Source organism: Pseudomonas sp. B6002 (assembly GCF_013385985.1).
Lineage (GTDB): Bacteria > Pseudomonadota > Gammaproteobacteria > Pseudomonadales > Pseudomonadaceae > Aquipseudomonas.
The window spans coordinates 57,831-115,005 of sequence record NZ_JACAOY010000017.1; the positions used below are offsets into that span (position 1 = coordinate 57,831).

50 protein-coding genes (1 of these 50 running past the window's edge) are annotated in these 57,175 nt (G+C 61.4%); 26 read left to right on the forward strand and 24 right to left on the reverse strand.

Features of this window, described 5'->3' with window-relative positions:
• The 3 genes from alc to puuE all read right to left on the reverse strand — a co-directional run.
• Positions 1-237 carry the 5' end (the start) of an allantoicase gene (gene alc, locus HX792_RS21960; RefSeq protein WP_056786303.1) on the reverse strand. It extends 759 nt beyond the left edge of the window, so the window shows 237 of its 996 coding nt (coding positions 1-237); its start codon is at positions 235-237; its stop codon lies off the left edge, out of view.
• 80 nt (positions 238-317) lie between these two features.
• The gene (gene uraD / locus HX792_RS21965; protein WP_176998060.1) at positions 318-833 is read right to left on the reverse strand and encodes a 2-oxo-4-hydroxy-4-carboxy-5-ureidoimidazoline decarboxylase; all 516 of its coding nucleotides are present in this window, start codon (positions 831-833) and stop codon (positions 318-320) included.
• Positions 830-1,756: an allantoinase PuuE gene (gene puuE / locus HX792_RS21970; RefSeq protein ID WP_176998061.1), complete on the reverse strand. Its 927-nt coding sequence runs from the start codon at positions 1,754-1,756 to the stop codon at positions 830-832. Before puuE ends, uraD begins: the two co-directional genes overlap by 4 nt.
• 429 nt (positions 1,757-2,185) lie before the next feature.
• Between puuE and uraH the strand changes: the two genes are divergently transcribed.
• The gene (uraH, locus tag HX792_RS21975) at positions 2,186-2,539 is read left to right on the forward strand and encodes a hydroxyisourate hydrolase (protein ID WP_176998062.1); all 354 of its coding nucleotides are present in this window, start codon (positions 2,186-2,188) and stop codon (positions 2,537-2,539) included.
• 145 nt (positions 2,540-2,684) lie between these two features.
• The gene (locus tag HX792_RS21980; RefSeq protein ID WP_176998063.1) at positions 2,685-7,862 is read left to right on the forward strand and encodes a dermonecrotic toxin domain-containing protein; all 5,178 of its coding nucleotides are present in this window, start codon (positions 2,685-2,687) and stop codon (positions 7,860-7,862) included.
• On the opposite strand, the gene HX792_RS21985 is transcribed toward HX792_RS21980, so the two are convergent.
• From HX792_RS21985 to HX792_RS21995, 3 genes are all read right to left on the reverse strand, one after another.
• Positions 7,801-8,427, reverse strand: a complete 627-nt coding sequence (locus HX792_RS21985; RefSeq protein WP_176998064.1) for a LysE family translocator — start codon at positions 8,425-8,427, stop codon at positions 7,801-7,803. The two genes, HX792_RS21980 and HX792_RS21985, sit on opposite strands and share 62 nt — an antisense overlap.
• Before the next feature lie 11 nt (positions 8,428-8,438).
• Complete coding sequence (locus HX792_RS21990; RefSeq protein ID WP_176998065.1) at positions 8,439-9,785, reverse strand: NCS2 family permease; 1,347 nt, start codon at positions 9,783-9,785, stop codon at positions 8,439-8,441.
• Between the two features lie 187 nt (positions 9,786-9,972).
• Positions 9,973-10,413: a MarR family winged helix-turn-helix transcriptional regulator gene (locus tag HX792_RS21995; protein ID WP_176998066.1), complete on the reverse strand. Its 441-nt coding sequence runs from the start codon at positions 10,411-10,413 to the stop codon at positions 9,973-9,975.
• Positions 10,414-10,494: 81 nt separating this feature from the next.
• Here HX792_RS21995 and HX792_RS22000 point away from each other — a divergent pair, with 81 nt between their 5' ends.
• Both HX792_RS22000 and HX792_RS22005 read left to right on the forward strand, forming a co-directional pair.
• Entirely contained in the window at positions 10,495-11,661 is a 1,167-nt protein-coding gene (locus HX792_RS22000) for a PLP-dependent aminotransferase family protein (RefSeq protein ID WP_176998067.1), read from the forward strand.
• A gap of 10 nt (positions 11,662-11,671) precedes the next feature.
• Entirely contained in the window at positions 11,672-12,274 is a 603-nt protein-coding gene (locus HX792_RS22005) for a glutathione S-transferase family protein (protein WP_176998068.1), read from the forward strand.
• A gap of 6 nt (positions 12,275-12,280) precedes the next feature.
• Here the strand turns inward: HX792_RS22005 and idi are convergent, their stop codons facing one another.
• From idi to HX792_RS22020, 3 genes are all read right to left on the reverse strand, one after another.
• Positions 12,281-13,810, reverse strand: a complete 1,530-nt coding sequence (gene idi / locus HX792_RS22010) for an isopentenyl-diphosphate Delta-isomerase (protein WP_176998069.1) — start codon at positions 13,808-13,810, stop codon at positions 12,281-12,283.
• 3 nt (positions 13,811-13,813) lie between these two features.
• On the reverse strand, positions 13,814-15,724 hold the full coding sequence (gene shc, locus HX792_RS22015; RefSeq protein ID WP_176998070.1) for a squalene--hopene cyclase: 1,911 nt from the start codon (positions 15,722-15,724) through the stop codon (positions 13,814-13,816).
• Between the two features lie 103 nt (positions 15,725-15,827).
• Positions 15,828-16,712, reverse strand: a complete 885-nt coding sequence (locus tag HX792_RS22020) for a LysR family transcriptional regulator (RefSeq protein WP_176998071.1) — start codon at positions 16,710-16,712, stop codon at positions 15,828-15,830.
• A gap of 111 nt (positions 16,713-16,823) precedes the next feature.
• Between HX792_RS22020 and HX792_RS22025 the strand changes: the two genes are divergently transcribed.
• The 3 genes from HX792_RS22025 to HX792_RS22035 are packed head-to-tail and all read left to right on the forward strand — an operon-like array spanning position 16,824 to position 19,757.
• Complete coding sequence (locus tag HX792_RS22025) at positions 16,824-18,116, forward strand: CitMHS family transporter (RefSeq protein WP_176998072.1); 1,293 nt, start codon at positions 16,824-16,826, stop codon at positions 18,114-18,116.
• 1 nt (position 18,117) lies between these two features.
• Positions 18,118-19,443, forward strand: a complete 1,326-nt coding sequence (locus HX792_RS22030) for an acyclic terpene utilization AtuA family protein (RefSeq protein WP_176998073.1) — start codon at positions 18,118-18,120, stop codon at positions 19,441-19,443.
• Complete coding sequence (locus HX792_RS22035; protein WP_176998074.1) at positions 19,440-19,757, forward strand: hypothetical protein; 318 nt, start codon at positions 19,440-19,442, stop codon at positions 19,755-19,757. Before HX792_RS22030 ends, HX792_RS22035 begins: the two co-directional genes overlap by 4 nt.
• A gap of 78 nt (positions 19,758-19,835) precedes the next feature.
• Here HX792_RS22035 and HX792_RS22040 read toward each other — a convergent pair whose 3' ends face one another.
• From HX792_RS22040 to HX792_RS22060, 5 genes are all read right to left on the reverse strand, one after another.
• The gene (locus tag HX792_RS22040; protein ID WP_176998075.1) at positions 19,836-20,207 is read right to left on the reverse strand and encodes a glutathione S-transferase N-terminal domain-containing protein; all 372 of its coding nucleotides are present in this window, start codon (positions 20,205-20,207) and stop codon (positions 19,836-19,838) included.
• A 102-nt stretch (positions 20,208-20,309) separates the two neighbouring features.
• The gene (folE, locus tag HX792_RS22045) at positions 20,310-20,855 is read right to left on the reverse strand and encodes a GTP cyclohydrolase I FolE (RefSeq protein WP_003204506.1); all 546 of its coding nucleotides are present in this window, start codon (positions 20,853-20,855) and stop codon (positions 20,310-20,312) included.
• 78 nt (positions 20,856-20,933) lie between these two features.
• Positions 20,934-21,491, reverse strand: coding sequence for a Smr/MutS family protein (locus tag HX792_RS22050; protein ID WP_071487667.1), 558 nt, complete (start codon positions 21,489-21,491; stop codon positions 20,934-20,936).
• 75 nt (positions 21,492-21,566) lie between these two features.
• The gene (locus HX792_RS22055) at positions 21,567-21,887 is read right to left on the reverse strand and encodes a hypothetical protein (protein WP_176998076.1); all 321 of its coding nucleotides are present in this window, start codon (positions 21,885-21,887) and stop codon (positions 21,567-21,569) included.
• Between the two features lie 141 nt (positions 21,888-22,028).
• Entirely contained in the window at positions 22,029-22,619 is a 591-nt protein-coding gene (locus HX792_RS22060; RefSeq protein WP_176998077.1) for a cysteine hydrolase family protein, read from the reverse strand.
• 239 nt (positions 22,620-22,858) lie between these two features.
• Here HX792_RS22060 and prmB point away from each other — a divergent pair, with 239 nt between their 5' ends.
• Positions 22,859-23,767, forward strand: a complete 909-nt coding sequence (gene prmB, locus HX792_RS22065) for a 50S ribosomal protein L3 N(5)-glutamine methyltransferase (protein ID WP_176998078.1) — start codon at positions 22,859-22,861, stop codon at positions 23,765-23,767.
• A 124-nt stretch (positions 23,768-23,891) separates the two neighbouring features.
• Here the strand turns inward: prmB and HX792_RS22070 are convergent, their stop codons facing one another.
• Both HX792_RS22070 and HX792_RS22075 read right to left on the reverse strand, forming a co-directional pair.
• Positions 23,892-24,698, reverse strand: coding sequence for a hypothetical protein (locus HX792_RS22070; RefSeq protein ID WP_176998079.1), 807 nt, complete (start codon positions 24,696-24,698; stop codon positions 23,892-23,894).
• A gap of 99 nt (positions 24,699-24,797) precedes the next feature.
• Positions 24,798-25,760 carry an alpha/beta hydrolase gene (locus tag HX792_RS22075; RefSeq protein ID WP_176998080.1) on the reverse strand — a complete coding sequence of 321 codons (963 nt, stop codon included), beginning with the start codon at positions 25,758-25,760 and terminating at the stop codon, positions 24,798-24,800.
• A 143-nt stretch (positions 25,761-25,903) separates the two neighbouring features.
• Here HX792_RS22075 and aroC point away from each other — a divergent pair, with 143 nt between their 5' ends.
• The 4 genes from aroC (at position 25,904) to HX792_RS22095 (ending at position 29,171) form a co-directional block, all read left to right on the forward strand.
• Positions 25,904-26,995 carry a chorismate synthase gene (gene aroC, locus HX792_RS22080; protein WP_016976377.1) on the forward strand — a complete coding sequence of 364 codons (1,092 nt, stop codon included), beginning with the start codon at positions 25,904-25,906 and terminating at the stop codon, positions 26,993-26,995.
• A 10-nt stretch (positions 26,996-27,005) separates the two neighbouring features.
• On the forward strand, positions 27,006-28,166 hold the full coding sequence (locus HX792_RS22085; protein ID WP_176998081.1) for an MFS transporter: 1,161 nt from the start codon (positions 27,006-27,008) through the stop codon (positions 28,164-28,166).
• Entirely contained in the window at positions 28,163-28,693 is a 531-nt protein-coding gene (locus HX792_RS22090) for an acireductone dioxygenase (protein WP_176998082.1), read from the forward strand. The genes HX792_RS22085 and HX792_RS22090 overlap by 4 nt, the downstream gene beginning before the upstream one ends.
• Positions 28,694-28,901: 208 nt before the next feature.
• Positions 28,902-29,171 (forward strand): response regulator transcription factor, encoded by a 270-nt coding sequence (locus HX792_RS22095; RefSeq protein ID WP_176998083.1) that lies wholly within the window; start codon positions 28,902-28,904, stop codon positions 29,169-29,171.
• Between the two features lie 59 nt (positions 29,172-29,230).
• Here HX792_RS22095 and HX792_RS22100 read toward each other — a convergent pair whose 3' ends face one another.
• Positions 29,231-29,509, reverse strand: coding sequence for a DUF3509 domain-containing protein (locus HX792_RS22100; RefSeq protein WP_048721059.1), 279 nt, complete (start codon positions 29,507-29,509; stop codon positions 29,231-29,233).
• A gap of 408 nt (positions 29,510-29,917) precedes the next feature.
• Here HX792_RS22100 and HX792_RS22105 point away from each other — a divergent pair, with 408 nt between their 5' ends.
• The 5 genes from HX792_RS22105 (at position 29,918) to HX792_RS22125 (ending at position 35,617) form a co-directional block, all read left to right on the forward strand.
• Positions 29,918-31,744: a long-chain-acyl-CoA synthetase gene (locus tag HX792_RS22105; protein ID WP_176998084.1), complete on the forward strand. Its 1,827-nt coding sequence runs from the start codon at positions 29,918-29,920 to the stop codon at positions 31,742-31,744.
• Between the two features lie 112 nt (positions 31,745-31,856).
• Entirely contained in the window at positions 31,857-32,372 is a 516-nt protein-coding gene (locus HX792_RS22110; RefSeq protein WP_176998085.1) for an ankyrin repeat domain-containing protein, read from the forward strand.
• Positions 32,373-32,414: 42 nt separating this feature from the next.
• Positions 32,415-32,945 (forward strand): hypothetical protein, encoded by a 531-nt coding sequence (locus tag HX792_RS22115; RefSeq protein ID WP_176998086.1) that lies wholly within the window; start codon positions 32,415-32,417, stop codon positions 32,943-32,945.
• Between the two features lie 67 nt (positions 32,946-33,012).
• On the forward strand, positions 33,013-33,204 hold the full coding sequence (locus HX792_RS22120) for a PLDc N-terminal domain-containing protein (protein ID WP_003172956.1): 192 nt from the start codon (positions 33,013-33,015) through the stop codon (positions 33,202-33,204).
• 319 nt (positions 33,205-33,523) lie between these two features.
• Positions 33,524-35,617 (forward strand): LTA synthase family protein, encoded by a 2,094-nt coding sequence (locus HX792_RS22125; protein WP_176998087.1) that lies wholly within the window; start codon positions 33,524-33,526, stop codon positions 35,615-35,617.
• 71 nt (positions 35,618-35,688) lie between these two features.
• Here the strand turns inward: HX792_RS22125 and HX792_RS22130 are convergent, their stop codons facing one another.
• Positions 35,689-35,841 carry a DUF3309 family protein gene (locus tag HX792_RS22130; RefSeq protein WP_015885095.1) on the reverse strand — a complete coding sequence of 51 codons (153 nt, stop codon included), beginning with the start codon at positions 35,839-35,841 and terminating at the stop codon, positions 35,689-35,691.
• Between the two features lie 327 nt (positions 35,842-36,168).
• Here HX792_RS22130 and HX792_RS22135 point away from each other — a divergent pair, with 327 nt between their 5' ends.
• Positions 36,169-36,984: an SDR family oxidoreductase gene (locus HX792_RS22135; protein WP_176998088.1), complete on the forward strand. Its 816-nt coding sequence runs from the start codon at positions 36,169-36,171 to the stop codon at positions 36,982-36,984.
• A gap of 127 nt (positions 36,985-37,111) precedes the next feature.
• The gene (gene csrA, locus HX792_RS22140) at positions 37,112-37,315 is read left to right on the forward strand and encodes a carbon storage regulator CsrA (RefSeq protein WP_176998089.1); all 204 of its coding nucleotides are present in this window, start codon (positions 37,112-37,114) and stop codon (positions 37,313-37,315) included.
• Between the two features lie 8 nt (positions 37,316-37,323).
• On the opposite strand, the gene HX792_RS22145 is transcribed toward csrA, so the two are convergent.
• The 4 genes from HX792_RS22145 to HX792_RS22160 form a co-directional block, all read right to left on the reverse strand.
• A complete protein-coding gene (locus tag HX792_RS22145; RefSeq protein ID WP_176998090.1) occupies positions 37,324-37,551 on the reverse strand; it encodes a YheU family protein in 228 nt (75 codons plus the stop codon).
• A gap of 69 nt (positions 37,552-37,620) precedes the next feature.
• The gene (locus tag HX792_RS22150) at positions 37,621-38,805 is read right to left on the reverse strand and encodes an osmoprotectant NAGGN system M42 family peptidase (RefSeq protein WP_176998091.1); all 1,185 of its coding nucleotides are present in this window, start codon (positions 38,803-38,805) and stop codon (positions 37,621-37,623) included.
• Positions 38,806-38,953: 148 nt separating this feature from the next.
• Entirely contained in the window at positions 38,954-40,687 is a 1,734-nt protein-coding gene (ngg, locus tag HX792_RS22155) for an N-acetylglutaminylglutamine synthetase (RefSeq protein WP_176998092.1), read from the reverse strand.
• Positions 40,688-40,690: 3 nt separating this feature from the next.
• Complete coding sequence (locus HX792_RS22160; protein ID WP_176998093.1) at positions 40,691-42,463, reverse strand: N-acetylglutaminylglutamine amidotransferase; 1,773 nt, start codon at positions 42,461-42,463, stop codon at positions 40,691-40,693.
• Between the two features lie 311 nt (positions 42,464-42,774).
• Here HX792_RS22160 and HX792_RS22165 point away from each other — a divergent pair, with 311 nt between their 5' ends.
• Positions 42,775-47,601 carry an NEL-type E3 ubiquitin ligase domain-containing protein gene (locus HX792_RS22165; protein ID WP_176998094.1) on the forward strand — a complete coding sequence of 1,609 codons (4,827 nt, stop codon included), beginning with the start codon at positions 42,775-42,777 and terminating at the stop codon, positions 47,599-47,601.
• A gap of 6 nt (positions 47,602-47,607) precedes the next feature.
• On the opposite strand, the gene mnmC is transcribed toward HX792_RS22165, so the two are convergent.
• Positions 47,608-49,581, reverse strand: a complete 1,974-nt coding sequence (mnmC, locus tag HX792_RS22170; RefSeq protein ID WP_176998095.1) for a bifunctional tRNA (5-methylaminomethyl-2-thiouridine)(34)-methyltransferase MnmD/FAD-dependent 5-carboxymethylaminomethyl-2-thiouridine(34) oxidoreductase MnmC — start codon at positions 49,579-49,581, stop codon at positions 47,608-47,610.
• A gap of 141 nt (positions 49,582-49,722) precedes the next feature.
• On the opposite strand from mnmC, the gene pap reads away from it, so the two are divergent.
• The 3 genes from pap to HX792_RS22185 all read left to right on the forward strand — a co-directional run bounded on the left by pap (position 49,723) and on the right by HX792_RS22185 (position 53,701).
• Positions 49,723-51,237, forward strand: a complete 1,515-nt coding sequence (pap, locus tag HX792_RS22175) for a polyphosphate:AMP phosphotransferase (protein ID WP_176998096.1) — start codon at positions 49,723-49,725, stop codon at positions 51,235-51,237.
• A 113-nt stretch (positions 51,238-51,350) separates the two neighbouring features.
• Complete coding sequence (locus HX792_RS22180) at positions 51,351-52,535, forward strand: thiolase family protein (RefSeq protein ID WP_176998097.1); 1,185 nt, start codon at positions 51,351-51,353, stop codon at positions 52,533-52,535.
• Positions 52,536-52,744: 209 nt separating this feature from the next.
• Positions 52,745-53,701, forward strand: a complete 957-nt coding sequence (locus HX792_RS22185) for a DMT family transporter (RefSeq protein WP_176998098.1) — start codon at positions 52,745-52,747, stop codon at positions 53,699-53,701.
• Here the strand turns inward: HX792_RS22185 and HX792_RS22190 are convergent.
• Positions 53,698-55,080 (reverse strand): class II fumarate hydratase, encoded by a 1,383-nt coding sequence (locus HX792_RS22190; RefSeq protein WP_176998099.1) that lies wholly within the window; start codon positions 55,078-55,080, stop codon positions 53,698-53,700. The two genes, HX792_RS22185 and HX792_RS22190, sit on opposite strands and share 4 nt — an antisense overlap.
• Before the next feature lie 181 nt (positions 55,081-55,261).
• Between HX792_RS22190 and HX792_RS22195 the strand changes: the two genes are divergently transcribed.
• From HX792_RS22195 to HX792_RS22205, 3 genes are all read left to right on the forward strand, one after another.
• Positions 55,262-55,780, forward strand: a complete 519-nt coding sequence (locus HX792_RS22195; protein WP_010567461.1) for a DUF2059 domain-containing protein — start codon at positions 55,262-55,264, stop codon at positions 55,778-55,780.
• A 6-nt stretch (positions 55,781-55,786) separates the two neighbouring features.
• Positions 55,787-56,083: a BolA family transcriptional regulator gene (locus tag HX792_RS22200; RefSeq protein WP_038847405.1), complete on the forward strand. Its 297-nt coding sequence runs from the start codon at positions 55,787-55,789 to the stop codon at positions 56,081-56,083.
• Between the two features lie 118 nt (positions 56,084-56,201).
• Positions 56,202-57,143, forward strand: coding sequence for a rhodanese-related sulfurtransferase (locus HX792_RS22205; protein WP_176998100.1), 942 nt, complete (start codon positions 56,202-56,204; stop codon positions 57,141-57,143).
• The last annotated feature ends 32 nt before the right edge of the window (positions 57,144-57,175 follow it).

Genomic DNA, 57,175 nt, shown 5'->3' on the forward strand with positions numbered 1-57,175 from the left:
TACGCCCAGGCGGATCACGGCGCTGTCGTAGCCTTCGAAGCGCTTGCGGCGCGATTCCCAGCCGTCCATCCACTTGCCGTTGTCATCGAAAACGCCCTCCTTCCACACGGCCGGGGTCGGCTGGAACAGGCGGTTGGCGTCGGCAAACCAGTCATCGGTCACGGAGATAATCTTGGTGCCCAGGCGGGCGTCGGCGAGGTTGACGAATTTCTCGAAAGGTACGGCGTAAGCTTTCATTCTTCTTGTCTGCCTTAAATAGAGTGGCTTGGGATGCTCACCAGGCCCTGGGTGCTCATGAACACTCGGGCGAGGGTTGCTTAAAGAGTCAGTAAACGGAACAACGCGATCTTGTTGATCTCGGCCAGTGCGCATTTGAACTCGGTGTCGACCGAGTTGTGAATGCGCGTTTCGAACGCGGCAAGGATCTGATGCCGGTTGCTGCCTTTTACCGCCATGATGAAGGGAAACTTGAACTTGGCCTTGTAGGCATCGTTCAGCTCGGTGAAGCGAGAAAACTCTTCGGCCGTGCATTGGTGAATCCCCGCGCCAGCCTGTTCATCGGTGCTGGCTTGGGTCAGTTGGCCCTGGACGGCCGCTTTGCCCGCCAGGTCCGGGTGAGCGTTGATCAGAGCCAGCTGACTGGTGTGATCGGCGCTCAACAGGATGTCGCTCATGCGTTGGTGCAGGGTTTCGATCTCGTCGATCGAAGGGTCCTGGCCCAGGTCGAAGGCCTTTTCGGCCACCCATGGCGAGTGTTCGTAGATGTCGGCGAAGGCCTGGACGAATGCGTCGCGGCTCAAGGTCGAGGGTTTAAGCGTGTGGAACGCAGTCATTTCGCCGCTCCCGTGTACGGGTGGGTTTCGTGCCAGTGACGGGCAATGTCCACTCGGCGAGTGAACCAGACGTGCTCGTGACCTTTGACGTATTCAATAAAACGCTTCAACGATGCCAGGCGCGCCGGGCGGCCGATCAGGCGGCAGTGCAGGCCGATGGAGAGCATCTTCGGTGCCTCGGCGCCTTCAGCGTAGAGCACGTCGAACGCGTCCTTGAGGTACTCGAAGAAGTCGTCGCCCTTGTTGAAGCCCTGCACCTGGGTGAAGCGCATGTCGTTGGTGTCCAGGGTGTAAGGGATCACCAGGTGCGGCTTGCCGGTGGGGGTGTTGGGCTCCCAGTAGGGCAGGTCGTCGTCGTAGGTGTCGCAATCGTAAAGGAAGCCGCCTTCCTCCATCACCAGCCGGCGCGTGTTGGGGCCGGTGCGGCCGGTGTACCAGCCCAGTGGGCGTTCGCCGGTCAGTTCGGTGAGGATGCGGATGGCTTCGAGCATGTGCTCGCGCTCCTGGGCCTCGTCCATGTACTGGTAGTCGATCCAGCGGTAGCCGTGGCTGCAAATCTCGTGGCCGGCTTCGACCATCGCGCGGATCACGTCCGGGTGACGCTGGGCGGCCATGGCCACGGCGAAGATGGTCAGCGGGATATCGAATGCTTTGAACAGCTTGAGGATGCGCCACACGCCGGCACGGCTGCCGTATTCGTACAGCGATTCCATGCTCATGTTGCGCGCGCCTTGCAGCGGCTGGGCCGAGACCATTTCCGAAAGGAAGGCTTCGGACTCTTTGTCACCGTGCAAAATATTGCGTTCGCCGCCTTCTTCGTAATTGAGTACGAAAGACAGCGCAACGCGTGCCTTGCCCGGCCAGTGGGGGTGAGGAGGGTTACTGCCGTAACCGATCAGGTCGCGTGGGTAGTCAGCGCTCACTGCAGTCTTCCTTCTTGTTCGTGATCATTCATGTGGCGGCCGGGCAGTGAAATGACTGGGTGGCGTCACAGCGATGAGTGATTGTATACAACTTATTGCCAACTTTGTAAGCCTGCATTTCCGCATTTTTTCTGTCACACCCCACTCAAAGGCACTGCAAGAAACTTGCCTGCTTGGTCAGCTAAACCACAAAATCTTTCTACACAACACTGATTTGTAGGAGCCGGCTTGCCGGCGATTGCCTCCCCAGGGTCTATCAGGTACACCACCCGCGTCGGCAACCCGGTTTGAATGGCGTTCCGGTAATTTGTTGAATTTATTGTGTACAATTTTTTTAAAAAGTGTCTTAATCAGTCATCGCCGGCTTTTTCAATGCCCTGAAAAAGTGCGAATCTTTCTTCTACTGGCTTAAGGAGGCGCGTAGACGCCATGGGACGTTTGACCACACACGTTTTGGACGCTGCACACGGCTGCCCCGGCAGCGCCATCAAGGTTGAGCTGTACCGCGTCGAAGGCGCGCAACTGGAACTGGTTGCCACCGCCCTGACCAACAACGACGGTCGCTGCGACGCGCCCCTGCTGCAAGGTGATGACTACCGCAGCGGCGTCTACCAGCTGCAGTTCAGCGCCGGCGACTACTACCGCGCCCGTGGCGTGCAATTGCCTGAACCGGCTTTCCTGGATGTGGTGGTGCTGCGCTTCGGCATCAGCGCCGAACAGGATCACTACCATGTCCCGTTACTGATTTCGCCCTACAGCTACTCCACCTATCGCGGTAGCTAGCGTCACCTCGCTTCACACCCCCAAAGCTCTTCGTTGGATTTTTGCCCGCCCACACTGCGGGCTTTTTTTCGTCTGCCAACTATGTAGCGCACCGGCAAAGGGGGGAGTGCCTAGGCTCGGGTGTTTCAGCCTTGAAGATGCCGTCATGAGCCCAGACACACCTGATCCTATCTCTTCAGCCCTCGACTTTGATGACCCCGCCGTGACCCGGGAACAGCACCTGACGGCGATTCGCGCGCTGCTGACACGGCGGATCAATAGTGCGCGCGAGCCCAGCCGTACGATCAACCAGATTCATGCCGCCCATGAGCGGAGTGTACGCAACGCGAAACAGCTGGCGAACCTGGCGGGACGCGCACCGCGCATTCTGTCCTTCATCCGGCACGCCTTGCACCAAGCATTTGGCCTGGACCCGGACACCCTGCTATTCAGCGAACCGCCACCGCCCCGGCCGGCCCTTCACGTCAACAGCTTGACCGATCGGGCGCTGGCTTTGTTCAGTAACCCCGGCGTGCCGATCAACCTGCACCATTTCACCGCCTTGAGCGTGCAAGGCCCGTCGGCGCACGTGCCGGCATTCAATGCCTGGCAGGCATTGGAGCGTGTTCGCCAGTTGCAGCTGTTGGTGCGTGTCAATAGCGCCGCGGCGGACTACTGGCAGCAACTGGCCCCTGGCGCTTGGCTTTCGCGCCGGGAGCGCTGGGTCGAATTGCGCAAGGCGTTGTTTGCCGACCAGGCCTTCCTGGCGCATCAGTTGTTCCAGGTGTCGGATGCCGGTTTCGCGATGCTTGAGCAACTGATCGACGCCCCCGACGCAGAAACCCGCCAGCGCGCGGGCGGGGCCTGGGCGACAGTTCGTGTGGCGACAGTCCCGTGGCCCCATGCCGAACACGGGGTTCTGGTGATTCCAGGTGCCTTGCACATTGGTCGGGAAGGGGCTTTCGACGGGCCACAGGTCATTTACCTGCCGGGGTTGTCGCAGGGTTTTCATGAGTTCAGTTCCGGGTACCGGATGCAGGAGCAATTACCTGAGCTCGTACACCGGTCGTTATTGGGGCAATGGTGGCAGTACCTGCCACTGCGACGTCAGGCGCCTGCGCAGATGCCTGTGGGGAAGGTACTCACAAGAGACGCATTGGCCCACAGTGCGCAGGTCTTGCTGGAGGAACAATGGAATAATGAATGGGGCTGCGTGCTGTCCCTTCATTACGCCGCGCCGACTGCGCCTGAGGCTCCGTTACCAAGCCGACGGCACGCGCACCTGCTGCGGGTCATCGAAAAGGGTCGCAAGCGCCTGAGTAATGGCCTGCCATTCGAGACGGTTCTGGACGCTTTGCTGGAATGGGACCGCCAGCGTCGCGAGGCAGAAATCGTGTTCTCTCGGCTGTCGGCCGACCTGCCGCGCAGCGCCTGCGAGCGTCAGGTGCAACGTCACGAAAGTGGCATGGGGGCGTTGCTCCAGATGCCCGGTGGCGATACGGACTATCGAACGTTTGCAGACCGTGAAGAACAGCGCAAGGCCCAGGCGCAGATCATCGGGCAGTTGACCCAGGCCGAGGATGGGCGTCTGTTCGAGGTGGCGTTCTGGCTTGAACGGCTCGACGGCAACCACAAACGCGCCACGCGGGTACTGAATGCCCAGCGCCTGGCGTTGCGCCTGGATGCGCAGCTTGACCACAGCCTTGGAATAATCCAGCAGACCCACCTGGACCGGTTGCTGGAGGTGCTCAACAAGCCACTGGCCAGCCAGCGACTGGGCAGTGACACCCGTGTGTTACGTATCGCAATGGGCAGCCAGGGCGGCTCGCTCTACCGGTTGCTGGGGGCATTCGTGGTCACCACCGCCAGGGCCGTGATCGAGCCGAAACAGGTACAGCCTGTGATCCTGGTGGTGATGGGGGGCTTTGGTGGAATGGCGGTATTTGATCACCTGGAGGGCTTGTCCCAAGGGCTTCGGGCCAGCTTTGCCAGCCATGACGGCTCGGTGTTGTGGCGCTGCATCCTGCGGGGTGAGCGCGCCGCTGCACGCTTGGCGTTCACCCGACCGACCGTGGTGGACTACAGCGTCGCCGACAATAATGAGCTCCAGGAAGATTTCAGGGTATCGGTTGAACACTATGCGCGGTTGCGCAAACAACTGGTGGCTGGCAAGCGGGTGTTCAGTGAGGTCAGTGACACGGCCCTGGGCCAGCAATGGCTGGCTGCCGAACTGCGCGAGTACCTGCAGGTGCCGTCCAACGATGCACGAACCCTGGCGCTGGCCAACATCGATTTTGTCCGGTTTGCCGCCGAACAGGCGAAAAACCAGCCGGCCTGGCTGGCCACGGCCACCGCCGCCCAGCGCCAGGGCTACCGACGTTTGCAGCGGCGCTTTGTGTCCAGTGCCCTGGCCTTCGAGGATCGGCTGTGGCAGGTCTTGCCGCCGTTGTACACCTTTGCACGCGAGCGACTGGTGGTCCAACTGAAGCAGGATGGCTTTTACCCGGAGCTGGACGTGGACCAGCCTCTGTTGGATATGCCGGACGATGTCAGTGCCCAGCTCTGCGGTTGGTCGAGCCAGTGCATGGTCGGCGACCGTCATGTCAAAATGATCGCGAGTGCGCAGCGCACCCCGTTCAGTCTTCTGGACCTGGCGTTGCACAATCTTGATGCCGAGGCACCATGGACCGAATGGCGACTGAATCGCGCGCGATATTTGCAGCCTGCCTGGAAAGAACGTCTGAATCCGCGCTACCTGATCAAGACCCTGTCGGCACTGGACCTCGGTGGTCAGTACCATCGTTTGATCCAGCGTACGTTTGCGCCGGGCTCCAGCGCGCTCCCACGCAGGCTGATCGACCGTGCGACCTTGCAACTGGCACAGATGCAGGCGTATTCGGCGTTGCGCCAGGGGCTGTCGGTACCGGGCAAAAACCTGTTCGATCTGGCGATGACCGCCAGCGCAGCGGATCACATCAGCCTCGGTTTCCTGCGCTTGTGTGGCCACACGCTGGAGCATGACCGACACATTGCCGGCGTGCTGGTCATCACCGATACCCTGTCCCAGCGTTGCCTGGTGTATTGGCCGGGTGCCACAGAGTACCCGGTACTCGCCGAATACAGCAGCCAGGCCGAGGCCCAGGCACATTTGAATCGGGCAGGTGCCACCGCGGACAGTATCAAGGCGTTGGCGCAGCGGGTCGCACCTGGCTGGGAAGAGGAGGCCCTGGCCAGCTATCCCGGGCAACCGGTACAGAGGCAAAAGCCCCCGGTACTGTTGACCGCCATCGGTTCCGGGGCCATTTGCGGCTATGGGGTCCTCGTGGTCTATGAGGCGATCAAACGGCTGGTGCGCACCTTCAAAATCAAGCACAAACTGCCTGGCGCAGAGCTGTCTGTCATTGAGGCGCAAATCAGGGAACAGATCGAGGCCGATCCGAGCGCCTGGCTGGTGATCGTGCCTACCTCCCACCGTAATGCCCTGGCGCTGTTCGCCCATGCGCGCATGCTGGAGATTCAGCAACGAGCTCACGCCAGTGCCAACACCCGTGCGACGCTGGCGCGCTACCGCGAGCTGCGCCTTGGCGAGCAGGCGGATGCCACGGTGCGTGGTCTTTTGTCTTTCATTCCGGTGATTGGCACGGCAGTCAGCGTGTATGAAATGTTGCTGGCTGCCGGGCGCTACCACCTCGGTGGCAAGCCCGAGGACCTTGTGAATGTGGTGTTTCTCACGCTGATGGCGTTTATCGATGTCGTGACGTCATTTCTCCCGCTTCCCCGACCCGGTGCAAGTGGGGGGCTGCGCAGGGGGCTTGGCCAGCTCCATCGTCAGGGGTTCGGGTTGAGCCGGTTGTCGTCAGCCCCGCGTCCAGTCAGGTTGCTGGAGCGCTTCAAGAAACCTTTTTCCAGCGACGCCGCCGTGCCCCTGAGCGGTCCGGGCAACAAGGGCGTGTACGTTAAAAACGGTGAGCTGCATCTGGTTGATGGCGAACACTACTACCCGGTATACCGGCGCGGGGATGAGCAGGTGTGGCGGGTGAAAAGCCCTGGCGGCGAAGCTGAGGGAGAGCTGGTGCTGCATATCCGCGAGGGCCGCGAGTGGGCGCTGGGCGCGGATGCGCCGTTGCCACCCCCACAACCCGGCCCGAGTGCGGCGGTATGGCGGCCGTTTGCCGCGTCGCACACCAGCGAGTGGGTGCCGCCGTCAGTGGGGAGGCTTGAGCAGAGCCTGTCTCAGACGATCACGGCGCCCAAGACCTTCGATGCCTGGGCGATCAACACGCCCATGACCTTGACCGAGGCTATCCCTGAACTCGGCATCTTCGAGGCGTCCGTACCACCCTCGGCGCAGGGCTACAGGGTGCTTCAGCATAACGCTCGCCACTACCGGCTGTTGCCAGATGGTTCGCAGGTGTCGCCACGTGATGTGGTGTTTATCACCCGTGACCGCCCGCTGGAACACGCGGCGTCACTGGACATTGCCTATTGGCTGGAAGCCGGGACATTCGATCAACCGATACCGGCTTCGTGGGGGGCGGAGGGACGCTGGACGTTTCATCGCCCGGTGTTCAGCGAGTCGTTGCGGGTGTCCCTGGCGCGAGCCTTTCCCGGCATGACGGCCAACAGTCGCACGTTTTTGATTGAGCGTCTGCTGGAATTATCCGACCCCAGTCGTCGTCTGACCGCTACCCATCTGCTGCGTCTGAAGGCGACCCTGGAACGGTGGCGGATGCCAAACGCAGACGGGCAAACCGACGATCTGCTCAGATTGTTGCGGCCCCTGCACAGTACAAGCAGTGCCAGCATCTACATTGGCCGTGAGTTGACCACGCCGGGGTTTGATCGGGTGGACTTCATCCTGCGCCAATCGCCGCCTCTTGATCTGCGAGCGCCCACCCAGCACAACCTGATTCAACGGTCCCATCTGATGCAGGGCGCCGTCCGGGATATTCTCGAACAACAGGGGTTCAGCGTACAGCGTGTGGAAAAGAAACCAGGCTCAGGCGCGACCGTGGATTTCAGCTGTGCCCATCCTCAGTCCAACAACCTGTATTTCGTGCTCACGCGCTGGGCCAATACCGCCAGCTTCAAATTCTATGGTGCCCATGCCATGCAACTGAGTGACGAATGGTTCAATCACCGGGCCGCCACATCGAATTTTGCCGCGTCGTTTGCGCCCATCAAGCAAGCCATGGACGAAGGGAGGTTGGTCAAGATCATCGCGGGCATCCAATGGACACCCACGACGGCCCCTACAGTGTTCTTTGTGCGGTTTGGCAGCCTCAAGCCCTCAGCAAAGCCGCACCGCCGGCGCCTGCAAACAAGGCCGCGCTCACGCGATTGAACCAGCCCTGGCCGTTGCCGCTGCGCAGATAACGTGCAGCGCCGTGGGCGCTGAGGCCGTAGAACACTTTGCACAACAGGTCGAGTACGGTCCAGGTGGCGATCATGATCAGCAGTTGCGGCAGAAAGGCCTGCTCACTGTGGAGAAACTGTGGCAGGAATGCCGCAAAGAACAGGATGTCCTTGGGGTTGCTGGCACCCAGAACGAAGGCCCGCCCAAACAGTGCACGAAAGCGTGGAACCGGCGCGCTATAGGGGACTTCTGCGGCTTTGGCCGGTTGTCGCGATTGCTGCCAGCTCTGCCAGGCGAGGTAGAACAGGTACACCGCGCCGACGATCTTCAAGGCGCTGAACAGTTGTTCGGACGCCAACAGCAAGGCACCCAGGCCCAGGGCCGAGGCGCTCAGCAGAAGAATAGAGGCAGACACCCCACCGAGAAACGCTGGATACGAACGGCGCAGGCCGTAGTTGAGACTGTTGCTGATCATCAGCAGTGACAGTGGCCCCGGGATCAGGATCACCACCAATGCTGCGCCGCTGAACAGTAGCCAGGTTTCAAGGTTCATTCGTTGCTCCTTTATAGAAAGATGAATTTGGCGATGAAGATCGCGCACAGCACCCACAGGCTCACGGAAATTTCGCGGTACTTGCCGGTGCCGGTCTTGAGCGCCACGTACGTGATGAAGCCCAAGGCGATACCGTCAGCCACCGAGAAGGTCAGCGGCATCATGATCGCGGTGACAATCGCCGGGATGCTGTCGGTGGCTTCATCCCAATTGATGTGCGCCATGCTCGCCATCATCAGCATTGCCACGTAGATCAGTGCACCTGCGGTGGCGTAGGCCGGGATCATGCCGGCCAGCGGGGCGAAAAACATCGCCGCCACAAACAGCACACCCACGGTCACCGCGGTGAGCCCGGTACGACCACCGGCCGCGACACCCGCAGCACTTTCCACGTAGCTGGTCACCGGCGGCACGCCGACCATGGCACCAAACACGCTGGAGGCACTGTCGGCTTTCAAGGCGCGGGACAGGTTGTCGATGCGCCCATCGGCGTTCACCAGGCCTGCCCGCTGCGCGACGCCCATCAGTGTACCTGCAGTGTCAAACATGTGTACAAAAAGAAAGGCAAATACCACGCTGATCATGCTGACATTGAATACACCTTTTACATCCATGGCCATCCAGGTCGGTGCCAGGCTCGGTGGGGTAGAGACCATGCCGTTGTAGTGCACCAGGCCCAGCCCCCAGCCTGCGAGGGTGACGGCGATGATGCTGATGAGGATCGCGCCGAACACGCGGTGGTAGCTGAGGATGGCGATCAGCAGGAAGCACACGGCCGCCAGCAGTGGTGCAGGTTCGTGCAGCGAGCCAAGCTTGATCAACGTCGCCGGGCTGTCGACGATGATGCCGGCGGTTTTCAGGCCGATCACACCGAGGAACAAGCCGACACCGGCGCCCATCGCATGGCGCAGGCTGACCGGGATGCTGTTGAGCAGCCATTCACGCACCCGCGACAGCGTCAGGCCCATGAACAGCACGCCGGAAATAAACACCGCACCCAGCGCGGTTTCCCAGTGGTAGCCCATGGTGCCGACCACGGTGTAGGTGAAAAACGCGTTCAGGCCCATGCCGGGCGCCAGGCCCACGGGCCAGTTGGCGTACAGGCCCATCAGCAGGCAGCCCAGTGCGGCGGCGATGCAGGTGGCGACGAACGCCGCGCCGTGGTCAATGCCGGCGTCGGCCATGATGTTGGGGTTGACGAAGATGATGTAGGCCATGGTGATGAAGGTGGTGAGGCCGGCGATCAGCTCGGTCTTCACTGTGGTGCCATGCAGGCTGAGTTTGAACAGGCGTTCTAACCAGCTGTTGTTGGGCGGGGCGATGTCCAGCGTCGGGGCTTCGGATTTGCGGCTTTCCACAGCGAGTACTCCTCAAGAGTTTTATTGTTATTTCCAGCGCCGGTCACAGATGTGGGCAACAGCGCTTTGAGGTGTTGGCAAGTTTTGTTGACCAATAGGTCAAGAACTCGCTCGATGTGGATTATGCTTTTGTATACAAATAAAGCAAATAATGTTTTCAGGGCGACAGATGAATGGCCTCCGACTGTTACAAATTACGGGTGGCACACAGCGCCTGATTGACCGCCAACCAGCCACTGACGGCCTCTTCGCCAGCATCGCTGAAGGCCCGCTGCAACAGCTTCACCTGCTCACGCCGCAGCGACTGCTCCAGGCGCACGCCTTCTTCGCTCAATTGCAGCAGGCGTTTGCGCTTGTCAGTCTCGGACGCGACGCTGTCGACCAAGTGCATTTCCTGCAATTGGCGTAGCGGAATGTTCAGCGCCTGCTTGCTCACGCCAAGCAATTCCAGCAACTCCTTGACGCTCAAGGCCGGGTAACGCGCGATAAAAAACACGATGCGCTGGTGTACTCGGCTCAGGCCGCGGCGCTCGAGCATTTCATCGGCCTTGGCGGTAAAGGCCTGGTAGCCGAAGAAGAACGCTTCCATGGCTTCTTGCTGGCTGGCGGGATTTTTAAGGTCAAGCATATTGACGTATCCGTTGAAGTCGTCGTAATTTCGGTCAACCAGTTTGACGTATTTCCCTCAGGCTTCGCTAGCGGTGACCTTATGGCCTTCTCTGAACGTGTTACGCGCCTCAAAAGCTCCTTGATCCGTGAAATCCTCGCGGCTGCCCAGCGCCCGGAAGTGATGTCGTTTGCCGGCGGCCTGCCGGCCGAGGCCATGTTGCCCGCGCTGAACTGGGACGATATGCCGTTGAACATCGGCCAATACGGCATGAGCGAAGGCGAACCGCAACTGCGCGAATTGCTCGCCGCCGAGGCGCGCGCCCTGGGCGTGCCGTGCCAGGCCAGCCAGGTGCTGGTGGTCAGCGGCTCCCAGCAAACCCTCGACCTGGCGGCCAAGCTGTACATCGACAAGGGCACGCCGATCCTGCTGGAAGGCCCGACCTACCTGGCCGCGCTGCAAATCTTCCAGCTATTCGGCGCCGACTGCCTCACGGTGCCGTTGGAAGCCGATGGTCCCGACTTGGCGGCCTTGCGTGCCAGCCTCGAACGCCATCGCCCGGCGTTCATCTACCTGATCCCGACCTTCCAGAACCCTTCGGCCGTGCGTTACAGCGAGGCCAAGCGCGCGGCGGTCGCAGCGCTGCTCGATGAATTTGGCGTGACGCTGATCGAAGACGAGCCTTACCGCGAGCTGACCTTCGACGGAGGCAGTGCCAAACCCATCGCCGGGCGCCTGAAAAAAGCCAGTTGGATCTACACCGGCACCGTGTCCAAGACCCTGTTGCCGGGCCTGCGCGTCGGCTACCTGATCGCCAGCCCGGACCTGTTCCCGCACCTGCTCAAGCTCAAGCAGTCGGCAGACCTGCACACCAATCGTGTTGGCCAATGGCAGGCGATGCAGTGGATCGGCAGCGAAAAATACCAGCAGCATCGGGTGCAACTGCGCAGCTTTTACCGTGAACGCCGCGATGCATTCCAGGCCGCGCTGGAGCGTCACTTTGCGGACCTGGCCGACTGGCAAGTGCCCCAGGGCGGATTATTCTTCTGGCTGACCTTGAAACAGCCGCTGGATACCCGCACTTTGTTGGCTCCATCGCTCGATCAGGACGTCGCGTTCATGCCCGGTGAACCGTTCTTTTCCGAGCCGGATCAGCACCATGGTTCGCTGCGACTCAATTTCAGTCATATCGACCCGGCCCGTTTGGACGAAGGTCTCAAGCGTTTGGCCGCGGTGATCCGTCAAGCACAGCACGCGCAAGCGGCATAAGGGGAGCCTCATGTACAAGGTTTATGGCGATTACAAGTCGGGCAACTGCTACAAGATCAAATTGATGCTCAACCTGCTGGGCATCCCGTTTCAATGGATCGATGTCGACATCCTCAGGGGCGACACCCAGACCCCCGAGTTCCTGGCCAAGAACCCCAATGGCAAGATCCCGGTGCTGGAGCTGGAAGACGGCACGTGCTTGTGGGAGTCCAACGCGATCCTCAACTTCCTGGCCGATGGCAGCGAATTCCTGCCCAGCGAGCCGCGCCTGCGCACCCAGGTTTTGCAATGGCAGTTCTTCGAGCAGTACAGCCATGAGCCGTACATCGCGGTGGCGCGCTTCATTCAGTTTTACCTGGGGCTGCCGGAAGACCGCCTCGAGGAATACAAGAAGCTGCACAAAGGCGGCTACAAGGCGCTGAAAGTCATGGAGCGCCAGCTGCAACTGACGCCGTACCTGGTGGGCGAGCAGTTCTCCATTGCGGACGTGGCGTTGTATGCCTACACCCATGTGGCCCATGAAGGTGGTTTTGATCTGGACGCTTACCCGGGTGTGCAGGCGTGGCTGGCCCGCGTTGCCAACCACCCCAAGTATGTCCCGATGCTCGACTGAGGCTGGCTAGGGCGCGGGTGGTATTTGCCACTCGGGCCCTAACGCTGTTAACGGCAAGTTGTACGAAGCAATCCTGTACAACAGCCGCAGGCCACGGTCCGAGCGTTGTGACAGCTGCGTCAATCGCATGACCCACCTAAGCTGTGCGTGAGACACCTTGAGGGTTGTTCCGGATTTCCCCCGGGCCTGGCGCAGTGTCAACAATGCCAGGCCAGTCGCCCACAACAAGAATCGACGAATACCGGCATGTTTGGCTGGTATGAGCAGGGCGTATTGCAGCGCTCGCTGTAGATGGGAATGGGCAGTGCCAATCAGTTCCTCGATGGTCGGCGACGAGGTGCCGTGTTCGGCGAACGGGTCTTGGGGTAACCAGCAGACGCCGCGAATGTGGTCCACCTCCTGATCTTTGAGAATATTCGTCAGCTGCAGCCCTGTGCCGAACGAAACCGCCAGACTGCGCAACGTTTCGCGTTGGGCCGCCAGTTCGGGCTCATAGTCGATGAATAGCTCGGTCAGCATTTCTCCCACTACGCCTGCCACGCAATAACAGTAGCGGTCCAGTTCCTGACGGCTGGCCAAACCCCGCGCGCTGACCTTGCCCTGGAACTCGGCCATACCGCACGTCATGACGGCCAGGCAGTCGATGATGACACTGCGCTGCGCCGGTTTGAGTGTGCGGTTGACCGTCAATACCCGGGGCATGTGCCTGATCAGTTCGCGTTCGGCCGCAAGCGTCTGCGCTGTCAGGTGCTTGCTCAGTTCATCGCTAAGGTGTTCGGCGTTCGCCGTGCCGGTGACTGCCTCCAGATAGACTCGTTGGTAATGCTGTTTCTGGGCGAGGGTCAGGCCGGGCTCATCTTCGATAGTGTCGGCTATCCGGCAGAGCAGATAGGCATTGGCTACCGCCGAATGCAGTTCGGTGGGCAATTGCGGGATGGTCAACGCGAATGTTCGCGACACCAGGCGCAGGCTTTCATTCTGAAAGCGCAGAGCATCCTGAAGCCTCCACGCCTGCGCGGACCATTGGTCCAGGCGACTGGCAGGGTCGGCGAGGATAATCTTGAACCAGGCGGTAAACCCCTGGGGCTCAGCCATGAGCCATTGTTCCAGCACGGGTAGCTCGATCCAGCACCATTGTGCGGCTTCGTTGGGGTTGACCAGGGGGGCGTCGTCGAATCCGCCGATGTAGACATGGTTGAACTCATGTTCGATCAATCCATCTGGTACCTCTGTGCGGTAAGTCAGCGTGGTGATTTGCTGCAGCGGGCAGGTGAAGCCCATCTCTTCGTCAAGCCTACGGATGGCCGCATCGCCAGTAGCCTCGCCGGGGCGTGGGTGGCCGCAACAGGTATTGGTCCACAAACCGGCGGAATGGTATTTGCCTTGCGCGCGTCGTTGCAGCATCAGCCGCCCGAGCCGGTCGAAGATGAATATGGAAAATGCTCGATGCAGAAGCCCTTGGCGGTGCACGGACAACTTGTCGTCGGTGCCCGTGGCTTGATCGTTCTGATCAACCAGTATCAGTGACTCTCCCATGGCTCAGTCCTCCTCAATGGTGAGGTTGCGATAGCGTGCCAAGGCCCATAACGGGAAATACACCGCGTAACCATGGTAATGAAGGTACATCGCGCGAGGGATGCCGGTTCCTGTGGCATGGCCGTCAGTCCAAGTGCCGTCGTGGTGTTGTGATTGCTGCAGATAGGCAATGCCTCGCCGGGTTGCCGGATGGTTTACGGCACCGGCGACCATCAGCCCCAGCAATGCCCACGCCGTTTGCGAGGGGGTACTTTCAGACGGTTGATGCCCCTGGCGTTTCAACGCGTAGCCGCTGGCGTTTTCGCCCCAGCCGCCGTCGCTGTTCTGGTGCTTTATCAACCACTCGCGTGCCCGCCGGACTGCAGGAAACTGAGGGTCATGACCATTGGTTGCCAGCCCCTCGAGGGCGGACCAGGTGCCGTAGATAAAATTGATGCCCCATCGACCGTACCAACTGCCGTCGGCCTCTTGTTGCGCCAGCAGGTAATGCAACGCTTTGTCAGTGACATGGCGGGTTGCCGGCGTGGCCTCCAGTAGCCCAAGCATGCACAGGCAGCGGGCACTGACGTCGGCGCTGGGGAAATCAATCATCAAGCCATGTTCGGCGATGGGAAAACTGTTGAGGTAATTTTGCGTGTTTTCAGCCTCGTAGGCGCCCCAGCCACCTTGGCGGTTTTGCATGCCCTCTACCCATTCACGGGCCCTGCTGATCGCTTCACCGTAGTCTGCGGTGGGATTGGTGCACAGGGCCCGTTGCATGACGGTCGCGACCACGGCGGTGTCGTCGACATCCGGGTGCCTTGGCAGGTTGTATTGAAAAGCCCAGCCGCCTGGGCGCAGGTCTGGTCGGGTCATGACCCAGTCGCCATAGGTGTCGAGGATTTGTTTGTATCGCAGCCATTTCAGGCCGTGCGAGGCCGATTCGATTCCGCGTTTTTCACCGGTTTCCAACAAGGCCTGGCACACCCAGGCGGTGTCCCAGATGGGCGATACACACGGTTGGCAGTAAGCGGCTTGCGGGTGGATGACCAACAGCTTGTCGCGGGCCTTGCGTGCCGTCAGTACCGCCGGATGATCGTCCGGATAGTTCAGCGCCCTGAGCAGGATCACGCTGGCGCCAATGGTCGGCAGTGTCGCACCATAGCCATCTTCGCCGTTGAGCTGTGCGATGACGCTACTCACCGCACGATCAATCGCTTTTTGTCGCAGACCTTTCGGGAACCAGGGGGTGCAGCGGTGTAACAGGCGATCAATCCCGCCGAACAGGGCAAACCAGGCCTTATTCTGGTGAGGAGCGCAGCGCAGCGGCCTGGTTTGCTCGGGCGGCTCCAGGAACAGTTCGGCGATGGAGGTACGTTGAGGGTTGCGCGCGATGGGACGCGACACGTGCAGTACAGAAAATGCCACTGTGTACTTGCGGGGGAGACAAGCAATCTTCGACAAGTGAAAGGGGAACCAGCGGGGCAGCAGGATCACTTCCACTGGAACCGACGGTAATGCGTGCCAAGGGATAAAGCCGAACAAGGCCATCCAGATGCGGGTCATCACGTTGCTACCGGCCGCGCCGCCGTGTTGTCGAATCAGTGCACAGGCCCGCTGCAGGGGCTGCTCGTTCTCTGCACGCCCCAGCAGTTTGAGCGCGAAGTAGGTTTTGACACTGGTACTCAGGTCGAAATGGCCACCCTGAAGCACCGGCCAGCCACCTTCCGGCTGCTGCAGATCGCTCATGTAACGCGCGAGCTTGGCCCCGAGGATTGGGTCGATCGGTTCGCCGAGAAAGTGCATCTGTAACACATATTCGGCGGTCATTGCAGCGTCCGTCTCAAGTTCGAACACCCAATGCCCATCGGGCCGTTGCCGCAAGAGCAAAGCATTCAACGCGTCTTCTATCGCGCATTCCAGACGTGGATTCATGAGATCACTGCTCCCTGTCGGGGTAAAGCTCCGGTCTGTCAGGGATTAGAACCTCAACGACTCAGCAAGCGATACTGTCATAAATGACAGTGGTGACCGAAGGTCACCGGGGCAGTTGTTCCTTGAGCAATTCAAAACAGCGCTGTGCGGCCGGGCTCAATAGGTGCCCGGTACGGACGATCAGCCCTATCTCGCGATTGACCCGCGGGTGTTTGATCGCGATCCGTCGCAACCCTTCCAGGCTGTCCGCCGCCGACTCCGGCAGTACGCTGATCCCCAATCCCTGACGCACCAGGGCCAACACCGTCGACATGTAGTTGGCTTCCATGCCTGCATTCATCGTCAACCGCGTCTCATCGAACAACCCGTCCACCTGCTCACGCACGCTGCTGTCGCGCCCGGTCAGGATGATCGGCTGGTCCGCCAGTTGCTCAAGGGTCAGTTGGCGGTGGCGGGTGAGGGGGTGGTCCTCAGGCACAAATGCACACAGGCGATCATTGAGCACCGGCACGAACTCCAGGCCGTGGCTGAGCCGTGCGCGCACGCCAATGCCGAAATCCACTTCGCCGGACCGCACCTGGGCGTGAATGCGGTGTGCCACCAGGTCATGCAGGCGCACTTCGATCCCGGCAAAACGCTCGCGGAACAGGCGCAGCGCGGGTGGCAAGGTGCCGGCGCACACCGAGGGCAGGGCGGCAATGGTGACCACGCCTCGGCGCAAGGCGGCGAGGTCGCGGGAGCCGGTAACGATGTTGTCCAGGTCCAGCAGCAGTTTTTCCATGGGCCCACGGGCGTCCAGGCCAGCGGCGGTGATGCTGACATGGCGCGGGCTGCGGTCGAGCAGGGCAACGCCGAGCCAGTCTTCCAGCTGTTGCACCTGCACGGTCAGCGCCGAAGGTGACAGGTGCAGTTCGTTGGCGGCCTTGGTGAAACTGCCCGTACGGGCTACGGCTAGGAACGCTTGAATGTGTTGGATGCTGTTCTTCATTTTGTTTTTCCGAACACTAGGCTGTGAATATTCCAATTTACAAAGACTAACCCGCTTCCAATACTCCAGGGAAAACAATAACCGGCCACCAAGGCCGCTCTGGAGTACCCCATGCTCGCAACCCTGGGTGTCATCACCATCCTGTGCCTGCTCGCTGCCGTCATGAGCAAACGCCTCTCGCCCCTGGTGGCCCTGATCGCCTTGCCGATCATTGCCGCGCTGCTCGGCGGTTTTGGCCTGCAAACCAGCGCCTTCATCATTACCGGTATCAAGAACGTCGCCCCCGTGGTGGGCATGTTCGTGTTTGCCATCCTGTTTTTCGGGATCATGACCGATGCCGGCATGCTTGACCCCATCATTGATCGCATCCTGCGCACGGTAGGGACGCGTCCTACACGAATTGTCGTAGGCACCGCGACCCTGGCGTTGCTGGTGCACCTGGACGGTTCCGGCGCAGTGACCTTCCTGGTCACGGTGCCGGCAATGTTGCCGCTGTATACGCGGCTGGGCATCGACAAACGTATCCTCGCCTGTGTGTGTGCGATGGCGGCCGGGGTCAACTTCCTGCCGTGGACCGGCCCGGTGCTGCGCTCTTCGGCGGCCCTGCATGTGCCGGTGGCTGACTTGTTCCAGCCGTTGATTCCGGTGCAGATCGTCGGGCTGATCTTCGTTTTTGCCTGCGCCTGGTGGCTGGGGCGTCGTGAGGAAAAACGCCTGGGTCTGGGGGCCGGATCCTCGGTGGACGCGGTGCCACAACGGGTGCTCAGCGACGATGAAATCAAGCTGCGCCGCCCGCGCCTGTTCTGGGTCAACCTGGTGCTGACCGTGCTGGTGATGGTGGTGATGATCGCTGGCTGGGTCGATCCGGTGGTGATGTTCATGCTCGGCACCGTGGTGGCGCTGTGCATCAACTACCCGAACGTGGACGCCCAGCGTGCACGTATCGACGCCCATGCGAAAACCGCCCTGACCATGGCCAGTATCCTGCTCGCTGCCGGCGTGTTCACCGGCATCATGCAGGGCACCGGCATGCTCAAGGCGATTGCCGAAGTGGCGGTGGCGCAGATCCCGGCCGGCCATGGCAAGTTGATCCCGGCGGTGGTGGGTTTTATTTCCATGCCGCTGAGCATGCTGTTCGATCCCGATTCCTACTATTTCGGCGTGATGCCGGTGATTGCCGAAGTGGGCAAGGCCCTTGGCGTCGACCCGTTGCAAGTGGCCCAGGCCTCTTTGCTGGGCGTGCACACCACCGGTTTCCCGGTCAGCCCGCTGACCCCCGCGACCTTCCTGTTGGTGGGCCTGTGCAAGATCGAATTGGCCGATCACCAGCGCTTCACCATTCCGTTTCTGTTTGCCGCGTCGGTGTTGATGACCCTGACCGCGTTGCTCCTGGGAGTGATTTGACATGAAAACCTTGCGCATCGGTTCCGGCGCCGGCTATTCCGGCGACCGTATCGAGCCCGCCGTGGAACTGGCCGAGCAGGGCGACCTGGATTACCTGGTGTTCGAATGCCTGGCCGAACGCACCATTGCGTTGGCGCAACAGGCGCGGATCAACGACCCAGCGGGCGGTTACGACCCGCTGCTGAGTGAACGCATGCGCCGCGTACTGCCCTTTGTCGGCATGAAGGCAGGGCGCCGACGCTTGCGGGTGATCACCAATATGGGCGCGGCCAACCCGGTGGCGGCAGCCGATGAAGTGCGGCGGATTGCGGCTGCGCTAGGCCTGGTTCTCAAAGTAGTTGCCGTGGTCGGCGATGACGTATTGCAGGTCTTGCAACCCGAGTTTTTGCTGGATAACGGCCAGACCGTCGGCTCCTTGGGTGAGCGGCTACTTTCGGCGAACGCCTACCTGGGCGTCGACGGCATTCTGCAGGCGTTGCACGCTGACGCAGACGTGGTGATCACCGGTCGCGTGGCTGACCCTTCGCTGTTCCTGGCGCCGCAGATGTTTGAATTCGGCTGGGCGCAGGACAATTGGCAGCGCCTGGGGGGCGGTACGCTGGTGGGGCATTTGCTTGAGTGTGCCGGGCAGGTGAGTGGTGGCTACTTTGCTGACCCGGGTTTGAAGGATGTGGATGACCTGGCGCGCCTGGGTTTTCCGTTGGCCGAGATCACTGCAGACGGTGAAGCCTTGATCACCAAGGTCAGCGGTTCAGGTGGTCGCGTCAGCCGCGCTACGTGTACCGAGCAATTGATCTACGAGGTGCACGACCCGGCGGCCTACCTGACGCCGGATGTGACGGCCGATTTTTCCCAGGTCGGGTTTGTTGAAGAAAGCGTTGATCGGGTGCGTGCCCAGGGCGCGGGCGGCCGTGCGCGGCCCGAGCAGTTGAAGGTCAGTGTCGGTTATCTGGACGGTTGGATTGGCGAGGGGCAGATGTCGTACGGCGGGCCTGGCGCTGTGGCACGGGCCCAACTGGCGCGGGATGTGGTGCTCAAGCGCCTGGAATTGATGGGTGTGAAGATGCTGGACGTGCGCGCCGAACTGATTGGCATGGACTCGCTGCACGGCCCGCGCAGCAGCGTCGAGCCCTGGGAAGTGCGCTTGCGCGTGGCAGCCCGTTGCGAAGAACGCAGCGAGGCGGTGCGGGTCGGCAATGAGGTGGAAACCCTCTACACCAACGGCCCGTCGGGTGGCGGTGGGGCGAGTAAAAGCGTGCGGCAGGTGGTGGCGGTGGCGTCGTTGCTGCTGCCGCGCGATAAGGTCAACCCGAGGATTCAAGCATGAAACTGCACACGCTGGCCCATTCCCGCACCGGGGACAAGGGCGATACGTCGAACATCTCGATCATTGCGTACCGGGCCGAAGATTATCCATTGCTGTGTGAGCAGCTGACGGCCGAGCGCGTGGCCGAGTACTTCGCGGGCTTGCGGGAGCCAGGGGCGGCGCCGGTACGACGGTATGAATTGCCGAATGTGCAGGCGCTGAACTTCGTGCTGCCGGGGATTTTGCGGGGCGGGGTGACGCGTTCGCTGGCGCTGGATGCCCATGGCAAGTGCCTGGGTTCGGCACTCTTGGACCTGGAACTCAACGACCTGTAGGAGCCCGGCTTGCCGGCGATGGCGTCCTTGAGAACGCTATCGCCGGCAAGCCGGGCTCCTACAAGTGGGCGTTGTGTGTCAGATCGCGGCGAAGCGCTTGTCCAGGTAATCGATGATCACCTTGGAGTCGTACATCCAGGTGGTCTGGCCGTTCTCTTCGATGCGCAGGCACGGCACCTTGATCTTGCCGCCTTGCTCCAGCAGGGTCTGGCGGTCCTGCTCGTTGTTCTTCGCGTCCTTCAACGCCACCGGCACATTCAGGCGGTGCAAGGTGCGGCGGGTCTTCACGCAGAACGGGCAGGCGTGGAACTGGTACAGGGTCAGGTCCTTGGCGGCCTCGTTCACCTGTGCCTGCTGTTCGGCAGGGCGCTGCTTTTTACGTGGGCGGGTCAGGAAATCGCCCGCGATGATGACGTGGCCGAGGCCCACTCGAAGTGCTTTGACGAACATGGCTTGAACCTCTTGCCCAGAACAGAAGGGGTCGCAGCTTACAGCAATTCTGCGGGCGAAAAAAAACCGGCAATGAACGCCGGTCTTTTCCTGCCCCGCCGATTACTTGATCAGGCTGAGGAATTCGCTGCGGGTGGCCGCGTTTTCACGGAACTCACCGAGCATCACCGAGGTGATCATCGACGAATTCTGCTTCTCGACACCGCGCATCATCATGCACATGTGCTTGGCTTCGATCACCACGGCAACGCCCAGGGCACCGGTCACCTGCTGGACCGCATCGGCGATCTGGCGACTGAGGTTTTCCTGGATCTGCAGGCGGCGGGCGTACATGTCGACAATTCGCGCGACCTTCGACAGGCCCAGCACTTTGCCGCTCGGGATATACGCCACGTGGGCCTTGCCGATGAACGGCAGCAGGTGGTGTTCGCACAGCGAGTACAACTCGATGTCCTTGACCAGCACCATTTCGCTGTTGTCGGAGCTGAACAAGGCACCGTTGGTGACTTCTTCCAGCGTCTGTTCATAACCGCGGCAGAGGTACTGCATCGCCTTGGCGGCACGCTTTGGCGTGTCGAGCAGGCCCTCGCGGGAAACGTCCTCGCCGAGCTGGCCGAGGATCGCGGTGTAATTCTGTTCCAGGGACATGAAACTACCTGTGGGATTTTCGCAAAGCGCAAGGTTACGGTGGCGGACACATCGCTGCAAGCCTGACGATGGCAGTTGTTACTCGTCGCGGCCTTCCATCATGGTGCGCTTGAGCATCACATACACCGCACCCGCGCCGCCGTGGCGGGCTTGGCACGAGGTAAAGCCGAGCACCTGGGCGTGCTGGCGCAGCCAGGTATTGACGTGACTCTTGATCATTGGCCGCTTGCCATCGAGCCGCACGGCCTTGCCGTGGGTGACGCGCACGCAGCGGATTTCGAACTTAGTGGCTTCGGCCAGGAAGGCCCACAGGGTTTCCCGGGCTTTCTCCACGCTCATGCCGTGCAGGTCCAGGCTGCCCTCAAAAGGGATCTGGCCGATCTTGAGCTTGCGCATCTGGCTTTCCTGCACGCCATCGCGGGCCCACATCAGTTCGTCTTCGGGGCCGACATCGATCACGAACTGGTCCGACAGGCCGTCCACGGTCGTGGCATCAGTGCGCACGGTCGCGGCCTGGCGCAGCTTGGCGATCTGCGCGCGGTCAGCCTTGGGTTTACCGGTGTCGGCACGGTCGTGCTTGATCGGCTTGACGCCGCGCAGCTCGTTTTTGAACAGGGAAAAATCGTCGTCTTGCATGTCAGCCTCGGCGAAGGGCGGGCAGTTTACCTAAATCGCGGCGGCCGGGGCGCAGGAAACGCTATCCAAGCGCCATCAGTCGTGCTTTTTCATCAGGTGTGAGGCGATGTTGAGCGACAACGGCTGGCGCATTTTCCGACGGCTACGGCGCCACAACCACACGCCCAACCACAGCACCAACAGCCCGATCGCCAACAGGATAGCCGAACCGCCAGGGCTGGCGTTCAATTCGCCCAGGGCGGGCGAGTGACCCAACAAACCGGCGCCACCCGCGCCAGCCATCAACAAACCTACAATCGCCAGCAGCGCGGCAAAGCCCGCCACCAGGCGCAGACGCCAGTTGCTCGGGCCCTTGGGGCGCAAGCGACGAGCATCAAAACCATCGGATATCTTCATTCCGACCTTTCCTCCAGGGTATCGGCCCTTCGACCGGACAATACACAGGTTGTTCCGGGGGGAGGGGTAAATGCGCCAAATGAGAAGGCTTTGCGGATGAGCGGGGCCGTAAACAGGCCGCGCCGCTCACCGGAAGGTCGATCAGATCAGATCTTTGGTCAGCGCCAGGGTGGCGAAGTTGTCGGCCATGATGGCCATTTCGGTCTGTTGCACGTGCTCGGCGCTCAGGATGCCGCCTTTGTAAGGCAGGTCGCGGGTGGCGCAGGCGTCTTCCACCAGGGTGCAGCGAAAGCCCAGGTTCTTGGCGGCGCGCACGGTGGTGCTGACGCTTGAGTGGCTCATGAAACCGCACACGATCAGGTCCAGGGAGCCAAGGTCTTGCAGGTGTTTTTCCAGGCCGGTGCCATGGAACGCGCTGGGCAGCAGCTTGCCGATGACGGTTTCGTCACCTTCGGGTTCCAGACCGGGAATGAACTGGCCGCGCTCGCCCTGGGGGTCGAACAGGCCGCCCACGGTACCGAGGTGGCGCACATGCACGATGGGACGTCCGGCGTTACGTGCAGCAGTGACCAGCTGCTTGATGTTGCCAACCGCCGCATCCATGCCCGAGAGGGCGAGTGGGCCGCTGAGGTATTCCTTCTGGGCGTCGATGATCACGAGGGTCGCATGGTTCAGGTTGGCTGCTGCGTAACCGCGACCGCTGAGTTGAAACATCGTCTTTGGAACGGACATTCTGGGGCTCCTGTGAGGGGGGCTTTTGCGACATTGTCCACTGGCTGAGCGGTTCTGTGAACCGCTACCATCGTAAGGTACGCCGTTGTTGACGTGCAGCCATGTCAAGTGGGCGGCTTGTTTAGCGCAATGATGGCAAAATGGATGAAATCCGACGGATGGCGAAGGGTTTTCGTACATCGAAGGGACAGGCGAAGGCTGTTAGAATCGCCAGTCGTTTTTTCCAGGAGTTCTCCCCCGTGATCACATCCCGCCTGCGCACCTTGCGCGACCACATCCGTTGGGCTGTCAGCCGTTTCCATGGGGAAGACCTGTTTTTCGGCCATGGCACCGACAATGCCTGGGACGAAGCCCGGCAATTGGTGCTCGGTGCCTTGCACCTGCCTTGGGAAATTGCTGACAGCTACCTGGACTGCAACCTCGAAGAAGAGGAAATCTCCCACGTACAGCGTCTGCTGCATCGTCGTATCCATGAGCGCGTGCCCACCGCCTACCTGCTGAAAGAGGCGTGGTTCTGCGGCCTGTCGTTTATTGTCGATGAACGCGTGTTGATCCCGCGCTCCCCGATTGGCGAGCTGATCGAAAACCGCTTCGAGCCTTGGCTGGGGCAACCGCCCGCGCGCATCCTCGACCTGTGCACCGGCTCCGGTTGCATCGGTATTGCCTGCGCCTATGAGTTCCAGGACGCCGAAGTGGTGTTGGGGGACTTGTCCTTCGAAGCGCTGGAAGTGGCCAACCAGAACATCGAGCGCCATGGCGTCGATGAGCGCGTCTACACCGTACAGGGTGATGGCTTCGATGGCCTGCCGGGCCAGCGTTTTGACCTGATCGTGTCCAACCCGCCGTATGTCGATGCCGAAGATTTCGCCGACATGCCCGACGAATACCAGCACGAACCGGAACTGGGCCTGGCCTGCGGCGATGATGGCTTGAACCTGGTGCGGCGCATGTTGGCCGAAGCGGCAGACCACCTGACCGAGAAGGGCTTGCTGATCGTTGAAGTGGGCAACAGCCAGGTGCACGTCGAGGCGTTGTACCCGGAAGTGGACTTCGCCTGGCTGGACTTCCAGCGCGGCGGCCACGGCGTATTCATGTTGACGGCCGAGCAGTGCCGCCAGCATCAGGCCATCTTCGCCGCCCGCATTTAACCCAATCGCAAGATAGAAACGCGGTCACTGTGGGAGCTGGCTTGCCTGCGATAGCGATGGTGAATTCACTGCCGCTATCGCAGGCAAGCCAGCTCCCACATGGTTGACCGCATTTCAGCCGCTGTCAGCGGTGCGTGGCAATCCAGATCAACAACCCCGCCTGAAACACGGTAAACGCCACCAGGCAGGTGATGGTAAAGCGCAAACCGCTGTCTTCACGCTTGAACTTGGTGACCTTTTCCTCTTCCTTGCGCAGCTTCACTTCCTGCTCTGCCAGGTTCTGCTCGGCCTGTTGCAACATCTGCGCGGCTTCGAGGATCTCCACGAACTGCAGCTTCTCGGTGTTCCAGCTGTCCAGCACATCGCTGACCTTGCCCGGCTGTACGTTGCCCTTGAGGTGCTGCACATCGGCGTAAGCCACATCAAACCCCTGGATACGCAGGAAGTGATCACGGCGCAGGCGCGTGGCTTCGTTTAGCGCGTCCTTATTGGCCAGGTCCACGCCGTCGACGCGGTAGTGGGACCATTTCTTCTTCGCCCACGCCGCACCTTGTGCGACCAGGAAGCGGCCGATGCCACGGTTGGCGGGTTCGATTTCCAGGCTGTTGCCCGGGCCGAAATGCACGCGATGGGTGTCGTGGTCGACCCAGATGTCCAAGTGGTTCTGCTCGCGGCGCACCCGTTGCCCTGGCAGTTGAATCACCATGCGCAACAGGCTGTGGCGTTTATCGTGGCGTTCGGCGTAGCCGAACTGCACAAAGCGCAGCGGCCGCACGCCAGTGGCGCGGTCAGTGGCCAGGGGCGCCAGGCGCAGCATCTTGAAATGTTCGGCCTGCACGTCCGCCCACGGCAAGGCGGCCGCGTCGTTGGCCTCGGTTTTTTCAGCCGGGGTTTCGGCGGTCGGTTCCGGTGTTGCTTCAGTGGTTGTCATGCGGCGCGATCCTGTCCAAGCCCAGCGAGTCGGCAGTCTTTTTACTGTCGACACTGGGCTTATCGGCCGCTTTCTCCAGGACTGGAGGCAAATAGTCGCTTAACGGGGCCCAAGTCCGCCGATAAAGCGCACCACCCGCTCACCCAGCTCTGCGGCGAGAGGTAATTGCGGGTCGTTGTAGGAGGCCAGTTGTTGCTTCACGTCGTTGGGCACGATGCGCATCACGTGGTTCATGCCTTCGATCACCGCCAACTGCGCATCGGGCTTGGCCTTTTTCAGTTGCCGGGCATCGCCCACGCCCACCTGGATATCGTTGGTGCCCTGGAGGATCAGGGCCGGCATGTTCAACTTCGCAAAGGCCGCGGAGGGATCGGCGCGGAACAGGCTGATCAGGTAAGGCTGCACGCTCGGCCGGAATATCCCCTCCAGCGGGGCGGGGACATCGGCGTCCACTTGGCCAGCCTTGAGGTGGTCGAGGATTTCATTGCTGCGCAGCAGCAGGGCAGGGGGCAGGTGGTCGGCCAATTGCTGGCGGATCACCTGGTCGACCGGGCGGGCGCTGCCTGACAGCGAAATGACCCCGGCCGGGTCGAGTTGCGGCGCGGCAAGGGCCGCCACCAACGCGCCTTCACTGTGGCCCAGCACAATCAGCGGGCCCATGCGTTTGTCAGCCTTGAGCAGCTTGCCCCAGGCCACGGCGTCAGCCACATAGGCGTCGAGGGTCAGGTTGCGTTCGTCCGGGGTGGCGGCCAGGCTGGCGGCCACCCCGCGCTTGTCGTAGCGCACGCTGGCGATGTTATGCCGGGCCAGTACCCAGGCCAGGCGTTTGAGGCTGTCATTGCGTGCGCCGTCGGCGCTGTTGCCATTGCGGTCCGTGGGGCCGGAACCGGCGATGATCAGCACCACCGGCACGGGCTTGTCGGACTGGGGCAGCAGCAACGAACCAAACAGCTCGCCACTGCCGGTGTCCAGGCTGATGGGGCGTTGCAGTACAACGGGGGAGGCGGCCTGGGCCACGGCGGCAAACAGGGTGAGGGTGAACAGCAGAACTCGCAGCATCATCGCGCCATTATGAGAAAGGTGCCGGTTGGACAAAGGTCTACCGGTAAGGTTTCGAGGATGAACTACTCGGTTAGCCTGCGTATACTGGCCGCCTTAAGTTATTACGGTTGACTTGATTCAACTGATTTCACGGAGCGCCCTGCATGTCCGGCAATACCTTCGGCAAACTGTTCACTGTCACCACCGCGGGCGAAAGCCATGGCCCGGCGTTGGTCGCCATTGTCGACGGCTGCCCGCCGGGTCTGGAGCTGTCTCTGGAAGACCTGCAGCGTGACCTCGACCGCCGCAAGCCCGGTACCAGCCGCCACACCACCCAGCGCCAGGAGCCCGACGAAGTCGAGATCCTCTCCGGCGTGTTCGAAGGCCGCACCACCGGTTGCGCTATCGGCCTGCTGATCCGCAACACCGACCAGAAGTCCAAGGACTACTCGGCCATCAAGGACCTGTTCCGCCCGGCCCACGCGGACTACACCTACCACCACAAATACGGCGAGCGCGATTACCGTGGCGGTGGCCGCAGTTCCGCGCGCGAAACCGCGATGCGCGTGGCTGCGGGTGCGATTGCCAAGAAATACCTGGCCACCCAGGGCATCGTGATCCGTGGCTACATGAGCCAGCTGGGCCCGATCGAAATCCCGTTCAAGACCTGGGACAGCGTCGAAGACAACGCCTTCTTCAGCCCCGACCCGGACAAAGTGCCGGAGCTGGAGGCCTATATGGACCAGTTGCGCCGTGACCAGGACTCCGTCGGTGCCAAGATCACCGTGGTGGCCGAAGGCGTCAAACCTGGCCTGGGTGAACCGATCTTCGACCGCCTGGACGCCGAACTCGCCCACGCGCTGATGAGCATCAACGCGGTCAAGGGCGTGGAAATCGGCGCCGGTTTCGCCTGCGTGTCCCAGCGTGGCACCGAGCACCGTGACGAGCTGACCCCGGAAGGTTTCCTCAGCAATAACGCGGGCGGCATCCTCGGTGGCATTTCCTCCGGCCAGCCGATTGTGGCGCACCTGGCGCTCAAGGCCACGTCGAGCATCACCACGCCGGGTCGTTCGATCGATGTGCACGGCAACCCGGTGGACGTGATCACCAAGGGCCGTCACGACCCCTGCGTGGGCATCCGTGCCACGCCGATTGCCGAGGCGATGATGGCCATCGTGCTGATGGACCACCTGCTGCGCAATCGTGGGCAGAATGCGGATGTGCGCGTGAGTACGCCGGTGCTGGGCCAGCTGTGACGGTTCGGCTGTGACAGCCCTTCCATACTGGCGCCTCTCCAGCTTCTACCTGTTCTACTTCGCCCTGCTGGGGGCGACGGCGCCGTTCCTGGCGCTGTACTTCGATCACCTGGGGTTCTCCAGCGCGCGCATTGGCGAGCTGGTGGCCATCCCCATGCTGATGCGCTGCGTGGCGCCGAACCTGTGGGGCTGGCTGGGGGATTACACCGGTCGGCGCCTGGCCATCGTGCGTTTCGGTGCGGTCTGTACCCTGGCCAGCTTCTCGTTGATCTTCGTCAGCAAGACCTACACCTGGCTGGCGCTGGTGATGGCGCTGCATGCGTTCTTCTGGCACGCGGTGCTCCCGCAGTTTGAAGTGATCACCCTGGCCCACCTGCACAAACAGACCTCGCGCTACAGCCAGGTCCGGCTGTGGGGCTCCATCGGTTTCATCCTCACCGTGGTCATCATGGGCCGGTTGTTCGACTGGCTGAGCCTGGACATTTACCCGGTGGTGGTCGTGGTGATCATGGCCGGCATCATCGGCGCCAGCCTGTGGGTACCGAACGCGCAGCCCGCCACCCACGGCAACCGCCTGGCCGGTGACGGTTTTCTCAAGCAATTGCGCAGTCCTGGCGTGCTGGCGTTCTACGCCTGCGTGGCGCTGATGCAACTGAGCCACGGCCCGTATTACACCTTCCTGACCCTGCACCTGGAACACCTGGGCTACAGCCGTGGCGTGATCGGCATGCTCTGGGCGCTGGGGGTGGTGGCCGAAGTGCTGATGTTCCTGGCCATGAGCCGCATCCTCAATCGCTTCTCTGTGCGCAGGGTGTTGCTGGCCAGCTTCCTGCTGGCCGCGCTGCGTTGGCTGTTGCTGGGTTCGTTCGCCGAATACCTGTGGGTATTGCTGCTGGCGCAAGTCATGCACGCCGCGACGTTCGGCAGCTTTCATGCGGCGGCGATTGCCTTTGTGCAACGCAGCTTTGGCGACCGCCAGCAAGGCCAGGGGCAGGCGCTGTATGCCGCACTGGCCGGCACCGGTGGCGCGTTAGGCGCCCTGTATGCCGGTTACAGCTGGAACCTGCTGGGGCCGACCCTGACATTCAGTATCGCCAGCGTCGCGGCCCTGGCGGCCGCCGTTATCATTGGCCTGCGCTTGCAAGAGCCGAATAGAGGAACCGTGCAATGAGTTATGTCGCCGTTTATCACATCGCCACGCCTGATACCCCGAACAAGGTGCTCACCCACTTCGACGATATCGTGTCGACCCTGGCCGAGCACGGCGTTCGGTTCGAGCGCTGGCAACCCAGCCCGATAGAAAAGGGCGCCAGTGCGGCTGAAATGATCGCGGCCTACCAGCCGCAGATCGATGCCTTGGGCTACCGCTCGGTCGAGTTGCTGAGTGTCACGGGAGACCACCTGCAGGCGGCCGAAATGCGTGCCCAGTTCCTGGATGAGCGTCGCTACCCTGAAGACGATGCGCGTTTTTTCATTGCCGGTCAGGGGCTGTTTTGCCTGCATGTAGGTGACTATGTCTACGCGGTGCGCTGCGAAAAGAACGACTTGCTGGTTGTCCCGGCCGGTCTGCCGCACTGGTTCGACATGGGCGAAAACCCGCACTTTGTGGCGTTGCGCTTGTTTGATTCCGCGCAGGGTGGGGTGCCCGTCCTGACCGGTGACGCCATTGCCTCAGCGTTTCCTGGTTTGGACGACTAAGCATAAGCGTAAAAATGATCAACCCCGGCAGGTTGGAAGTTGCTGTGGGAAGAAGCCTAGTTATCTGTAAGGTGCGGCTGTTTATTCGAGGTCCTACGTTTTCACGCCATCGGTTATGTAACTCTCTCTTGCCTCAATGTTTATAGCGCCTGTCAATCGGAGTAATCCGAAGATGGGCGGGGCGTCCGCTAATAATAAGGAGAGAGTAATGAATGGCCCCGAGGAGTCATGCCGTGCACTGGGTGCTGTACCCATGGCGATCAGAAGACGCCTGAGCTTGTCTGGCAAACCCCTTACACCGACCGAACTGGTCATCCTGCGCTGGGCTTCGGAAGGGAAGACCGTCTGGGAAATCAGCCAGATTCGCGCGATCTCCGAAGCCACCGTGAAATTCCACCTGCGTAATATCTACGGCAAGCTGGAAGTCACCAACCGGGTTCAGGCGATGAACGAAGCGGCCCGCCTGGGCCTGTGCTGAGGGCATGAAAAAGGGCCGCGACGCTCAACGGCGTCGCGGCCCTTTTTTGTGGCGGATGCTTAAGCCGAATGGTAGGTCGGCAGGGCAAAGCGGTTCTGGCTTTGCAGCATGGAAATCTGTGGCAGGTCACTGGCTTGCTCGGCCAGGTCGCGGCGAATGGCGCTGATCACCCAAGTCAGTTGATCGGCCGTGTGCAGTTGTTGGTACGAGATCGAACGCTTGACCTGTTTGCCTTCGCTGTTGCGCAGGGTCAACAGGATGCCACCGTCTGGACGTGGCTGGGTGGTGACGTCGTACTGGGAGAATACAGAAGCGAATTTATCTTGGATCAGGCTCATGTCTATCAGCTCCGTTGGCTCAAGTTGGCAAGCATGGAGTGATAGGTGCAGTGATTGTGCCAGTATTTGGTTTTGTATAAAAACGTTATAAAACAATGAGTTATAAAAAATGGCGATTTTCGTTTTCGTGCAAATTGCATGAAGGGCCATCGTGCATCCTGCATTTTGCGTTATCCGGGCCGCGCTTTTTCCATGGCGTGCCGGCCCCCTTCATGGATATCGACTGCCGGCTGCGAGGGTAAATTCCATTTAAATGAAGGCGTGGCACCGGGATACAAAACTTTTCAAATCCCGCATGTACAGCCCAAGAATGGCTGGCGTATTTTCCTTCAAGACATCCGGCCTTCTGCCTACAGATGGGTCGCTGTTTCTGGATCATACGAAGAATAAGAAAAAGGACGTTCCTCCATGAGCCATCCGCAAAACGACATGATCACCTGGAGCATGATGCTGCGTAAGGTGCCCGCCATTGTTCGCGCCCTGCCACGGGTGGTGCGCGGCATGCGCGCGGCGAATGTCACCGACCCCGCGCAACCCTGTGGCCTGGGCTGGCAGTTTGAACAGGCCACCCTGCGCAACCCGGATGGCATTGCGTTGCTGTCTGCCGACCGCCAGCTCACGTACCGTCAAGCCAATCAACGCGCCAATCGCATCGCCCATTACTTGCAGGCCCAGGGCATGCAAAAGGGCGATGTCGTGGCGCTGTTCATCGAGAACCGCCTCGAATTGCTGCTCAACGTGCTGGCGGTGGCGAAGTTGGGCGGCATTTGCGCGATGCTCAATACGGCGCAGACTCAGGCGGCACTGGTGCACAGCCTGAACCTGGTGAGCCCGGCGGCGATTGTGGTAGGCGCGGAACTGGTGGCGGCCTATGAAGCTGTGCGTGAACAGGTGCAGATTCCCGCCGAGCGCACCTGGTTTGTCGCGGAGCAGCAGGACAATGCAGTACCCCACGGTTACATCGACCTGATGACGGCCAGCGCCGAGTGCCCGGTGGATAATCCTTCCAGCACCGCGCAGATCTTTTTCAACGACCCCTGCTTCTATATCTACACCTCCGGCACCACTGGCCTGCCCAAGGCCGGCATCATGAAGCACGGCCGCTGGACCAAGACCGCGGTCAGTTTCGGCAGCATCGCCCTGGACATGGGGCCAGAGGACGTCCTTTATTGCACCCTGCCGCTGTACCACGCTACTGGCCTGTGCGTGTGCTGGGGCTCGGCGATTGTCGGCGCCTCGGGGTTCGCCATCCGGCGCAAGTTCAGCGCCAGCCAGTTCTGGGAGGACGCGCGCAGGTTCAAGGCGACGACTCTCGGTTATGTCGGCGAATTGTGTCGCTACTTGCTCGACCAGCCCGCCAGCGAAAAAGACCGTGATCACCGCGTGACCAAGATGGTCGGCAACGGCTTGCGCCCTGGGGTGTGGGCGCAGTTCAAGGCGCGGCATGGCGTCGAGCATGTCTGCGAGTTGTATGCCGCCAGCGACGGCAATATTGGCTTCACCAATATTTTGAATTTCGACAACACCGTCGGCTTTTGCCTGCAACACTGGGCGCTGGTGGACTACGCCCACGACACGGGAGAGCCGATCCGTGGCAGCGATGGTTTCATGCAGAAAGTGAAGAAAGGCGGGCAGGGCTTGCTGCTGGCCCGGATCGATGAAAAGTCACCCTATGACGGCTACACCGACCCGGAAAAGAACCGCAAGGTGATCCTCACGGACGTGTTCGAGAAGGGTGACCGCTACTTCAATACCGGCGACCTGGTGCGCAGCATCGGCTTCGGCCACGCGCAATTTGTCGACCGGCTGGGGGATACCTATCGCTGGAAGGGCGAAAACGTGTCCACCACGGAAGTGGAAAACGTCTTGCTGCAACATCCGCAGATCGCCGAAGTGGTGGCCTATGGGGTGGAGATCGAAAACACCAATGGCCGCGCCGGGATGGTTGCCATCACGCCCAGCGAGTCCCTGGCTTCACTGGATATGCGCGAGTTGCTGCAGTTCGCCCACGGCCAGTTGCCGCACTATGCGGTGCCGCTGTTCCTGCGCATCAAGGTGAAGATGGAAACCACCGGCACCTTCAAGTACCAGAAGGTCAAGCTCAAGGAAGAGGCGTTCGACCCGGAGAAGGCCGGTAATGACCCGGTCTACGCGTGGTTGCCGGGTTCGGACTGCTACGTACCGGTGACCGGTCAACTGTTGGCGCAGATCCAGGCTGGCCACTTTCGTTACTGAAAGCAGCCTTATTGATTCTGCCTATGGCCGCTTTTGACAAAAAAGCCATGACAGGTGGGAACTCCCTCGCGACACTGGGCGCCATATACAGCACCAGACAAGGAGCCCCCACATGTCAGACCAAGCCAAACAGATGACTGAAGATGAAGCCGCCGAATTTGCCGAACAGGTCTTCGACGTGGCCCGCCGCGGCGACGCAGCCATGCTCGCGGCGTTGCTGGCCAAGGGCTTGCCCGCCAACTTCCGTAACCACAATGGCGACACGTTGCTGATGCTCGCGGCCTATCACGGCCACGCCGATGCGGTGAAAGTGCTGCTGGAGTTCAAGGCCGACCCACAGATCGCCAACGACAAAAACCAATTGCCGATGGCCGGTGCGGCGTTCAAAGGCAACCTGGCGGTGGTCAAGGCGCTGATCGAGGGCGGCGCACCGGTGGACGCGGCGTCTTCCGACGGGCGCACCGCATTGATGATGGCGGCGATGTTCAACCGAGTTGAAATGGTCGAATATCTGCTCGCCCAGGGCGCCAACCCCAAGGCTGCCGATGCCCAGGGTGCCACTGCGCTGGCTGCGGCCCAGACCATGGGTGCAGTGGATACGGCGGCGCAGCTGCAGAAACTGGTGTAGGCTACGCGCCCTCGAAAACCAGCCCGTCACAGGATCGCCATCATGAAAACCGCCCTCGTCGAACTCATCAGCAAAATCAGCGCTGGCGTCATGGGGGCGGAGGAAGTGGCGCGCATCGCCGATGAAGCGGCGCAGGCCTACGCAGACCCTGCGGCGTTTCTGGCAGCCAACCCGGATATCAACTACGACGACACCTTCCCGATTCCGTTGGGGGAGTGGGTGGTGGTCGGCAGCCTGCCCGACACCGTGCTGTTCCAGGCCGATACCTATAGCGACCTGTTCGCCCAGATCGTCGCCTCGTTCGGCCCTGGTGTCGCCTTCAACCTCAAGCCCAAGCAACTGGCCAAGACCGAAGACCTCACGGCCCTCAACCGTATCCAGATCCAGATGAGCGCCCTCAGCCCTGAAGACGGTGGCTACGTGCTGCTCAACTTCAGCCAGTTGCTGGATGACGAGATCCAGGCCGTGCTGGTGTACGGCAACGACCTGCCGCGCGTGCTGGAACTGTGTGCCGAAGTGGGTATCAAGGGCGAGCCGTCTTTGGAAGCGTTGCGCATTGCCCTGCACGTCTGAAATAAAACGGAACCCTGGCCAACGCTGAACATCCTAAGCAAACAAGCACCCACTTAGGAGCGACACCATGGGTTCCACTTTTAATGGTCTGATCGGGCTGATCATCCTCGCGCTGGATATCTGGGCGATCATCAACGTGTTCAAAAGCGGCGCGAGCACGGGCGCCAAAGTGCTGTGGATCCTGCTGATCCTGTTGTTGCCGGTATTGGGCCTGATCATCTGGGCCATTGCCGGGCCGCGCGGTAACGTTCGGATCTGATCGCGCCCTTGTAGCAACTATGCAAATAGTTGCTACATCCCTTCTTATATGTGGATTTTGTGTGTCGAAATATTCGCTGCACAGAATTTTCACATCTTATCCAAGACAATTCTGCGGCTCGATCACCCAGCCAAGGCTTTAGCTTGCGGGCTATTAAAGCCCGGGCAGCGGCGTCCGTTCAGTAATTAATAGCGTTGATGCCATTGATCGGGCACCATTTGCGCCACCGCGTTAACCGCCTACCCCAGCCAGCCTGGGCGAGGGACGGACGCCACTGCATTATTTCGCAACTTAAACTTCCAATGGGTCCTGAAACGACATGGCAAACCCGGACGCCCTGAGTCAGCAGCGAGCTTCTAATCGCCTGCTGCAACCGACCGTCAAATCCCATCTGGCTTACACGCTGCTCTGCGCACTGGTCATGATGGTGATGTTCTCCCTGCTGCGCCTGGCGCTGCTGGTCTACAACCGCGAGATGATCCTCGACACACCGGCCTCGACATTCCTGGAAGCATTCGCCAACGGCCTGCGCCTGGATATCCGCCTGGTGATGTACGTGCTGGTGCCGCTGCTGCTGGCCTTGTTCAGCGTGCGGGCCATGGCGGCACGTGGGTTCTTCCGTTTGTGGCTGACCGTCGCGTCCAGCATTTGCCTGTTCCTGGGCCTGATGGAAATGGACTTCTACCGTGAGTTCCACCAGCGCCTCAATGGCCTGGTCTTCCAGTACGTGAAGGAAGACCCGAAAACCGTGATGAGCATGCTCTGGTACGGTTTCCCGGTGGTGCGCTACCTGCTGGCGTGGGCCTTGGGTACGCTGATCCTGAGCATCGCCTTCAAAGGCGCCGACCGCGCAACGCGCCCCCGTGGCCCGTTCAGCGGCGGCAGCATCGGCACGCGCCAGGTGGCCCCTTGGTACACCCGTATCGCGGTGTTTGTGGTCTGCCTGTTGATCGCCGTGGTCGCCATCCGTGGCACCTTGCGTCAGGGTCCGCCGCTGCGTTGGGGTGACGTCTACACCACCGACTCGAACTTCGCCAACCAACTGGGCCTCAATGGCACCCTGTCGTTGATTGCTGCGGCCAAGTCGCGCTTCTCCGAAGAACGTTCCAACATCTGGAAGGCCACCCTGGAGCAGCCGCTGGCCACCCAGACCGTGCGCGACATGTTGCTGTTGCCGGCGTTCGAGAAGCTGGTGGATACCGACACCGCTGCCGTTCGCCGTGACTTCACGCCACCGGCCGAGAAGACCCTGCCGATCAAGAACGTCGTGGTCATCCTGATGGAAAGCTTCGCCGGTCACTCGGTGGGCGCCTTGGGCCGTCCGGGCAACATCACGCCGTACTTCGACAAACTGTCCAAGGAAGGCCTGCTGTTCGATCGCTTCTTCTCCAACGGCACCCACACCCACCAGGGTATGTTTGCCACCATGGCGTGCTTCCCGAACTTGCCGGGTTTCGAATACCTGATGCAGACGCCGGAAGGCAGCCACAAGCTGTCGGGCCTGCCGCAGCTGCTCAGCGCGCGCAAGTTTGACGACGTGTATGTCTACAACGGCGATTTCGCCTGGGACAACCAGTCGGGCTTCTTCAGCAACCAGGGCATGACCAACTTCATCGGCCGCAATGACTTCGTCAACCCGGTGTTCTCCGACCCGACGTGGGGCGTGTCCGACCAGGACATGTTCAACCGTGGCCTGGAAGAGCTGAAGACCCGTGGCGAAAGTGGCAAGCCGTTCTATGCGCTGTTGCAGACCCTGTCCAACCACACCCCGTATGCCTTGCCGACGCCTTTGCCGGTCGACAAGGTCACTGGCCGTGGCAGCCTGGACGAGCACTTGACCGCCATGCGCTACTCCGACTGGGCCCTGGGCCAGTTCTTTGAAAAGGCCCGCAAAGAGCCGTACTTCAAGGAAACCCTGTTCGTGGTGGTGGGTGACCACGGTTTTGGTAACGAGCAGCAGATTACCGAGATGGACCTGGGCCGCTTCAACGTGCCGATGCTGATGATCGCACCGGGCATCCAGGAAAAATTCGGCCAGCGTGACCACACCGTGGGCACCCAGATCGACATCGTGCCGACCATCATGGGCCGCCTCGGTGGCGAAACCCTGCAACAGTGCTGGGGCCGCGACCTGCTGAACCTGCCGGAAGGCGACAAGGGCTTCGGCGTGATCAAACCATCGGGCAGCGACCAGACCGTGGCCTTGCTCACCGGTGACCGCGTGCTGGTACTGCCGAAGGAAATGCCACCCAAGCTGTGGGAGTACGAACTGGGTGAAAGCCCTACCGGCAAAGTGATTCCAGAATCGCCGGACGAGGCTGCCCTCAAGCAGAAACTCGAGTCGTTCCTGCAGACTGCCACCAAGAGCCTGTTGGATAACACCGCAGGTGTGGTTGATGGCAAGCCGGACTAACTAACCGGCAATAAAAAAGAGGCCTCCTGGAGGCCTCTTTTTTTTGCTTTTTTAAATCTACGGAGCTGCGTTTATATCCGGCCGAGCAACAGCAGCACCAGAAGCACTACCAGTACCACACCGAGGATACCCGAGGGGCCATAACCCCAGTTACGGGAGTGTGGGAATACCGGCAGGCCGCCGACCAGCAGGAGGATCAGGATAATGATCAGAATGAGGCTCATGGTTTATCTTCCTTATAGGCCTTCTGCAAAGACCGGTTATTTAAAGTAAGGTCCGTTTTATTTACGGACGCCTTAACAACTCCGACTCTGGCCATTCGCAGAAAATTCACTATTTTTTTAAAGCATTTCTCAAACATGCTTATTTCTTTTAATGCGTTCCCAACTTCAGCTGCCTAGTTGAAAAATATTGAACTTAGGCTATAGAGCGTCCTCGCACCCGGGCGCCGGTTTGCCTGAGGCATTCATCAATTGGATGGTGCGTGGGTGCAGGAAAAACCTTCGCTACACTGCCGATCACTTCTTCTGTGAACCACAAGGCAACTTCCTATGCAAAATCGCATGATGATCACTGGCGCCGGATCCGGCCTGGGTCGCGAAATCGCTCTGCGCTGGGCCCGCGAGGGGTGGCAGTTGGCCTTGTCGGATGTCAGCGAGCCTGGCCTGCAGGAAACCCTGAAGCTGGTCCGCGCGGCCGGTGGCGATGGTTTTGTGCAGCGTTGCGACGTGCGCGACTACAGCCAGCTCACGGCGTTTGCCCAGGCTTGCGAAGTCAAGCTCGGCGGCATCGATGTGATTGTCAACAATGCCGGTGTGGCCTCGGGCGGCTTTTTCGCCGAGTTGTCCCTGGAAGACTGGGACTGGCAGATCGCAATCAACCTGATGGGCGTGGTCAAGGGCTGCAAGGCGTTCCTGCCGCTGCTGGAAAAGAGCAAGGGGCGCATCATCAACATCGCGTCGATGGCGGCCCTGATGCAGGGCCCGGCCATGAGCAACTACAACGTGGCCAAGGCGGGTGTGGTGGCGTTGTCGGAAAGCCTGCTGGTGGAGCTCAAGCAACAGGAGGTGGGTGTGCACGTGGTCTGCCCCTCGTTCTTCCAGACCAACCTGCTGGACTCCTTCCGTGGGCCAACCCCTGCAATGAAAGCCCAGGTGGGCAAGTTGCTGGAAAGCTCGCCGATCTCGGCAGCCGATATCGCCGACTACATTTATCAGCAGGTGGCACAGGGCGAGTTCATGATCCTGCCCCACGAGCAGGGCCGCATGGCCTGGGCGCTGAAGCAGAAAAACCCGCAGTTGCTGTACCACGAGATGACAACCATGGCGGACAAGATGCGCGCCAAGGCGCAGGCTGCTAAAGCCTGATTGAGGTGCGGTCTGTCAGGTAAATTACCTGGGGGTGTAGGCGGGGGCTGTTTTTGTCGCAAGGCATTGATGACCCCTACCTGAGCGCGCATGGTCAAGGTCCTGTCATTGAAAAAGGACAACCGCCATGCTGGTTTTAAGCCGTGCCGTAGGCGAAGTCATCTCCATCGGCGATGACATCACGCTTCACATTCTCGAGTTGAACGGGCCCCAGGTGAAGTTTGGTGTGGAAGCACCGACCGGGGTGCACGTGCACCGTGCCGAGGTGTATCAGAAAATCCTTGAGCGCCAACGCGCCGCCAGCCATCCAGCGGCGGCGCCCAACCCCTGAAACCGTTGTCAGTCGAACAGATGCTTGGGCACATCGTGCTTGAGCATCAATTGGCACTGCTCGCTTTCAGGGTCGAATACGATCAGTGCCTGGCCTTTGGTCAACGCCTGGCGCACGCGTAATACGCGAGTTTCCAGAGGCGTTTCGTCGCCATTGTCAGTGCCGTCGCGGGTGACGAAGTCTTCGATGAGGCGCGTCAGGGTGTCGACTTCAAGTGCATCGTGGGGAATCAGCATACAAGCCTCGTGGATAGAGTCCCGGCGATCCTACTGCGCCGGGGCTCTTGTGACCAGCCGTTGCCCGCGTCAGGACTTCTGCCCGACCAGGCTGTCCACCGACGGCACCCGTGTATCGCTCTCCATTTGTGTCTCATGTTCCAGCTGGTGGCTGAACCGGTCCAGGGAGCCCTGGGCGGGCTGCGCATCGCTGGCGAACACGGGCGGGCTGAGGATGTAGGCACCCAGCAAGCGGCTCAATGCCGCCAGGCTGTCGATGTGCGTGCGCTCGTAACCATGGGTGGCATCGCAACCGAACGCCAGCAAGGCGGTGCGGATATCGTGGCCAGCCGTGACCGCCGAGTGCGCGTCGCTGAAGTAATAACGGAACAGGTCACGGCGCACCGGCAGCTCGTTATCCGAGGCCAGGCGCAGCAGGTGGCGGGACAGGTGATAGTCGTAAGGCCCACCAGAATCCTGCATCGCCACGCTGACCGCATGTTCACTGGAGTGCTGGCCGGGGGCGACCGGGGCGATGTCGATGCCGACGAACTCACTCACGTCCCACGGCAAGGCGGCCGCTGCACCGCTGCCGGTTTCCTCGGTGATGGTGAACAGCGGGTGGCAGTCGATCAGCAAGGGTTCGCCGCTGTCGACGATCGCCTTGAGCGCCGCGAGCAGGGCGGCCACGCCGGCTTTGTCATCCAGGTGACGGGCGCTGATATGCCCGCTCTCGGTGAATTCGGGCAGGGGGTCGAACGCCACATAGTCGCCGACGCTGATGCCTAGGGAATCACAGTCGGCGCGGGTGGCGCAGTAGGTGTCCAGGCGCAATTCCACGTGGTCCCAGCTCACCGGCATTTCATCCACGGCGGTGTTGAAGGCATGCCCGGAGGCCATCAACGGCAGCACGCTGCCACGGATCACGCCATTATCAGTGAACAGGCTGACGCGGCTGCCCTCGGCAAAGCGGCTTGACCAGCAGCCCACCGGCGCCAGGCTCAGGCGGCCGTTGTCCTTGATGGCGCGCACGGCGGCGCCGATGGTGTCCAAGTGTGCCGACACGGCGCGGTCGGGGCTGTTTTTCTGGCCCTTGAGGGTGGCGCGAATGGTGCCGCGCCGGGTCATTTCAAAAGGGATGCCCAGTTCTTCCAGGCGTTCGGCGACGTAGCGCACGATGGTGTCGGTGAACCCGGTGGGGCTGGGGATGGCGAGCATTTCCAGCAGGACTTTCTGCAGGTAGGTGAGGTCGGGTTCTGGGATGGTTCGGCTCATAAAGACTCCTGTTGGCTTGTCAGGATGCAGTGCCTGTAAAGGCCTCATCGCGGGCAAGCCCGGCTCCCACAGGTGATCGCATTCCAATGTGGGAGCTGGCTTGCCTGCGATGGGGCCAGTGCAGGCACCCCACCTCTCAAGCAGTCAGCTAACTGTGGGGAAACAGCAGGTCCACAAACCGCTCAGCCGTCGGCTGCGGCTCATGGTTGGCCAGTCCGGCCCGCTCGTTGGCTTCGATAAACACGTACTCGGGTTGATCGGCGGCCGGCACCATCAGGTCCAGGCCCACCATGGGGATATCCAGCGCACGGGCGGCGCGCACGGCGGCGTCCACCAGCGTGGGGTGCAGGATCGCGGTGACGTCCTCCAGGCAGCCGCCGGTGTGCAGGTTGGCGGTGCGGCGCACGGCCAGGGTCTGGCCACGGGGCAGGATGCTGCTGTAGTCGTAACCCGCCGCGTGCAGGGTGCGCTGGGTTTCGGCGTCGAGGGGGATCTTGCTCTCGCCATCGGTGGCCGCCTGGCGCCGCCGGCTCTGGGCTTCGATCAATGCGCCGATGGAATGGTGGCCGTCACCGGTCACCTCGGCTGGGCGGCGGATGGCGGCGGCGACCACTTCAAAACCGATCACCAGAATGCGCAGATCCAGGCCTTCGTGGAAGCTTTCCAGCAGCACCCGGCTGTCGAACTGGCGCGCCGCCTCGATGGCCTTCTGCACCTCTTCGATACTTTGCAGGTCCACCGCAACGCCTTGGCCCTGTTCGCCGTCCAGCGGCTTGACCACGATGCGCTGGTGCTCATCGAGAAACTCCAGGTTGTCATCGGCACTGCCCGCCAACTGCTGCGACGGCAGTTTCAAACCGGCGGCCTTGAGCACCTTGTGGGTCAGGCTTTTGTCCTGGCACAGGGTCATGCTGATGGCGCTGGTCAGGTCGCTCAACGACTCACGGCAGCGCACACGGCGCCCGCCGTGACTCAGGGTGAACAGGCCAGCGTCGGCGTCATCCACTTGCACATCGATGCCACGTCGATGGGCTTCCTCGACGATGATCCGCGCATAGGGGTTGAACCCCGCCTGGGGGCCGGGGCCGAGAAACAACGGCTGGTTGATGCCGTTCTTGCGCTTGATCGCAAAGGTGGTCAGCGCACGAAAACCGAGCTTGGCGTAAAGGCCCTTGGCCTGGCGGTTATCGTGCAGTACCGACAAATCCAGGTAGCTCAGGCCCCGGCTCATGAAGTGCTCCACTAAGTGGCGCACCAACACTTCACCGACGCCTGGGCGCGTGCATTGCGGGTCGACCGCCAGGCACCACAGGCTGCAACCGTTCTCCGGGTCATGGAAGGCTTTCTGGTGATTGAGGCCCATCACGCTGCCGATCACCGCGCCGCTGTCTTCGTCTTCGGCCAGCCAGTACACCGGGCCACCTTGATGGCGCGGCGTGAGGCGTTCGGCGTCCACCGGCAACATGCCGCGCCCCTGGTACAGCTGGTTGACCGCTGCCCAATCCGCCTCGGTCTGCACCCGGCGAATACGGAAGCCGCGGAACACCCGGGTGGCCGGGCGGTAGTCGGTGAACCACAGGCGCAAGGTATCGGAGGGGTCGAGAAACAGTTGCTGAGGGTCGATCCCCAGGATCTGCTGGGGCGCGGCCACGTACAACGCGATATCGCGCTCCCCGGGCTGCTCGTTGAGCAGCTCCTGGGCCAGGCTCGCGGGGTCGGGAAAGGTGTGCCCGATCAGCAACCGGCCCCAGCCGCAATGCACGGCAATCGGTTGGTCACTTGAAGGGCTGCCATCTTCGGCGAGCCGGGCTTGCAGACGCTCATAAGACGGCGCCTGGCCCTTGAGCAGGCGTTGGCTGTAAGCCGCTGCATGGGGTTTCATCGATCAGATTCCTTGTTCACTGAGCCACAGGTTCAGCGCCGCCAGTTGCCACAGCTTGGAGCCGCGCAGCGGAGTCAGTTGGCCTTGCGGGTCGGTGAGCAGACGGTCGAGCATCGCAGGGTTGAACAGGCCACGATCCTGGCTCGGGTCCAGCAGCAGTTCGCGTACCCAGTTCAGGGTGTCGCCCTGCAAATGCTTGAGGCCCGGCACCGGGAAGTAACCCTTTTTGCGGTCGATGACTTCACTGGGAATGACCCGGCGCGCCGCTTCTTTCAGCACCTGCTTGCCGCCGTCGGGCAGCTTGAACTTAGCCGGCACGCGGGCCGACAGCTCCACCAGGCGGTAGTCCAGGAAGGGCGTTCGCGCTTCCAGGCCCCAGGCCATGGTCATGTTGTCGACGCGTTTGACCGGGTCGTCCACCAGCATCACCGTGCTGTCCAGGCGCAACGCCTTGTCGACCGCAGCGTCCGCGCCGGGCATCGCAAAATGTTCACGTACGAAGTCGCCAGCGGCGTCATTGGCGGTCAGCCATTTAGGCGCGACGGTGGCGGCGTAGTCGTCGTAACTGCGATCAAAGAATGCCTCGCGGTACGCCGCATACGGGTCGCTGGCGCCGTCCACCTGCGGGTACCAGTGGTAACCGGCGAACAGCTCATCGGCGCCCTGGCCGCTCTGCACCACCTTGCAGTGCTTGGCCACTTCCCGCGACAGCAGGTAGAACGCGATACAGTCATGACTGACCATCGGCTCGCTCATGGCGCGGAAGGCAGCTGGCAGTTGCTCGATGATCTCGCTTTCGGCAATCCGCAACTGATGATGGCGCGTGCCGTAGTGCTTGGCGATCAGGTCCGAATACTGGAACTCGTCGCCGCGTTCGCCACCGGCGTCTTCAAAGCCGATGGAGAAGGTCGACAGGTCTTCCACGCCGACTTCGCGCAACAGGCCGACGAGCATGCTCGAATCCACACCACCGGACAGCAACACGCCGACATCCACCGCGGCACGTTGGCGGATGGCCACGGCTTCGCGGGTGCTGTCCAGCACGCGGTCGGTCCAGTCTTCCAGCGTCAGGTGTTTTTCGTCCTCACGCGGGCCGTAGGGCAGGGTCCACCAGGTTTTCTGCTCGGTCTTGCCGCTGGCGTCGATGCGCATCCAGCTGGCTGGTGGCAGTTTTTCAATGCCCGCCAGCAGGGTGCGCGGGGCCGGCACCACGGCGTGGAAGTTCAGGTAATGGTTCAGCGCCACGGGGTCGAGGATCGGGTTGATGTCGCCGCCCTTGAGCAATGCCGGCAACGCCGAGGCAAACCGCAGGCGCTGGCCGGTGCGCGACAGGTACAGCGGCTTCACGCCGAGACGGTCACGGGCGATGAACAGGCGCTGGGTGTCACGCTCCCAGATGGCAAAGGCAAACATGCCGTTGAGCTTGGGCAGCAGGGCTTTGCCCCAGGCGTGATACCCCTTGAGCAGCACCTCGGTGTCGCCACCGGAATAGAAGGCGTAGCCCAGGGCTTCCAGCTCTTCTCTCAATTCCGGGAAGTTGTAGATGGCGCCGTTGAAGGCCAGGGACAGGCCCAGGTGGGCGTCGACCATCGGTTGGGCCGAGCCGTCCGACAGGTCCATGATTTTCAGGCGTCGGTGGCCCAGGGCAATCGGCCCTTGGGCGTGGAAGCCCCAGGCGTCGGGGCCACGGGGGGCCAAATGATGGGTGATGCGCTCAATCGCAGCCAGGTCGGCAGGTTGGGCATCGAAACGTAATTCTCCAGCTAATCCGCACATAAATTCCTTACCGGTTTTTCCGTTGGGGAGGGGTCAACACTCAATACGCCCCGAAGGGCGCGTACCCAGAAACTGACCCAGTGCTATCCGTGGAGTTTTAGACCGATAAGTTATAAGGCAAATAGCCGTAACCTTCTGTTGGTCGGTCTTTGTCTGGCGGGGGCTGCGGCGACATGGCGGTAAATAACGCCAGTTTGCATGGAAAATCCGGGTTGATCGGCTGGCTCAATGCGGGGTTATTCGAATCTGTTTTCCGGCACTTCGCGCTTATCGTGATCCACCATTATCAAACGCAAAGGAAGACGTTGCTGATGGCGCAAGAACGCGAATCACGGGATGCCGAAAACACCGTGAGCCCGGCTGAAATGGAAGCCGCCCTGCTGGAAATGACCGGTGATCTGGGCAAGGCAAGAGTACTGCAAGCCACCCTCCCACAATGGCTGCTGGGGGCCAAACCCATTACGTTGCAGGCGATCGAACGCACCCATCGGGACGGGCGGGAGACGTACCAGCGGGCGCAGCAGGTGTTTGAACGCCTGCGGCCGCTCGACAGTTTTTGCATCAAGCAGCTGCAAGCCTTTTTGCTGAGCAAGGGGGTGACTGGCGTGGATGTAGAACGTGACAAGCTGGAGCTGCCCAAACGCAGCTTGTCGGGCGTTGGCATAGACCTGGGTGGCGCCCTGCAAGCCACTGTTACCCTTGAAACACTGAGCCTGGTGCAGGCGGCCATGCGCAATTTTTCCGAGGACCAGGCTCAACCTGGCGGCCTGTCGGCTTCGGCGCTGTTGCGCAGTGCGGCTACCGGGCAGGCGATCGTCGGTATGACGGTGAACGAGTTTGTCGGGTATTGCCGTGAGCTGGATCTTGGCTGTGCGTACCAGGCCCATATACGCAGCGTTTTTAACCTGCGCGATCCGGGCGCCATCACCCCGGGTTTCAACCCGGTTGCCGTGGACCTTGGCGAGTCTAAATGCCTTGATCTGCAGATTGACCTGCATATCGCCTATGCCAAGGGGTATCTCAGCGAGCCGACTTACACCTGGTTGCTCAACGTGATCAAGGCTGACCAGCCGGCAGATGAGTCGCTGCATGCGATGCCGGAGGGTGAGTCGTGGGTCTGGCAAGGCCTGAATATTGATGGTGCCTGCCTGTGGAGTGTCATGCTGTTCAGCGCAGAGCCTTATGGCCAGTTACCTGCCAAGGAGTTTGTGGTCTACATGCCTAACGAACCGCTGCGACCGTGGTACGAATACGCCTGTCTGGAGGAATTCACGTCCTATTTGAGCCTGATGTTGCGGGCGCAGTCTTATCGAAAGGCATTGGGTGCTTATCTGGACGAGTCTGAGCGCCTGGCGTTTTTCCAGCGCTACGAGGAGAAGCATCAGGTTGGCCCTTTGCGGGTGATTCCGGTGCAGGTACGCGTATCTGAGTTTCAGTTTCAGGCCTGTCTCGGCAAGCTCCAGCTCGACGCGCAGGTGCTGGCTGTACCCAAGGCCCAAGTGGACGAAGACGCCTGGCAGCGACGCTTGCAAGCTTATCTGGATATCGGGCTGAACCTGCTCAACGTCGCCGGGTTTGTGGTCCCGGTACTCGGCCAGTTGATGATGGGCGTGGCAATCGGTCAACTGCTAGGCGAGGTGTTTGAAGGGGTCGAGGATTGGGCCCATGGCGACAAGGACGAAGCGCTTGGGCACCTCTTCAACGTGGTGGAAAATATCGCAGGCATGATGCTGTTTGCTGCCGGCGGAAAAGTTGTCGGCACCCTCAAGCGCCAGCTCACGGGCTCTTCGCAGTTTTTTGAAAAAGTCGAACCCATCGCTCTGCAGGATCAGCGCCAGAGGCTGTGGCGCTCACGGCTGGCGCCCTACAGCCAGCCTTCGGAGATTTTCCAGCGGGGCTGGCGGGCCGACGCAAGGGGCATTTATCAGGTCAACGGGAATGCCTACGTAAATATCGACGGGGCGCTTTATGCGATCAGCTTCGACCCGGCCTTAGGCAAGTGGCGTGCCCTGCACCCGCAGCGGCCTGAGGCTTGGCGCCCACCGCTGGAACATAACGGGCAGGGCGGCTGGCAGCACGCATTCGAGCGCCCGCGAAATTGGCATTCGCCCCTGTATAACCTGGGGCGGATCGACCCCGCCCTGATCGCGATGCCGACAGATCAATTGAACAGCCTCGCGACCATCACCGAGCTGGAACTGGCCGATGTGCAACATCTTGCCACGGAGCATGAAGCGTTGCCCGAGCGGGTTCAAAACGCCGTGGCGCGCTTGCGCCTGCACCATAAACTCGGCGAGTTGCGCTACGGTCTAGAGCATAACGTGCACCCCGACGCTTCGACCGCCCGCGCGCAAATGCTTGCTTTGCCTTTGATGCCAGGATGGCCTCAGGGGCGTTTTTTTGAAGTGCTCGACGAGCAGGACAATTTGCTCGAAAGCCTGTCGCACCTTGCCCCTCTGGACTATGAAGACATGAGCATTCATATCACCGAGCAACAGCTCAGGGATGGCCAGGTGATGGAGGTGTTGTTGCAAGCCCTCAGCGCTGAAGAGCGTGCTCACTTGCTGGGGGAAACGGTTGAGCTGGAGCAGGCACCTGCGCTGCTTCGCAAACGGCTGCTGGAGACGGTCGACACCCGGCATGCGGCGGTGCACCGTCGCCTGTATGAGGATTACGAAGGCATTGCCCGCGGTGAACTGGTGCCCTTGGTCGCGCGGTTTCCCCAGTTGCCACGTCGAGTGGCCTGGGAGCTGGCCACCAACGCCCGCACGGTGGATCGCAAGATCCTGCGCGAGAGTGGGCGCGTGCCGTTGCACCTGGCCCGCAAGACCCAGCTTGCCCTGGACCAGTTACACGAGGACCAGGCGCTGATGGGGTTGTATTGGCCATCGCTGGCCAACGAGGGGACGCGCCGTATTGCGCTGGGTGCCCTTGAGCGTTTGCAGGGCTGGCCGCAGGACTTGGCGTTCCAGGTGCGTGAGGGGCGCTTGGACGGGCGCTTGCTTGACCAGGTGGGGCCTGCCGACGCGTCCGTGCGACGCACCATTGTCCAGTCTGCCGAAGGGTTCCAGGCTTTTGACGGTCAGGGGCACGACCTGGACGCGTTGGCCAGCGGCCCGGATGGCTTGTACCAGGCCATCGTGGACTGCCTGTCGCGTTCCCAGCGCGCCACCTTGCGGCTGGTGGGCACCCAGACTGGCAGCCGTTTACGCGGCCAGTTGAGGTTCAAGTCCCAGGATGAAAGGTACCGCGTGAAGGGCTACCTGTGGCCCGAGCGGGGCATGCCTGAAGCGGCGCCGTCATCGTGTGTCCAGGCACAGGTAGGCCCACCTGCAACGCATCCGCCGGCGCTGGTGCACAAGCTGAAAAAGCTGTACCCGCTGTTGAGCGACCTGGAGATCTCCCGGCTTATCGAAGGCGCGGGCCACGATCACTTGTCCAGGGCGACGAAGGTGGAAGCCCTTGAACATGATTTTTCGTCACTACGCCGTGCGCTGAAAACCTGGAGTCATCAGAAGCCAGCGGGTAACGCCGAGGCCATTGCGCCGTGGGACCACCATCTCAGCCGGCGGCAGGCCACGAAATTGATCGAGCAATGCTGGCGGCACATGATCGTGGCGCGTGACGAGCGCGGCCTGCGTGTACCGAGCCTGGAACTCGACGGCATGCTGTTGGGAGGCTTGCCCACGTTGCCGTCGAACATTCAATTCGATCATGTTCAGCGCTTATCCCTGCGAAACATGCGCCTGGACGATGGCGTTGCTTACTTTCTCAAGCACTTCAATGGCTTGCACACCCTCGACCTGACGCAGAATCACATCACCCGACTGCCCGAGGTACTCGGTCATATGCCGCAGCTCACGCGCCTGCACATGGCAAACAACCAGCTGCAATTGACCGAACACAGCCTTCGCAAGCTGGCTGAATTGCGCAACCTGCGCTCGCTGAACCTGAGCGACAACCCGCTGCTGGATGTACCGCACGTGGGCAAAATGCTTGATCTGCGCGAGCTGCTGTTGCGCAACTGCAAGCTCAGTGACTTTCCTGAGGAATGCGCTCGGTTACCGTGGCTTGAACAGGTAGATTTGCGCCAGAACGAAATCAAGGTATTGCCTGACTGGCTGTTCAACATGCCCCGACGGTTTACCAGCGTGTTCAATTTACGCCTCAACCCGTTGTCATTCGCCAGCCAGCGGGCGCTCAAGAGTTATCGACGTTCTATTGGCACGGGCATGGGGTTTCTAGAGGACGACCTTGCGCGCCTGAGTGAGCAGAAAGCCCGCGAGCTATGGCTGTGTGAGAGGGGCGTGAGCGATTACGCTGAAAAGGACCGGGTGTGGAGAGGGCTCGTGGATGAGCCGGGTTCCGACGGTTTGTTCAAGTTGCTCGCGGAATTGGGCGGCACCGCCGATGCGCGCTTTGTGCGTGAAGACCTCGATCGGCGCGTGTGGGGTGTGTTGATGGCCGCCGCCAACGACGAGGATTTACGCGAGCAGGTGTTCCAGCGCGCCGCGACACCCCTGCGTTGTGATGACGCGGCGGCCAGCAGTTTCAGCGCCCTGGAGGTCCTCACGGAGATCAGCGACGCCACGCGCTTGATTGAAGGGCGGGTGCTGACCGCCAAACCGCTATTGAAGCTTGCCCGGGGCTTGTTCCGACTGGACCAGTTGGAAAACATCGCACGGCGTCACAGCGACAGTAACCCCGCGGTGGACCCACTGGAAGTCAGCCTCGCGTACCGTACCGGGCTGGTTGATCGCTTCCACCTGCCCGGCCAACCCTTGCACATGCGCTTTGCACGCCTGGGCGGTGTGACGACCAGCGCGCTGGACTCTGCCGAGGCACAGGTCAAGGCGGCGGAGCTGTCACCCAGCCTGTTGAATTACCTGGTGGAATTGCCGTTCTGGAATGACTACCTCAAGCGTACCTTCAACAGCCGATTCGAGCGTTTGAATGTGCCCTATAGCCAGCGCGTGAACACCGTGTTCGACCAAAGCCTGACGTTGAGTGACGTCGATTATCGTGACCAGATGAACCTGATCCTGGGCGAGCAGGAACAGGCGCAAGCGGCGGAAATCCGGCGCCTGAGCGAGGATGCCTTGCGCTTTGATGAGCTGGGTATCTGTCCGCTGGCCTGAAGATAATCAGCCCGTCTTCCCACGGATCAACGCACGCACGGCAAAGCGGTTCGGGTGGCAGGCCTCGGCGACACTGGCGGCCACGGGCAGCGGTTCATCATTGATCCAGGCTGCCAGCAACTCGCCGCACAACGGCGCGGTGATCAGGCCACGTGAGCCGTGACCGCTGTTGACGTACAGCCCGTCGAGCCAGGGGCAGGGGGTGTCCGGTACTTGCCGGGCGTCCTTGCGCAGCACGCCGTAGGCCTGGTCAAACGCCTCGCGATCCGCCAGCGGGCCGACGATGGGCAAGTAGTCCGGGCTGGTGCAGCGAAAGGCGGCACGGCCCTGCAGGATCGTCGGGTCCAGCGTTTCGGCCTGCAGGCGCTCGGCCAAGTCTGCCGAGATGTCCTGGAGCAGCGCCAGGTTGCCGGCGTGCTCGGCGGCCGTGGGCGTGAGGTCATCGCTCTTGAAGTCGAAGCTGGCGCCCAGCGTGTGCTCGCCCAGGCGCGGCGGTGCCACATAACCTTCGGCACACACCACCGTGGTGAGCGCTGCGCTGTCAGCGGTTTGCGGCAGGCGGGTGATCTGCCCACGAATGCGCTTGAGGGGCAGGTCGGCAAATCGCTGGACCTCGGCGGCGCCGGCCAGTACCACCACGGCGGCGCTGGCCAACAGGCGATCACCGTCCCAGGCTTGCCAGTGGTCATCGACTTTGCGCAGGTCGAGTACCTCATGGTGCGGCAGCACGCTGATACCGGGCTGACCGGCTTGCCATTCACACAGCGCGGGCGGGTGCACCCAACCGCCTTCGGGGAAGAACAGGCCGCCGTGCGCCAGGACGATACCGGCTTTGGCCTGGGCCTGCTCGCGGTCGAGCAGGTGCAACAGGTCGGGTGCGAATGCCTCGGCAAGTTGGGCCTGGCGCTGGCCTTCCTTGGCATCGAACGCCAGTTGCAGCACGCCGCAGCCATCCCAGTCCACACCGCGGTGCAGGTGTTCCAGCAGGCGACGGGTATAACCGAAGCCCGCGACGATCAGTTGCGACAGCGCCGTGCCATGGGCTGACAGCTTGAGGTACAGCACGCCCTGAGGGTTGCCCGACGCTTCCTGGGCCAATGCCGGGTGGCGCTCCAGAATGCTTACCCGCCAACCGCGTGCTGCCAGGCTGGCGGCACTGGCGCAACCGGCCAGGCCCCCGCCGATGACCAGCGCATGGCGTTCGCCTTGGGGCGCAGGCGGTCGTGCGAACCACGGCTTGGCCTGAGGCGGCGCTGGAGTATCGGCCGGCCAGCCGAGGAATTCGCCGCGCAGGATCTCCCACTTGTGGCCGATGCCGGGCGTGCGCTTCATCTTGAAACCGGCAGCGTTGATCAAGCGGCGAACCCAGCCGGTGCTGGTGAAGGTGCTGATGGTCGAGCCGGGGGCTGCGAGGCGCGCCAGTTCGGCAAACAGCTCGGCGGTCCACATCTCGGGGTTTTTGGCCGGGGCGAAACCATCGAGAAACCAAGCGTCGATGTGCGCGTCCAGTTGCGGCAATTGCTCCAGCACGTCGCCGATCAACAGGGTCAGGGTCACGCGGCCGTTATCCAGCACCAGGCGTTGGAAGCCTTGGTGAATGGCAATGTACTGCACCAGCAATTGCTCGGCGAAGGGTTGCAGCTCGGGCCAGAGGGCGAGGGCGCGTTGCAGGTCGGGGTGGCTCAGCGGGTATTTCTCCACGCTGACAAAATGCAGGCGCGCGCCGGTCACCGCGTGTTGCTCAAACAACTGCCAGGCACACAGGAAATTCAACCCGGTGCCGAACCCTGTTTCGCCAATCACCAAGCGCCCGCCCGCCGGCAGGGCGGCAAAACGCTCCTGCAAACGGTTCTGTTCGAGGAACACATAGCGGGTTTCTTCAAGGCCCGATTGGTCGGAAAAGTACACATCGTCGAACACCCGCGAGTGCGGGCGACCTTGTTCATCCCAGTCAAGCTGGGCGTGGGTGATGGGGTTCATGGGCGGCTCGGCAAAATCAAGGCGGCCATTCTAGCCGATCAATGGGCTTTGAATTGACCCACGGCAAGCGTGGGTGGAATTTCCTCCCGCGTGTTGTTGCCCAATCCGCTAGTCTTGATCCATCTTCACACGGAGCTGCCCATGTTCGAATCCGCCGAAATCGGTCACGCCATCGACAAAGACACCTACGACGCCGAAGTGCCGGCGCTGCGCGAAGCCCTGCTGGAAGTGCAGTACGAGCTGCAGCAGCAGAAGCGCTTCCCGGTGATCATCCTGATTAACGGTATCGAAGGCGCCGGCAAGGGCGAGACCGTCAAGCTGCTCAATGAATGGATGGACCCGCGCCTGATCGAGGTGCGCACCTTCGACCAGCAGACCGACGAAGAACTGGCCCGCCCACCGGCGTGGCGCTACTGGCGGCAGCTGCCGGCCAAGGGGCGCATGGGCATCTTTTTCGGCAACTGGTACAGCCAGATGCTGCAAGGCCGGGTGCACGGGCAGATCAAGGACGCACGCCTGGACCAGGCCATTGCCGGCGCCGAACGCCTGGAAAAAATGCTCTGCGATGAAGGCGCGCTGATCTTCAAGTTCTGGTTCCACCTGTCCAAGAAACAGATGAAGGCACGGCTCAAGGCCCTGGCCGACGACCCGCTGCACAGCTGGCGCATCAGCCCGCTGGATTGGCAGCAATCGGAGACCTACGACAAGTTCGTGCACTTCGGTGAGCGCATCCTGCGCCGCACCAGCCGCGACTATGCGCCTTGGCATGTCATCGAAGGTGTGGACGCCCATTATCGTGGGCTTACCGTGGGCAAGCTGCTGCTGGAAGGCCTGCAGAATGCTCTCAAACTGCCAAAGGGCAAGGCCAGCGGCATGAACCCGGCGCCGCTGATTGCGTCGGTGGACAAAAAGAGCCTGCTCGACAGCCTGGACATGACCCTGCGCCTGGAGAAGGACGACTACGAAGAACAGCTGATCACCGAGCAGGCGCGCTTCTCTGGCCTGATGCGCGACAAGCGCATGCGCAAGCACGCCTTGGTCACCGTGTTCGAAGGCAACGATGCGGCGGGCAAGGGCGGGGCGATTCGCCGGGTGGCGGCGGCGCTGGACCCGCGCCAGTACCACATCGTGCCGATTGCCGCGCCGAGTGAAGACGAGCGTGCCCAGCCTTACTTGTGGCGCTTCTGGCAGAAGATCCCGGCGCGGGGCATGTTCACGGTGTTCGACCGCTCCTGGTACGGCCGCGTGCTGGTGGAGCGCATCGAAGGCTTCTGCACCCCGGCCGACTGGATGCGCGCCTATGGCGAGATCAACGACTTCGAGGAGCAACTACGCGATGCCGGGGTGATCGTGGTCAAGTTCTGGCTGGCCATCGACAAGGACACCCAACTGGAACGTTTCCAGGCTCGCGAGGAGATTCCGTTCAAGCGTTTCAAGATCACCGAAGACGACTGGCGCAACCGCGACAAATGGGACGACTACCGCGCGGCCGTCGGCGACATGGTCGACCGCACCAGCACCGAAGTGGCGCCCTGGACCCTGGTGGAGGCCAACGACAAGCGCTGGGCGCGGGTCAAGGTCTTGCGCACCATCAACCTGGCGCTGGAAGAGGCGTTCGCCAAATCCGACAAGCACGACAAGAAGAAAAAGAAATAACCCGTGGCCCGTCATCATGGGTTTGCATATCCGGGGTGAATGATCATCGCGGTTGGCGGGATCGGGATCTATCCTCGATCCATCTCCTGACAACCACAAGATCGAGGTAGCCCATGCGTGAAGTAGTGATCGTCGACAGCGTGCGAACCGGCCTGGCCAAGTCCTTTCGCGGCAAGTTCAATCAGACACGCCCGGATGACATGGCGGCCCATTGCGTCAACGCGTTGCTCACCCGCAACGGCATTGACCCGGCGACGGTGGAGGACTGCATCGTGGGTGCCGGCTCCAACGAAGGCGCCCAGGGCTACAACATCGGGCGCAACGTGGCGGTGCTCTCGCAATTGGGCACCGGTACGGCCGGGATGACCCTCAATCGTTTCTGCTCTTCGGGGCTGCAAGCGATTGCCATTGCGGCCAACCAGATTGCCTCGGGGTGCAGCGATATCATCGTTGCCGGCGGTGTGGAATCCATCAGCCTGACCATGAAAAGCGTCAACACCGATAACCTGATCAACCCGCTGCTTAAAGAGCAGGTGCCGGGTATCTACTTCCCCATGGGCCAGACCGCCGAGATTGTCGCGCGCCGCTACAACGTCAGCCGCGAAGAGCAGGACCTGTACGCCCTGCAAAGCCAGCAGCGCACGGCCCAGGCCCAGGCCGATGGCTTGTTCAACGATGAAATCGTGCCCATGGCCGTCAAGTACAAGGTCGAGGACAAGAACACCGGCGCCGTGCAAGTGCTCGACGGCGTGGTGGATCGCGATGACTGCAACCGCCCCGACACCACCCTGGCCAGCTTGCAGGGCTTGAAGCCCGTGTTTGCCGAAGACGGCTCGGTGACGGCGGGCAACTCTTCGCAATTGTCCGACGGCGCTTCGATGACGTTGGTCATGAGCCTGGAAAAGGCCCTGGCCCTGGGGCTCAAGCCCAAGGCGTTTTTCCGGGGCTTTACCGTGGCCGGCTGTGAGCCGGACGAGATGGGCATCGGTCCGGTGTTTTCGGTGCCCAAGCTGCTCAAGGCCAAGGGCTTGCAGGTGGCGGACATCGACCTGTGGGAGCTCAACGAAGCGTTCGCGTCCCAGTGCCTGTATGCGCGTAACCGCCTGGAGATCGACAACGCCAAGTACAACGTCAACGGCGGCTCGATTTCCATTGGCCACCCGTTCGGCATGACCGGTTCGCGGCAGGTGGGGCACCTGGTGCGTGAGTTGCAACGGCGCAACCTGCGCTACGGCATCGTCACCATGTGCGTGGGCGGCGGCATGGGCGCGACCGGATTGTTCGAAGCGGTGCGTTGATCCGTTCCTGACGAAACCGGATCAAATTGTGGGAGCTGGCTTGCCTGCGATAGCGGAGTGTCAGACCAGAATACGTTGGCTTCAAACCGCTATCGCAGGCAAGCCAGCTCCCACATTTGATTTGCGTAATGCTGAAAAAAACGCTCGCCAGCGCCCCCCTTAGTCCCCCTAGAATGCCCCTTCCACTTCCTCTGGCATCTGGGGCATTCATGCACATCTCTTCCGGCCGCTGGGTCTACGGCTTTTGCTTGACCCTGCTGACCGCACTGCTCTGGGGCATCCTCCCAGTGAAACTCAAACAGGTCCTGCAGGTGATGGACCCGATCACCGTGACCTGGTTTCGCCTGATCGTCGCTGGCAGTTGCCTGTTCATCTACCTGGCACTCACCAAACGCCTGCCCAGCCGCAAGGTGCTCGGGCCCAGAGGCGGTTGGCTGGTAGGCATGGCGGTGTGCGGCCTGGTGGGCAACTACGTGCTGTACCTGGTAGGCCTGAAAATGCTCAGCCCTGGCACCGCGCAGCTGGTGGTGCAGATGGGGCCGATCTTCCTGATGATCGCCAGTGTCTTTGTGTTCAAGGAGCGTTTCAGCCTGGGGCAAGTAGCCGGGTTGGTGGTGCTGGTCGTGGGGTTCGGCCTGTTCTTCAACCAGCGCCTTGAGGAAATGCTGACTTCGTTGGGCACCTACACCGCCGGTGTGTTGACCATCCTGCTCGCCACCACCATCTGGGTGTTTTACGCCCTGGGCCAGAAGCAATTGCTGACGGTGTGGAATTCGCTGCAGGTGATGATGGTGATCTACCTGTCGTGCGCCGTGTTGCTCACGCCCTGGGCCCACCCTCTGGAAGCCCTGGACCTCAGCCCGCTGCAAGGCTGGCTGTTGCTGGCGTGTTGCATGAATACCCTGGTGGCCTACGGCGCATTCGCCGAAGCTCTGGCCCACTGGGAAGCCTCGCGGGTGAGCGCCACCCTGGCCCTTACGCCGTTGGTGACCTTTGTCGCCGTGGCGCTGGCCGCCTGGCTGTGGCCGGACTTTGTGCAGGCCGAAGAGATCAACGCCCTGGGCTATGCCGGGGCGTTGGTGGTGATGCTGGGGTCAGCGACCGTGGCGCTGGCACCGTCGCTGATTGCCGGGCTCAAGGCCCGGCGTGTGCGCATGGCGTCTTAATTGCCCAGCATGTTTTCCGGGCGTACCCACTGGTCGAACTCTTCGTCCGTGAGGTAGCCCAGCTCCAGGGCGGCTTCGCGCAGCGTCAGCCCCTCGGCATAGGCTTTCTTGGCAATCTCTGCCGACTTGTCATAGCCGATATGCGGGTTGAGCGCAGTCACAAGCATCAGCCCGCGCTCCAGGTGTTCGGCCATCTGCCCAGCGTCGGGCTCAAGCCCGGCCACGCAATGCTCCTGGAAGTTATTGCAGCCGTCCGCCAGCAAGCGGATCGACTCCAGCAGGTTGTGGATGATCACTGGCTTGTACACGTTCAACTGCAAGTGTCCCTGGCTGGCAGCCATGCCGATGGTCACGTCATTGCCCAGTACTTGGCAGGCCAGCATCGACAGTGCTTCGCATTGGGTAGGGTTGACCTTGCCCGGCATGATCGAGCTGCCCGGTTCGTTGGCCGGCAACTTCACTTCGGCCAGCCCCGCGCGTGGCCCGGAGCCCAGCAGGCGCAGGTCATTGGCGATTTTCATCAGGGCCACCGCCAGGGTTTTCAGCGCGCCGTGCAGGGTCACCAGGGGTTCGTGGCCGGAGAGGGCGGCGAACTTGTTCGGCGCCGTGACGAACGGAAAGCCTGACAACGCAGCCAATTCGGAGGCAATGGCCTCGCCAAACCCGTGGGGCGCATTGAGCCCGGTGCCCACGGCGGTGCCACCCTGGGCCAGTTCGCACACGGCGGGCAGGGCGCTGCGGATCGCGCGTTCGGCGTAATCCAGTTGGGCAATAAAGGCAGAGAGTTCCTGGCCGAAGGTGATGGGCGTGGCGTCCATCATGTGGGTGCGGCCGGTTTTTACCAGGGTCATATGGCGCGCGGCCAGCTCGGCCAGGCCACCGGAAAGCGTGGCGATGGCCGGCAGCAAGCGCTGGTGCACGGCCTGCACGGCGGCAATGCTCATGGCCGTGGGGAAGCAGTCGTTGGAGCTTTGCGAGCGGTTCACATGATCGTTAGGGTGCACCGGGCTCTTGCCGCCACGGGTCTTGCCCGACAGCTCGTTGGCGCGGCCGGCGATCACTTCGTTGGCGTTCATGTTGCTCTGGGTGCCGCTGCCGGTCTGCCACACCACCAGCGGGAACTGGTCGTCATGCTGGCCTGCGAGCACTTCGTCGGCGGCCTGTTCGATCAGGCGGGCGATGTCGGCGGGCAGGTCGCCATTGCGGTCGTTGACCCGTGCGGCGGCTTTCTTGATCAGGGCCAGGGCGTGCAATACCGCCAGGGGCATGCGCTGTTCGCCGATGGCGAAATTCACCAGCGAACGTTGGGTCTGGGCGCCCCAGTAAGCGTCATCCGGGACATGGACTTCTCCCAGGCTGTCGGTTTCGATACGGCTCATCGGGCACACTCCTTCAGGTCTGTTTGCGCAGTTTAGGCCGTGATCGACCGGGTGGGTTCCCTAAAAGACTTTTCATCGGGCAATCCAGGCCCGACAAGGCTCGGGGTTGAGCCATAAGGTTTTTTAGGCGCAGAATGGGCGCCCTTGGGGTCTTACCTCGCCTGCTAGAAAAGGAAACTCGATGACTCGTCTTCGTGCCATCTGTACCGCGGTTGCTCTGGTTTGCGCCAGCGGCCAGGTTTTTGCCGATACCGCCAGCCACAACGCCAGTGCCGAAGCCTTCCTTACCCTGGCCCATGCCGACAAGCTGGGTACCCCGGTGTACATGCAAGTGCAGCAAATGTTCGCCCAGCGTTTCGAACAGACCAAGGCGCCTGCCGCCAAGCAGTCCGTACTGGACAGCTACCAGGCCAAGGCCAACGCCGCGCTGGACCAGGCCATTGGCTGGCCGAAGCTGAAGCCGGACATGGTCAAGCTCTACACCAGCAACTTCAGCGAATCCGAGCTCAAGGACCTGGTTGCGTTCTACCAGTCGCCACTGGGCAAGAAAGTCCTGGAAAAAATGCCGCAGCTGACCCAGCAATCGGCCCAGATGACCCAGGCCAAGCTGGAAAGCGCCGTGCCGGTGGTGAACAAGCTGCTGGAAGACATGACCAACGAGCTGACGCCTAAAGCCGCCGCTCCGGCCAAGAAGAAGTAAGCAGGAATGACCATGCAACAGCGTATCGAAACGGCGCTTGCCGCCCTGGGCACCGACCACTTGAGCGTGCTGGACGAAAGCCACATGCACAGCCGTGGGTTGCAGACCCACTTCAAGGCCGTGCTGGTCAGCCCGCAGTTCGAGGGGCTCAACCGCGTCAAGCGCCACCAGAAGGTCTACGCCACCCTGGGTGACCTGATGAGCGAGTTTCATGCGCTGGCGCTGCATACCTACACGCCTGAAGAATGGGCGAAAATCGACGCAGCCCCGGCCTCGCCGACCTGCGCCGGCGGGCATGACTGACGCACGGGTGTCTCTGGCACCGGGCATTTGTTAGAATCCGCAACGCGCCGCTTAGTCGGCGCGTTTTTTTTGCATCCGGTTCACCCCTTACGAGGGTAGCCACCTGGAGAAAACACCCATGACTCAACCGATTGTCGTGGCGGCACTGTATAAGTTCGTCACCCTCGAAGATTACGTCGCCCTGCGCGAGCCACTGCTGCAGGCGATGGTCGACAACGGCATCAAAGGCACCTTGCTGATCGCCGAAGAAGGCATCAATGGCACCGTTTCCGGCAGCCGCGAAGGCATCGATGGCCTGATCGCCTGGCTCAAGACCGACCCGCGCATGGTCGACATCGACCACAAGGAATCCTACTGCGACGAGCAGCCGTTCTATCGCACCAAGGTCAAGCTCAAGAAAGAGATCGTGACTCTGGGCGTCGAAGGCGTCGACCCGAACAAAAAGGTCGGCACCTACGTCGACCCGCAGGACTGGAACGCGCTGATCAGCGACCCGGAAGTACTGCTGATCGACACCCGTAACGACTACGAAGTGTCCATCGGCACCTTTGAAGGCGCAATCGACCCGAAAACCACCAGTTTTCGCGAATTTCCCGACTACATCAAAGCCAACTTCGACCCGGCCAAGCACAAGAAGGTCGCCATGTTCTGCACCGGTGGCATCCGTTGCGAAAAGGCGTCGAGCTACATGCTCAGCGAAGGCTTCGATGAGGTCTACCACCTCAAGGGCGGCATCCTGAAGTACCTCGAAGAGGTGCCGCAGGAAGAAACCAAATGGCAGGGCGACTGCTTTGTGTTCGACAACCGTGTGACCGTGCGCCACGACTTGAGCGAAGGCGACTACGATCAATGTCATGCCTGCCGCACACCGGTGAGCGTCGAAGACCGTGCGTCCGAGCACTATGTGGCGGGCATCAGTTGCCCGCATTGCTGGGATAAGCTGCCGGAGAAGACCCGTCGCAGCGCGATTGACCGGCAAAAGCAGATTGAGCTGGCCAAGGCCCGCAATATGCCGCACCCGATTGGCTTCAACTATAAGCAATCATCTTCCGAGGCCTGACCCATGCCCGCGCGCCTGCTCTATGTGATGGA

Excerpts from the sequence above, each read along its gene's own strand:
- HX792_RS22070 (WP_176998079.1), bottom strand. The coding sequence starts at position 24,698 with ATGACAACCACTGAAGCAACACCGGAACCGACCGCCGAAACCCCGGCT.
- HX792_RS22050 (WP_071487667.1), bottom strand. The coding sequence starts at position 21,491 with ATGCAAGACGACGATTTTTCCCTGTTCAAAAACGAGCTGCGCGGCGTC.
- HX792_RS22000 (WP_176998067.1), top strand. The coding sequence starts at position 10,495 with ATGGCCTTCTCTGAACGTGTTACGCGCCTCAAAAGCTCCTTGATCCGT.
- HX792_RS22200 (WP_038847405.1), top strand. The coding sequence starts at position 55,787 with ATGACCATGCAACAGCGTATCGAAACGGCGCTTGCCGCCCTGGGCACC.
- HX792_RS22055 (WP_176998076.1), bottom strand. The coding sequence starts at position 21,887 with ATGAAGATATCCGATGGTTTTGATGCTCGTCGCTTGCGCCCCAAGGGC.
- HX792_RS22195 (WP_010567461.1), top strand. The coding sequence starts at position 55,262 with ATGACTCGTCTTCGTGCCATCTGTACCGCGGTTGCTCTGGTTTGCGCC.
- HX792_RS22135 (WP_176998088.1), top strand. The coding sequence starts at position 36,169 with ATGCAAAATCGCATGATGATCACTGGCGCCGGATCCGGCCTGGGTCGC.
- HX792_RS22110 (WP_176998085.1), top strand. The coding sequence starts at position 31,857 with ATGTCAGACCAAGCCAAACAGATGACTGAAGATGAAGCCGCCGAATTT.
- HX792_RS22185 (WP_176998098.1), top strand. The coding sequence starts at position 52,745 with ATGCACATCTCTTCCGGCCGCTGGGTCTACGGCTTTTGCTTGACCCTG.
- uraH (WP_176998062.1), top strand. The coding sequence starts at position 2,186 with ATGGGACGTTTGACCACACACGTTTTGGACGCTGCACACGGCTGCCCC.
- HX792_RS22160 (WP_176998093.1), bottom strand. The coding sequence starts at position 42,463 with ATGTGCGGATTAGCTGGAGAATTACGTTTCGATGCCCAACCTGCCGAC.
- shc (WP_176998070.1), bottom strand. The coding sequence starts at position 15,724 with ATGAATCCACGTCTGGAATGCGCGATAGAAGACGCGTTGAATGCTTTG.
- ngg (WP_176998092.1), bottom strand. The coding sequence starts at position 40,687 with ATGAAACCCCATGCAGCGGCTTACAGCCAACGCCTGCTCAAGGGCCAG.
- uraD (WP_176998060.1), bottom strand. The coding sequence starts at position 833 with ATGACTGCGTTCCACACGCTTAAACCCTCGACCTTGAGCCGCGACGCA.
- HX792_RS22035 (WP_176998074.1), top strand. The coding sequence starts at position 19,440 with ATGAAACTGCACACGCTGGCCCATTCCCGCACCGGGGACAAGGGCGAT.
- HX792_RS22150 (WP_176998091.1), bottom strand. The coding sequence starts at position 38,805 with ATGAGCCGAACCATCCCAGAACCCGACCTCACCTACCTGCAGAAAGTC.
- HX792_RS22030 (WP_176998073.1), top strand. The coding sequence starts at position 18,118 with ATGAAAACCTTGCGCATCGGTTCCGGCGCCGGCTATTCCGGCGACCGT.
- folE (WP_003204506.1), bottom strand. The coding sequence starts at position 20,855 with ATGTCCCTGGAACAGAATTACACCGCGATCCTCGGCCAGCTCGGCGAG.
- HX792_RS22025 (WP_176998072.1), top strand. The coding sequence starts at position 16,824 with ATGCTCGCAACCCTGGGTGTCATCACCATCCTGTGCCTGCTCGCTGCC.
- pap (WP_176998096.1), top strand. The coding sequence starts at position 49,723 with ATGTTCGAATCCGCCGAAATCGGTCACGCCATCGACAAAGACACCTAC.
- HX792_RS22130 (WP_015885095.1), bottom strand. The coding sequence starts at position 35,841 with ATGAGCCTCATTCTGATCATTATCCTGATCCTCCTGCTGGTCGGCGGC.
- HX792_RS21980 (WP_176998063.1), top strand. The coding sequence starts at position 2,685 with ATGAGCCCAGACACACCTGATCCTATCTCTTCAGCCCTCGACTTTGAT.
- mnmC (WP_176998095.1), bottom strand. The coding sequence starts at position 49,581 with ATGAACCCCATCACCCACGCCCAGCTTGACTGGGATGAACAAGGTCGC.
- aroC (WP_016976377.1), top strand. The coding sequence starts at position 25,904 with ATGTCCGGCAATACCTTCGGCAAACTGTTCACTGTCACCACCGCGGGC.
- HX792_RS22100 (WP_048721059.1), bottom strand. The coding sequence starts at position 29,509 with ATGAGCCTGATCCAAGATAAATTCGCTTCTGTATTCTCCCAGTACGAC.
- HX792_RS21985 (WP_176998064.1), bottom strand. The coding sequence starts at position 8,427 with ATGAACCTTGAAACCTGGCTACTGTTCAGCGGCGCAGCATTGGTGGTG.
- HX792_RS22040 (WP_176998075.1), bottom strand. The coding sequence starts at position 20,207 with ATGTTCGTCAAAGCACTTCGAGTGGGCCTCGGCCACGTCATCATCGCG.
- HX792_RS22090 (WP_176998082.1), top strand. The coding sequence starts at position 28,163 with ATGAGTTATGTCGCCGTTTATCACATCGCCACGCCTGATACCCCGAAC.
- HX792_RS22075 (WP_176998080.1), bottom strand. The coding sequence starts at position 25,760 with ATGATGCTGCGAGTTCTGCTGTTCACCCTCACCCTGTTTGCCGCCGTG.
- HX792_RS22180 (WP_176998097.1), top strand. The coding sequence starts at position 51,351 with ATGCGTGAAGTAGTGATCGTCGACAGCGTGCGAACCGGCCTGGCCAAG.
- HX792_RS22115 (WP_176998086.1), top strand. The coding sequence starts at position 32,415 with ATGAAAACCGCCCTCGTCGAACTCATCAGCAAAATCAGCGCTGGCGTC.
- HX792_RS22190 (WP_176998099.1), bottom strand. The coding sequence starts at position 55,080 with ATGAGCCGTATCGAAACCGACAGCCTGGGAGAAGTCCATGTCCCGGAT.
- HX792_RS22095 (WP_176998083.1), top strand. The coding sequence starts at position 28,902 with ATGAATGGCCCCGAGGAGTCATGCCGTGCACTGGGTGCTGTACCCATG.
- idi (WP_176998069.1), bottom strand. The coding sequence starts at position 13,810 with ATGGGAGAGTCACTGATACTGGTTGATCAGAACGATCAAGCCACGGGC.
- csrA (WP_176998089.1), top strand. The coding sequence starts at position 37,112 with ATGCTGGTTTTAAGCCGTGCCGTAGGCGAAGTCATCTCCATCGGCGAT.
- HX792_RS22145 (WP_176998090.1), bottom strand. The coding sequence starts at position 37,551 with ATGCTGATTCCCCACGATGCACTTGAAGTCGACACCCTGACGCGCCTC.
- HX792_RS22060 (WP_176998077.1), bottom strand. The coding sequence starts at position 22,619 with ATGTCCGTTCCAAAGACGATGTTTCAACTCAGCGGTCGCGGTTACGCA.
- HX792_RS21995 (WP_176998066.1), bottom strand. The coding sequence starts at position 10,413 with ATGCTTGACCTTAAAAATCCCGCCAGCCAGCAAGAAGCCATGGAAGCG.
- HX792_RS22165 (WP_176998094.1), top strand. The coding sequence starts at position 42,775 with ATGGCGCAAGAACGCGAATCACGGGATGCCGAAAACACCGTGAGCCCG.
- HX792_RS22020 (WP_176998071.1), bottom strand. The coding sequence starts at position 16,712 with ATGAAGAACAGCATCCAACACATTCAAGCGTTCCTAGCCGTAGCCCGT.
- HX792_RS22005 (WP_176998068.1), top strand. The coding sequence starts at position 11,672 with ATGTACAAGGTTTATGGCGATTACAAGTCGGGCAACTGCTACAAGATC.
- HX792_RS22120 (WP_003172956.1), top strand. The coding sequence starts at position 33,013 with ATGGGTTCCACTTTTAATGGTCTGATCGGGCTGATCATCCTCGCGCTG.
- HX792_RS22205 (WP_176998100.1), top strand. The coding sequence starts at position 56,202 with ATGACTCAACCGATTGTCGTGGCGGCACTGTATAAGTTCGTCACCCTC.
- HX792_RS22105 (WP_176998084.1), top strand. The coding sequence starts at position 29,918 with ATGAGCCATCCGCAAAACGACATGATCACCTGGAGCATGATGCTGCGT.
- HX792_RS22125 (WP_176998087.1), top strand. The coding sequence starts at position 33,524 with ATGGCAAACCCGGACGCCCTGAGTCAGCAGCGAGCTTCTAATCGCCTG.